This is a genomic window from Streptomyces humidus, from assembly GCF_014649655.1.
Taxonomy (GTDB): Bacteria; Actinomycetota; Actinomycetes; order Streptomycetales; family Streptomycetaceae; genus Streptomyces; species Streptomyces humidus.
Genome location: NZ_BMTL01000001.1, coordinates 173,014 through 230,343 on the forward strand (window position 1 = coordinate 173,014; position 57,330 = coordinate 230,343).

Annotated in this window: 50 protein-coding genes, 1 tRNA gene and 1 pseudogene (2 of these 52 cut by a window edge); 29 read left to right on the forward strand and 23 right to left on the reverse strand. The window is 71.5% G+C overall.

From position 1 onward, the window contains the following. Together IE239_RS00735 and IE239_RS00740 are read right to left on the reverse strand one after the other, a co-directional pair. Positions 1–300, reverse strand: the 5' portion of a protein-coding gene (locus IE239_RS00735; protein WP_190147221.1) for a hypothetical protein. 66 nt of this gene lie to the left of the window's left edge; 300 of the gene's 366 nt are visible here — the first part of the coding sequence; the start codon lies at positions 298–300; the stop codon falls past the left edge of the window. Beyond that, on the reverse strand, positions 297–779 hold the full coding sequence (locus IE239_RS00740) for a hypothetical protein (protein WP_229877644.1): 483 nt from the start codon (positions 777–779) through the stop codon (positions 297–299). Before IE239_RS00740 ends, IE239_RS00735 begins: the two co-directional genes overlap by 4 nt. Before the next feature lie 77 nt (positions 780–856). On the opposite strand from IE239_RS00740, the gene IE239_RS00745 reads away from it, so the two are divergent. Then, positions 857–1,651: a helix-turn-helix domain-containing protein gene (locus tag IE239_RS00745; protein ID WP_190147222.1), complete on the forward strand. Its 795-nt coding sequence runs from the start codon at positions 857–859 to the stop codon at positions 1,649–1,651. Next, positions 1,644–1,865, forward strand: a complete 222-nt coding sequence (locus IE239_RS00750; RefSeq protein WP_190147223.1) for a DUF397 domain-containing protein — start codon at positions 1,644–1,646, stop codon at positions 1,863–1,865. The genes IE239_RS00745 and IE239_RS00750 overlap by 8 nt, the downstream gene beginning before the upstream one ends. Before the next feature lie 138 nt (positions 1,866–2,003). Here IE239_RS00750 and IE239_RS00755 read toward each other — a convergent pair whose 3' ends face one another. Next, the gene (locus IE239_RS00755) at positions 2,004–3,695 is read right to left on the reverse strand and encodes a thiamine pyrophosphate-binding protein (protein ID WP_190147224.1); all 1,692 of its coding nucleotides are present in this window, start codon (positions 3,693–3,695) and stop codon (positions 2,004–2,006) included. Continuing rightward, positions 3,692–4,672, reverse strand: coding sequence for an agmatinase (gene speB / locus IE239_RS00760; protein ID WP_190147225.1), 981 nt, complete (start codon positions 4,670–4,672; stop codon positions 3,692–3,694). Before speB ends, IE239_RS00755 begins: the two co-directional genes overlap by 4 nt. A gap of 92 nt (positions 4,673–4,764) precedes the next feature. On the opposite strand from speB, the gene IE239_RS00765 reads away from it, so the two are divergent. Then, complete coding sequence (locus IE239_RS00765; RefSeq protein WP_190147226.1) at positions 4,765–6,354, forward strand: PucR family transcriptional regulator; 1,590 nt, start codon at positions 4,765–4,767, stop codon at positions 6,352–6,354. 66 nt (positions 6,355–6,420) lie between these two features. Continuing rightward, positions 6,421–7,221 carry a phosphatase gene (locus IE239_RS00770; protein WP_190147227.1) on the forward strand — a complete coding sequence of 267 codons (801 nt, stop codon included), beginning with the start codon at positions 6,421–6,423 and terminating at the stop codon, positions 7,219–7,221. A gap of 97 nt (positions 7,222–7,318) precedes the next feature. Here IE239_RS00770 and IE239_RS00775 read toward each other — a convergent pair whose 3' ends face one another. The 3 genes from IE239_RS00775 to IE239_RS00785 form a co-directional block, all read right to left on the reverse strand. After that, positions 7,319–8,191 carry an acyl-CoA thioesterase gene (locus IE239_RS00775; RefSeq protein ID WP_190147228.1) on the reverse strand — a complete coding sequence of 291 codons (873 nt, stop codon included), beginning with the start codon at positions 8,189–8,191 and terminating at the stop codon, positions 7,319–7,321. Positions 8,192–8,237: 46 nt separating this feature from the next. Further along, a complete protein-coding gene (locus IE239_RS00780) occupies positions 8,238–9,395 on the reverse strand; it encodes an acyl-CoA dehydrogenase family protein (RefSeq protein WP_190147229.1) in 1,158 nt (385 codons plus the stop codon). 178 nt (positions 9,396–9,573) lie between these two features. After that, positions 9,574–10,173 carry an SACE_7040 family transcriptional regulator gene (locus IE239_RS00785; protein WP_190147230.1) on the reverse strand — a complete coding sequence of 200 codons (600 nt, stop codon included), beginning with the start codon at positions 10,171–10,173 and terminating at the stop codon, positions 9,574–9,576. Positions 10,174–10,270: 97 nt separating this feature from the next. Here IE239_RS00785 and IE239_RS00790 point away from each other — a divergent pair, with 97 nt between their 5' ends. The 11 genes from IE239_RS00790 (at position 10,271) to IE239_RS00840 (ending at position 24,612) form a co-directional block, all read left to right on the forward strand. Then, positions 10,271–11,902 carry a carboxyl transferase domain-containing protein gene (locus tag IE239_RS00790; protein WP_190147231.1) on the forward strand — a complete coding sequence of 544 codons (1,632 nt, stop codon included), beginning with the start codon at positions 10,271–10,273 and terminating at the stop codon, positions 11,900–11,902. A gap of 12 nt (positions 11,903–11,914) precedes the next feature. Further along, entirely contained in the window at positions 11,915–13,936 is a 2,022-nt protein-coding gene (locus IE239_RS00795; RefSeq protein ID WP_190147232.1) for an acetyl/propionyl/methylcrotonyl-CoA carboxylase subunit alpha, read from the forward strand. An 8-nt stretch (positions 13,937–13,944) separates the two neighbouring features. Continuing rightward, complete coding sequence (locus tag IE239_RS00800) at positions 13,945–14,880, forward strand: hydroxymethylglutaryl-CoA lyase (RefSeq protein ID WP_190147426.1); 936 nt, start codon at positions 13,945–13,947, stop codon at positions 14,878–14,880. A 6-nt stretch (positions 14,881–14,886) separates the two neighbouring features. After that, on the forward strand, positions 14,887–16,047 hold the full coding sequence (locus IE239_RS00805) for an acyl-CoA dehydrogenase family protein (protein ID WP_190147233.1): 1,161 nt from the start codon (positions 14,887–14,889) through the stop codon (positions 16,045–16,047). 302 nt (positions 16,048–16,349) lie between these two features. Continuing rightward, on the forward strand, positions 16,350–17,399 hold the full coding sequence (locus IE239_RS00810) for an ABC transporter substrate-binding protein (RefSeq protein ID WP_190147234.1): 1,050 nt from the start codon (positions 16,350–16,352) through the stop codon (positions 17,397–17,399). A 132-nt stretch (positions 17,400–17,531) separates the two neighbouring features. Continuing rightward, a complete protein-coding gene (locus IE239_RS00815; protein ID WP_190147235.1) occupies positions 17,532–18,353 on the forward strand; it encodes a siderophore-interacting protein in 822 nt (273 codons plus the stop codon). A gap of 197 nt (positions 18,354–18,550) precedes the next feature. Then, positions 18,551–19,993 carry a lysine decarboxylase DesA gene (gene desA / locus IE239_RS00820; RefSeq protein WP_190147236.1) on the forward strand — a complete coding sequence of 481 codons (1,443 nt, stop codon included), beginning with the start codon at positions 18,551–18,553 and terminating at the stop codon, positions 19,991–19,993. Next, a complete protein-coding gene (locus IE239_RS00825; protein ID WP_190147237.1) occupies positions 19,977–21,260 on the forward strand; it encodes a lysine N(6)-hydroxylase/L-ornithine N(5)-oxygenase family protein in 1,284 nt (427 codons plus the stop codon). Before desA ends, IE239_RS00825 begins: the two co-directional genes overlap by 17 nt. After that, on the forward strand, positions 21,257–21,808 hold the full coding sequence (locus IE239_RS00830) for a GNAT family N-acetyltransferase (RefSeq protein ID WP_190147238.1): 552 nt from the start codon (positions 21,257–21,259) through the stop codon (positions 21,806–21,808). The genes IE239_RS00825 and IE239_RS00830 overlap by 4 nt, the downstream gene beginning before the upstream one ends. Further along, positions 21,805–23,628: an IucA/IucC family protein gene (locus tag IE239_RS00835; protein ID WP_190147239.1), complete on the forward strand. Its 1,824-nt coding sequence runs from the start codon at positions 21,805–21,807 to the stop codon at positions 23,626–23,628. The genes IE239_RS00830 and IE239_RS00835 overlap by 4 nt, the downstream gene beginning before the upstream one ends. Before the next feature lie 102 nt (positions 23,629–23,730). Further along, positions 23,731–24,612: a DUF4429 domain-containing protein gene (locus tag IE239_RS00840; protein ID WP_190147240.1), complete on the forward strand. Its 882-nt coding sequence runs from the start codon at positions 23,731–23,733 to the stop codon at positions 24,610–24,612. A gap of 92 nt (positions 24,613–24,704) precedes the next feature. Here the strand turns inward: IE239_RS00840 and IE239_RS00845 are convergent, their stop codons facing one another. Beyond that, the gene (locus IE239_RS00845; RefSeq protein WP_190147241.1) at positions 24,705–26,267 is read right to left on the reverse strand and encodes a purple acid phosphatase family protein; all 1,563 of its coding nucleotides are present in this window, start codon (positions 26,265–26,267) and stop codon (positions 24,705–24,707) included. A gap of 186 nt (positions 26,268–26,453) precedes the next feature. Between IE239_RS00845 and IE239_RS00850 the strand changes: the two genes are divergently transcribed. Both IE239_RS00850 and glmS read left to right on the forward strand, forming a co-directional pair. Next, positions 26,454–26,711 (forward strand): hypothetical protein, encoded by a 258-nt coding sequence (locus IE239_RS00850; protein ID WP_190147427.1) that lies wholly within the window; start codon positions 26,454–26,456, stop codon positions 26,709–26,711. A 24-nt stretch (positions 26,712–26,735) separates the two neighbouring features. Next, the gene (glmS, locus tag IE239_RS00855; RefSeq protein WP_190147242.1) at positions 26,736–28,553 is read left to right on the forward strand and encodes a glutamine--fructose-6-phosphate transaminase (isomerizing); all 1,818 of its coding nucleotides are present in this window, start codon (positions 26,736–26,738) and stop codon (positions 28,551–28,553) included. A gap of 142 nt (positions 28,554–28,695) precedes the next feature. Here glmS and IE239_RS00860 read toward each other — a convergent pair whose 3' ends face one another. Further along, positions 28,696–29,262 carry a GPR1/FUN34/YaaH family transporter gene (locus tag IE239_RS00860; protein WP_190147243.1) on the reverse strand — a complete coding sequence of 189 codons (567 nt, stop codon included), beginning with the start codon at positions 29,260–29,262 and terminating at the stop codon, positions 28,696–28,698. 147 nt (positions 29,263–29,409) lie between these two features. Next, positions 29,410–29,937: a universal stress protein gene (locus tag IE239_RS00865; protein WP_190147244.1), complete on the reverse strand. Its 528-nt coding sequence runs from the start codon at positions 29,935–29,937 to the stop codon at positions 29,410–29,412. Between the two features lie 378 nt (positions 29,938–30,315). Here IE239_RS00865 and IE239_RS00870 point away from each other — a divergent pair, with 378 nt between their 5' ends. The 7 genes from IE239_RS00870 to IE239_RS00900 all read left to right on the forward strand — a co-directional run bounded on the left by IE239_RS00870 (position 30,316) and on the right by IE239_RS00900 (position 35,633). Further along, positions 30,316–30,645: a hypothetical protein gene (locus IE239_RS00870; RefSeq protein ID WP_190147245.1), complete on the forward strand. Its 330-nt coding sequence runs from the start codon at positions 30,316–30,318 to the stop codon at positions 30,643–30,645. Between the two features lie 377 nt (positions 30,646–31,022). Next, entirely contained in the window at positions 31,023–32,258 is a 1,236-nt protein-coding gene (locus IE239_RS00875) for a helix-turn-helix domain-containing protein (RefSeq protein WP_190147246.1), read from the forward strand. Positions 32,259–32,381: 123 nt separating this feature from the next. After that, positions 32,382–32,984, forward strand: a complete 603-nt coding sequence (orn, locus tag IE239_RS00880; RefSeq protein ID WP_190147247.1) for an oligoribonuclease — start codon at positions 32,382–32,384, stop codon at positions 32,982–32,984. A gap of 139 nt (positions 32,985–33,123) precedes the next feature. Then, positions 33,124–33,196 (forward strand) — tRNA-His (locus tag IE239_RS00885). Positions 33,197–33,470: 274 nt separating this feature from the next. Then, entirely contained in the window at positions 33,471–34,805 is a 1,335-nt protein-coding gene (locus IE239_RS00890) for an endonuclease domain-containing protein (protein ID WP_190147248.1), read from the forward strand. A gap of 166 nt (positions 34,806–34,971) precedes the next feature. Then, positions 34,972–35,214, forward strand: a complete 243-nt coding sequence (locus IE239_RS00895) for a type II toxin-antitoxin system VapB family antitoxin (RefSeq protein WP_190147249.1) — start codon at positions 34,972–34,974, stop codon at positions 35,212–35,214. Beyond that, complete coding sequence (locus IE239_RS00900) at positions 35,214–35,633, forward strand: PIN domain nuclease (RefSeq protein ID WP_190147250.1); 420 nt, start codon at positions 35,214–35,216, stop codon at positions 35,631–35,633. The genes IE239_RS00895 and IE239_RS00900 overlap by 1 nt, the downstream gene beginning before the upstream one ends. A gap of 258 nt (positions 35,634–35,891) precedes the next feature. Here IE239_RS00900 and IE239_RS00905 read toward each other — a convergent pair whose 3' ends face one another. The 5 genes from IE239_RS00905 to IE239_RS00925 form a co-directional block, all read right to left on the reverse strand. Continuing rightward, a complete protein-coding gene (locus IE239_RS00905) occupies positions 35,892–36,947 on the reverse strand; it encodes a LacI family DNA-binding transcriptional regulator (RefSeq protein ID WP_190147251.1) in 1,056 nt (351 codons plus the stop codon). Positions 36,948–37,264: 317 nt separating this feature from the next. Further along, positions 37,265–38,713, reverse strand: coding sequence for a GH1 family beta-glucosidase (locus tag IE239_RS00910; RefSeq protein ID WP_190147252.1), 1,449 nt, complete (start codon positions 38,711–38,713; stop codon positions 37,265–37,267). Between the two features lie 181 nt (positions 38,714–38,894). Beyond that, on the reverse strand, positions 38,895–39,815 hold the full coding sequence (locus tag IE239_RS00915) for a carbohydrate ABC transporter permease (RefSeq protein ID WP_190147253.1): 921 nt from the start codon (positions 39,813–39,815) through the stop codon (positions 38,895–38,897). Between the two features lie 14 nt (positions 39,816–39,829). Further along, positions 39,830–40,822, reverse strand: a complete 993-nt coding sequence (locus tag IE239_RS00920) for a carbohydrate ABC transporter permease (protein ID WP_190147254.1) — start codon at positions 40,820–40,822, stop codon at positions 39,830–39,832. 408 nt (positions 40,823–41,230) lie between these two features. Continuing rightward, the gene (locus IE239_RS00925; RefSeq protein ID WP_190147255.1) at positions 41,231–42,550 is read right to left on the reverse strand and encodes an ABC transporter substrate-binding protein; all 1,320 of its coding nucleotides are present in this window, start codon (positions 42,548–42,550) and stop codon (positions 41,231–41,233) included. Positions 42,551–43,604: 1,054 nt separating this feature from the next. On the opposite strand from IE239_RS00925, the gene IE239_RS00930 reads away from it, so the two are divergent. Next, on the forward strand, positions 43,605–45,032 hold the full coding sequence (locus IE239_RS00930; RefSeq protein WP_190147256.1) for a GH1 family beta-glucosidase: 1,428 nt from the start codon (positions 43,605–43,607) through the stop codon (positions 45,030–45,032). A gap of 251 nt (positions 45,033–45,283) precedes the next feature. Here IE239_RS00930 and IE239_RS00935 read toward each other — a convergent pair whose 3' ends face one another. From IE239_RS00935 to IE239_RS00960, 6 genes and pseudogenes are all read right to left on the reverse strand, one after another. Continuing rightward, positions 45,284–47,299, reverse strand: a complete 2,016-nt coding sequence (locus IE239_RS00935; RefSeq protein WP_190147257.1) for a beta-galactosidase — start codon at positions 47,297–47,299, stop codon at positions 45,284–45,286. Between the two features lie 8 nt (positions 47,300–47,307). Further along, positions 47,308–47,463 (reverse strand): annotated as a pseudogene (locus tag IE239_RS00940) (alpha-galactosidase); the annotation flags it as partial. A 26-nt stretch (positions 47,464–47,489) separates the two neighbouring features. Further along, positions 47,490–48,374, reverse strand: coding sequence for a carbohydrate ABC transporter permease (locus IE239_RS00945; protein ID WP_190147258.1), 885 nt, complete (start codon positions 48,372–48,374; stop codon positions 47,490–47,492). After that, complete coding sequence (locus tag IE239_RS00950; RefSeq protein WP_190147428.1) at positions 48,371–49,348, reverse strand: carbohydrate ABC transporter permease; 978 nt, start codon at positions 49,346–49,348, stop codon at positions 48,371–48,373. The genes IE239_RS00945 and IE239_RS00950 overlap by 4 nt, the downstream gene beginning before the upstream one ends. A 34-nt stretch (positions 49,349–49,382) precedes the next feature. Next, positions 49,383–50,699 carry an ABC transporter substrate-binding protein gene (locus IE239_RS00955; RefSeq protein WP_190147259.1) on the reverse strand — a complete coding sequence of 439 codons (1,317 nt, stop codon included), beginning with the start codon at positions 50,697–50,699 and terminating at the stop codon, positions 49,383–49,385. A 189-nt stretch (positions 50,700–50,888) separates the two neighbouring features. Continuing rightward, positions 50,889–51,149, reverse strand: coding sequence for a hypothetical protein (locus IE239_RS00960; protein ID WP_190147260.1), 261 nt, complete (start codon positions 51,147–51,149; stop codon positions 50,889–50,891). Between the two features lie 213 nt (positions 51,150–51,362). Between IE239_RS00960 and IE239_RS00965 the strand changes: the two genes are divergently transcribed. After that, positions 51,363–51,521, forward strand: a complete 159-nt coding sequence (locus IE239_RS00965) for a hypothetical protein (protein WP_190147261.1) — start codon at positions 51,363–51,365, stop codon at positions 51,519–51,521. Positions 51,522–51,673: 152 nt separating this feature from the next. After that, positions 51,674–54,418 (forward strand): hypothetical protein, encoded by a 2,745-nt coding sequence (locus IE239_RS00970; RefSeq protein ID WP_229877646.1) that lies wholly within the window; start codon positions 51,674–51,676, stop codon positions 54,416–54,418. 216 nt (positions 54,419–54,634) lie between these two features. Here IE239_RS00970 and IE239_RS00975 read toward each other — a convergent pair whose 3' ends face one another. Continuing rightward, entirely contained in the window at positions 54,635–55,156 is a 522-nt protein-coding gene (locus IE239_RS00975) for a YbaK/EbsC family protein (protein ID WP_190147263.1), read from the reverse strand. Continuing rightward, complete coding sequence (locus tag IE239_RS00980; RefSeq protein WP_190147264.1) at positions 55,126–56,061, reverse strand: DMT family transporter; 936 nt, start codon at positions 56,059–56,061, stop codon at positions 55,126–55,128. The genes IE239_RS00975 and IE239_RS00980 overlap by 31 nt, the downstream gene beginning before the upstream one ends. An 81-nt stretch (positions 56,062–56,142) precedes the next feature. Between IE239_RS00980 and IE239_RS00985 the strand changes: the two genes are divergently transcribed. Then, the gene (locus tag IE239_RS00985) at positions 56,143–57,048 is read left to right on the forward strand and encodes a LysR family transcriptional regulator (RefSeq protein WP_190147265.1); all 906 of its coding nucleotides are present in this window, start codon (positions 56,143–56,145) and stop codon (positions 57,046–57,048) included. A gap of 96 nt (positions 57,049–57,144) precedes the next feature. Next, positions 57,145–57,330: the 5' end (the start) of a hypothetical protein gene (locus IE239_RS43450; RefSeq protein WP_444545006.1), read on the forward strand. It continues 2,091 nt past the right edge of the window; 186 of the gene's 2,277 nt are visible here — the first part of the coding sequence; its start codon is at positions 57,145–57,147; its stop codon lies off the right edge, out of view.

Sequence of the window (57,330 nt, forward strand, 5' to 3'; positions counted from 1 at the left end):
GTCTCCCCTGCTCCGGGCGATGCGATGCACGTCGTGGAGCGATTCGGACAATCGTGCCGCAAGGAAGCGGAGTTGGGGTGTGGTGGCCTTGTCGTCACCGAGGAGATCAGTGGCGTGGTCGAGGAGGTCGTCGGCCATGTCGAGCTGGACGGCTTCGACGTCGTCGGCCATGCGGGAGAGACGACTGGTGCCGGTGTCGTCGGCGAGGAGGTAGCAGGGGTTGCCGTCGAGGTTGGACCAGGGCAGGAGGCGAGGCCGGGCGGCTGTGGAGGCGGTGGTGTCGCGACTCTCGTAGATCACGCGGCGGTCACCTCGGCCCCGTGGGTTCGGCGCGAGCCGATGTCGACACCGTGGATGCGCCGTGGCCCTACGTCGACGCCGTGCACAGCGAGCCAGAGGGTCCGCCGACGGGCGCGCTGCTGCCGGGCCTGCGCGCGCTGTTCGTGGGCGAGGAGATAGGGACGCACGAGCCGGGAGTCCTCGCCGCGGAGGAGGTCTTGGTGCGGGGAGGGACGGCGGCCGGGCGCCGCCGGGGCGGCCGGCACGGGGGTGGGCCGCGCCGCTCCCCCGGCGCGATGCCGATTCCGGTGCCGGTGCCGCCCGGAGGCAGGCCACAGCAGCCGCAGCAGCGGCTCGACGAGGCGGGCGATACGGTGCAACACGTCTTCAACTCCAGCGTGGTTGAGGGCCATGCCCCCGGGCCGTCGATAGCGGTAGCGGGGGTCTTCGCTGCACGAGGGCAGGTCGACGTGCATGGACATCGCTGAGTAGCGATCCACTCACAGAGTGAGACCGGTCGGGCTAGGCTCGCCAGGGGGTCAGAGGTGACAACGCATCTGTCACATGGGAGTTGACGATGAGCAACATCTATGGGGAGTGGTTGAAGGCGCAGCGCGAGGCGGCGGGGCTGACGCAGCAGGAGCTGGCGACGGCGGCCGTCATGACGCGTTCGCACATCGCCCACATCGAGGCGGGGCGGCGCACCCCGTCCAAGGAGGACGCAAGACGCCTCGACAGGGCGCTGAACACGGGAGATGTGCTCAGCAGCTTCCTGCCGGACGCCGACACCGCTGTCGCGGGGTACTTCGAGGCGGCCCTCCAGCTCGAACAGCAGGCGACGATGATCAGGGAGTTCGCCCTGTCGTTCATCCCCGGCATCCTCCAGACGGAGAGGTACGCACGTGCGGTTCTGAGCACGTCGTTCCCTCCCGTGGGTGAGGTGGAATGTGACAGGCTCGTTGTCACACGCCTTGAGCGGGCGAAGATCCTTGAGGACCCCGTGACGCCCGTAGTGTGGGCACTACTGGATGAGGCCGTGCTGCGGCGGGTGGTGGGCGGGCCGGAGGCCATGGCGGAACAACTCCGCCACATCGTGAAGCTGGTGGAATCAGGACGCGTACGCGTCCACGTGTTGCCCTTCGGGCTGGGGGTTCACCCCCTCATGCAGAGCATGCTCACCCTGCTCAAGTTCGAGGATCAACCGCCGGTGGCGTACTCCGAAGGCATCCAGGTGGGCAAGATTCACGACTCCCCCGCCATGGTCGACCGTCTCGAAGGCACCTACGATCTGGCGCTAAGCGACTCAATGCCGCTCAAGGAGTCATTGGCCCTGCTGAGGGCGACAGCAAAGGACTACGAAGCCCGTGAATGAACACAGCATCCCCGACGCGTCCTCCCTGCACGGCTGGCGCAAGTCGACGTACAGCGGCAACGAAGGCGGCAGCTGCATCGAAGTCCTGGACGGTTATCCGACCGGCGTCCCGGTCCGGGACTCCAAGGCTCCGCAGGGCCCCGCGATGGTCGTCCCAACAGCCGGCTGGACGTCATTCGTTGCGGCAATCAAGGACGACCGCCTGTCCGCCTGACCGCTCACCGCCACGATTCGCCCAGCCCGCAGCCCTGGGGACGGGTCCGCCGCCGTGCCCTCAGGCCGTCATGCCAGAAACGGTGATTCGCCCCGACAACAGATCGTCCACCAGGTCGATTCGTTTGGATCAGCGTGATCAGTCCGAGCCCAGGTGTGTCGCCGCGAACATCCGCAGCACCGCCGGGAGCACGACCACCGAGGGGCCCGGTGAGCGCAGCGCCTTCGCCAGGTCCGCCTCCAGGGTCTGCGGGGACGTCCGCACGCCCGGCACACCGAAGGACTCCGCCAGCGCCACGAAGTCGGGGCGGGTCAGATCCGTGGCCGTCGCCTCGCCGAAGGCGTCCGTCATGTACGCGCGCAGGATGCCGTAGCCGCCGTCGTCCACGATCAGCCAGGTGACGTTCAGGTCGTGCTGGCGCGCGGTGGCCAGTTCGGCGACCGAGTACAGGGCGCCGCCGTCGCCGGACACCGCGAGCACCGGGCGGGTCGGGTCCGCGACCGCCGCGCCCAGGGCCGCCGGGAAGCCGTAGCCGAGGCCGCCCGCTCCCTGGGCGGAGTGCATCAGGTTGGGGGCCCCGGCGTCGAAGGCGGACCAGGCCCAGTACGCGAGGACGGTCATGTCCCAGAAGGACGCGGAGCCGGCGGGCAGCGCCCTGCGCACCGACGCCAACACGTCCTGTTCCAGGGTGAGTTCCTGGGCGGCGATGCGGTCGGCGACCTTCGCCAGCAGCGTCCGGACGCGCTCGGGGGCCGTCGGGTCGTCCCGCTCGGACACCGTCTCCAGCAGGGCCTGCAGTGCGAGGCGGGCGTCCGCGTGGATGCCCAGCGCCGGGTGGTTGGACTCCAGTTTGCCGAGGTCCGCGTCGATCTGCACGATCCTGCCCCGGGGCCTGAACGTGTGGTAGTTGGAGGAGAGTTCACCCAGTCCCGAGCCGACGACCAGGAGCACGTCGGCGTCCTCCAGGAAGTCCGTCGTGTGCCGGTCCTCCAGCCAGGACCGCAGGGACAGCGGGTGGTTCCAGGGGAACGCGCCCTTGCCGCCGGGGGTCGTGACGACCGGGGCCGCGAGGGTCTCCGCCAGCTGCCGCAGCTTGCCCGACGCGTCCGCCCGCACCACGCCCCCGCCCGCGACGATCGCCGGGCGGACGGCGGTGGACAGCAGGTGCGCGGCGACGGCCGTCAGCTCGGGGCGCGGCGGCAGTTCCTCGGGAAACGCGTCGCCGCCGGTCACCACCGGGATCGCCGTCCCGGCCAGCAGCACATCCTGCGGGATCTCCACCCACACCGGGCCGTGCGGGGCCGACAGCGCCGACTTCCAGGCCGCCTCGATCGCCGAGGGGATCTGGGACTGGGCGCGGACCGTGTGGACCGACTTCACCACGCCCCGGAACGAGGCCGCCTGGTCGGGGAGTTCGTGCAGGTAGCCGTGGCGGCCGCCGCCCAGCCCGGCCGTCGGGACCTGGCTGCAGATCGCCAGGACCGGCGCGGAGGCGGCCGCCGCCTCCTGCAAGGCTGCCAGAGAGGTCAGCGCGCCCGGTCCGGTCGACAGCAGCAGCGGCGCCGCCTCGCCGGTGATCCTGCCGTACGCGTCCGCCGCGAAGCCCGCGTTGTTCTCCACTCGCAGGCCGACGTAGCGCAGGTCGGAGCGGCGCAGGGCGTCGAAGAGGCCGAGCGCGTGCTGGCCGGGCAGGCCGAAGACCGTCGTCGCGCCGAGGGCGGCCAGGGTCTCCACGACCAGGTCTCCGCCCGTGCGGCCGGGGGGAGGGTTCAGCGCGGCCTCCGTCTGCGCGGCGGTCGGGCGGAGCACCAGGTCGTGGTCGTGGGTCACGTGCCGTCGTTCTCCTCGCGGGCCCCGGCGATCTGCCGGGCCATGATCGTGGTCAGTTCGTACGCCGTGTGGGACGCGGCCACCGACGTGATCTCCGCGTGATCGTACGCGGGGGCCACCTCGACGACGTCCGCCGAGACCAGGTTGCACGAGGCCAGGCCGCGCAGGATCTCCAGCAGTTCGCGGGAGGTCATGCCGCCCGCCTCGGGGGTGCCGGTGCCGGGGGCGTGGGCCGGGTCGAGGCAGTCGATGTCGATGGAGATGTAGAGGGGGCGGTCGCCGATGCGCTGCCGCAGCTGGTCGGCGACCTCGTCGGCGCCGCGGCGGTAGACGTCCGCCGAGGTGACGATGCCGAAGCCCATCTTCTCGTCGTCGGTCAGGTCCTGCTTGCCGTAGAGCGGGCCGCGGATGCCGACGTGGGAGAGGGCCTCGGTGTCGAGGATGCCCTCCTCCACCGCCCGGCGGAACGGGGTGCCGTGGGTGTACTCGGCGCCGAAGTAGGTGTCCCAGGTGTCGAGGTGCGCGTCGAAGTGGAGCAGGGCGACGGGGCCGTGCCGCTTGGCGACCGAGCGCAGCAGGGGCAGCGCGATGGTGTGGTCGCCGCCCAGGGTCATCAGGCGCGCGCCCGTGCCGAGCAGGTCGTCCGCGGCCGCCTCGATCGTGTCGACGGCCTCGTTGATGTGGAAGGGGTTCGCGGCGATGTCACCGGCGTCCGCGACCTGGGCGAGGGCGAACGGGGAGGCGTCCTGCGCGGGGTTGTAGGGCCGCAGCAGCCGGGACGCCTCGCGGATCGCGTTGCCGCCGAAGCGCGCGCCGGGCCGGTAGGAGACGCCGGAGTCGAACGGCACGCCCACCACGGCGACGTCGGCGCGGCCGACCTCGTCGAGACGGGGCAGCCGGGCGAAGGTCGCCGGGCCCGCGTACCGCGGGACGCGGGAGGAGTCGACGGGGCCGCGGGGCGTCTCACTGCTGGTCATGGTCCACTGCCTTCTGTCCGGGGGTGCTTCTCACGATAGGTGGCCGGACCAGGGCCGCGAAGTGTACTTTTCCTCCATTCCGTGCCCACTGGATGGAGGGATCGCACACCATGTCCGAGCAGCCGGCCGGTCCCCTCACCCCGCCGGTCCCGCTCTCCGCCCTGCTGGCCCGCGAGGACCTCGCGCTGCGGCAGATCGCCGGTCCCGTCGGCGCCGGCACGGAGCTGCACGGCGCGCACGCGTCGGAGATGGCCGACCCGTACCCGTATCTGCTGGGCGGCGAGCTGCTGCTGACGGCCGGGGTGCACTTCGCGGGGGCGGACGGGCCGGAGAGCCGCTTCGACGACTACGTCGGGCGGATCGCGGCGGCGGGCGGCGCGGCCCTCGGCTTCGGCGTCGCGCCCGTGCACGACACCGTGCCGCGCGCCCTGGTCGAAGCCTGTGACGCGCACGGGCTGCCGCTGCTCGAGGTACCGCCCCGTACGACGTTCGCGGCGGTGGCGCGGGCGGTCTGGCAGCTGATGGAGCGGGCCCGCACGGCGGAGCTGCGACGGGTGACGGAGGCGCAGCAGAGCCTCGCCGCGGCCGCCGCCGGCCCCGACCCGGTGCCGGCGGTACTGCGCCGGCTGGCCCGGGGCCCCGGCGGGCGGGCGGTGCTGTTCGGACCGGAGGGCACGGCGATCGCGTCGGCGGGGACGGCGACGGCGGCGGATCCGTCGCTGGCCCGGCTCGCTCGCGTCCTCGCCCGTTCCGGCTCCGCCGCTCCCACGACCTCCCCTGCCCCGGACGCGGGCCCCGGCCCCGGCCCCGCGCCGGTTCCCGACCCCGACCCCGCCACCACCGCCGCCGCCACCGCCACCACGGCGACCACCGCCACCACCGCGGCCGAGACCACCGCCTCCGGGGCCCGTCTCGCCGTCTACGCGCTCGGGGCGCGCCAGGGCTTCGTGCTCGGCGTCGCGGCGGCCCGGCGCGAGCCGGGCGACCACACCGTCGCCTCGGTCGCCGCCGTACTGCTGTCGCTGCTCACCGGGGAGCACCAGAGCGGCTCGGGCGCCGCCCGCTCCTCCGCGCTGGTGCGGCTGCTGCTGGGCGGTGCGCCCGGGGAGGTCGCGCCGCTGCTGGGCGGCGGGCGATGGCGCGTCGTGCACGCGCGGGCGCACGCGCGGCCGCCCGGCCCGGTGGCGGCCTCCGCGCTCGGCGCGGCGCTGGGGTCGCCGTTGGTCGACCTCGCCTCCGGCGTCGTACGGGTTCTCGTGCCGGCCGGGCGTGAACCGGAGCCGCAGCCCGGCTGGACGATCGGCGTCAGCGCCGTCGTCGAGCCGCCGCAGTGGCCGCTCGCCGACACCCAGGCGGCCCGCGCCCTGGCGCGCGCCCGGGCGACCCGCACGGCCCTGGTCCGGCACGGCGGACGAACGGCCCTGGCCGGCCTGGTCCCGCCGGACGAGGCAGCGGAGCACGCGCGGGCGCTCCTCGCGCCCCTCGCCGGCTCTCCGGCCCTCGCCGAGACGCTGCGGGCCTGGCTCTCGCTGCACGGCAGCTGGGACCGCACGGCGGTGGCCCTGTCGGTGCACCGCAACACCGTGCGGCAGCGGATCGCCCGCTGCGCGGCCCTGCTGGACGCCGACCTGGACGACGCCGACGTGCGGATGGAGCTGTGGTTCGCCCTGAAACACCGGTGAGTGACGCGTGTCCCAGCGGCCGGAACGGCGGGGACGCGCACAGTCCGCTGCCTCACAATGGAGACCATGCCGATACCCGGGACGCCCAGCCGCGCCGAACTCGTCGACCACCTCGTCAGGACCCGTATCGCCGGGGACGTCGCCACGCCTCGCGAGAACAACCTCTCCCACTACCGTCAACTCGCGAACGGCGTCCGCAACTTCTGGCTCGGCCTGGAACTCGGCGACCGGTGGAGCGACGAGCAGGACGTGCTCGCGGTGATGGCGGAGCGGGTGGGCGTGAACGACGACCCCGAGCACCGCTACGGCCAGGACACCATCGACCCGCAGCTGACGGTCGGCGGCCTGGAGCGGATGGCGGCCCGGCTGCGCAAGGCCGCCGAAGGGCGGCAGCGGGTCCTGTTCGCCACCGGCCACCCCGGCGGCCTCCTGGACGTGCACCGTGCCACGGCCGCCGCCCTGCGCGAGGCGGGCTGCGAGATCGTCGTCATCCCGCAGGGGCTCCAGACCGACGAGGGGTACGTCTGGCAGGTCGCCGACGTGGCGGTGCTGGAGCACGGGGCCACGTTGTGGCACACCCACTCCGGCGAGCCGATGAAGGCCGTCCTGACGGCGCTGGAGCGCGAGGGGCGTCCGCTGCCGGACCTGGTCGTGGCCGACCACGGCTGGGCGGGCTACGCCGGCCGGCACGGCGTCGACTCCGTCGGTTACGCCGACTGCAACGACCCGGCGCTCTTCATCGGCGAGGCGGAGGGCGTCGTCCAGGTCGCGGTGCCCCTGGACGACCACGTCGTCAGCCCGCGCCACTACGACCCGATGGTCGCCTACCTGCTGACGGAGGCGGGCCTGCGGGAGGCGGACCTGTAGGAGCCGCCCCCGGCCGGAGGCGCTCCGGCGGGCACGGCGGCGCGCCGGGCGTCCGGCGGGCACGGCGGCGCGGGAGGCGGTTCAGTCCTCCCGCGGTTCAGTCCTCACGCGGGACGCGGACCACGCCCTCCTGGATCACCGACACGGCGAGCCGGCCGTCCTGCGTGTAGATGCGGGCCTGGCCGAGGCCGCGGCCGGCGTGCGAGGACGGCGACTCCTGGTCGTACAGCAGCCACTCGTCGGCGCGGAACGGGCGGTGGAACCACATCGCGTGGTCCAGGGACGCCCCGACGACGTCGCCGACCGCCCAGCCGCCGCGGCCGTGCGCGAGGAGGACCGAGTCGAGCAGCGTCATGTCGGAGACGTACGTGGCCAGGACGACGTGCAGCAGAGGGTCGTCCGCGAGCTTGCCGTTGGTACGGAACCAGACCTGGGAACGCGGCTCGCGCGGCTCGCCGAAACTCCCGTACGGCGGCTCGTCGACATAGCGCAGGTCGATCGCCTCGCGGGCCTCCAGGAACTTCTCGACGACCGCGGGATCGAGGTGGCCGTAGCCGCGCAGCCGTTCCTCGGAGGTGGGCAGCGTGGCCGGGTCCGGCGAGGGCGGCATGGGCGTCTGGTGGTCCAGGCCCTCCTCGTACGTCTGGAAGGACGCCGACAGCGTGAAGATCGGCCGGCCGTGCTGGACGGCGACCGCGCGGCGGGTGGTGAAGGAGCGGCCGTCGCGGATGCGCTCGACGGTGTAGACGATGGGCGCGCCGGGGTCGCCCATGCGCAGGAAGTACGCGTGCAGCGAGTGGGCGTGCCGGTCCTCGGGGACCGTACGCCCGGCGGCGACCAGCGCCTGGGCCGCGACCTGCCCGCCGAACACGCGCGGGACGACGGCGGACCGGGACCGGCCGCGGAAGATGTTCTCCTCGATCTGCTCGAGGTCGAGCAGATCGAGGAGATCCTGTAGTGCCTGGCTCATGGCGTCCAGTTGTACCGGGTCGTACCGGGCGGCAGTCGCCGGGGCCTTACAGGCCCATGTCCTTGGCGATGATGGACTTCATGATCTCGCTGGTGCCGCCGTAGATGCGGTTGACGCGGTTGTCCGCGTACAGGCGGGCGATCGGGTACTCGTTCATGAAGCCGTAGCCGCCGTGCAGCTGGAGGCAGCGGTCGATCACGCGGTGGGCGACCTCGGTGCAGAACAGCTTGGCGCTGGCGGCCTCGGCCGGGGTCAGCTCGCCGGCGTCCAGGGCCTCCGTGGCGCGGTCGGCGACGGCCTCGGCCGCGTCCACCTCGGCCTGGCAGGCGGCCAGCTCGAACTTGGTGTTCTGGAAGTGCGCGACCGGCTTGCCGAAGACGGTGCGCTCCTGCACGTACTGCTTGGCGAACCGGACGGCGGCCTTGGCCTGCGCGTACGCGCCGTAGGCGATGCCCCAGCGCTCGGAGGCCAGGTTGTGGCCGAGGTAGGAGAAGCCCTTGTTCTCCTCGCCGAGGAGGTTCTCCACGGGCACCTTGACGTCGACGAACGCCAGCTCGGCGGTGTCGGAGGTCTTCAGGCCGAGCTTGTCCAGCTTGCGGCCGATCGAGTAGCCCTCGGACTTGGTGTCCACCACGAGCAGCGATATGCCGTGCCGGCGGTCGTCGGGGCGGGGCGCGTCGGTCCGGGCGCAGACGATCATCTGGTCGGCGTGGACGCCGCCGGTGATGAAGGTCTTGGAGCCGTTGAGGACGTAGTGCGTGCCGTCCTCGCTCAGCTTGGCGGTGGTCTTCATGCCCGCGAGGTCGGAGCCGGTGCCCGGCTCGGTCATCGCGATCGCCCACATCTCCTCGCCGGAGACGAACTTCGGCAGGTAGCGCTTCTTCTGCTCGTCGTTGGCGAGCAGCTTGATGTAGGGCAGGCCGAGCAGCACGTGCACGCCGGAGCCGCCGAAGGTGATGCCCGCGCGGGCGGTCTCCTCGTACAGGACGGCCTCGAACTTGTAGGAGTCGATGCCGGCGCCGCCGTACTCCTCGTCGACGCGGATGCCGAAGACGCCCAGCTCGGCGAGCTTGTAGTAGAAGTCGCGCGGCGCCTGGCCGGCCGCGAACCACTCGTCGTAGACCGGGACGACCTCGGCCTCGATGAAGGCCCGGAGGGTCTCCCGGAACGCCTCGTGGTCCTCGTTGAACACCGTACGGCGCACCGCCGGCCCCTCTCTGCGCCTAAGCCGGCGCCGCTCTCGCGGATGTGGTTGCTCGCCGTGGGGGTTCCTCAACGAATGGTTGCGGTCCCCGATGGCTAAGCGCTTGCTCAGGGACAACCGTACCGGCGGGTAGGGAGAGGCGTCCAGAGCCTTCGGGACACAGCGGCCGTAACGCTCGTCACTCCCCCGCGGCCGCCGCCGCGAACGCGCCGCGGGCCATGCGGTGCAGGAGCCCGGCCGTGGTCGCGCGGCCGGGGAGGGAACCCGGCCGGCCGAGGTGCGGGGTGGAGTTCAGCAGGCCGAAGACGGAGTGGACCGCGGAGCGGGCCGCGGGCTCCGCGAGGCCCGGGTACACCGCGCGCAGGACCTCCACCCACAGCTCGACGTACTGCCGCTGGAGCTGGCGGACCAGCTTGCGGTCGCTGTCGCGGAGGCGGTCCAGCTCACGGTCGTGCAGGGTGATCAGGGGACGGTCGTCGAGGGCGAAGTCGATGTGCCCCTCGACGAGCGAGTCGAGCACCGCCTCGGAGGGCACCCCGTCGGCCTCCGCCAGACGGCGCTTCGCGCCGGTCAGCAGGCGGCCGCTGATGCCCACCAGCAGTTCGGCGAGCATCGCGTCCTTGCCGGGGAAGTGGCGGTACAGCCCCGGACCGCTGATGCCGACCGCGGCCCCTATCTCGTCGACCCCGACGCCGTGGAACCCGCGCTCGGCGAACAGACGCGCGGCCTCTCTCAGGATCTGCTCGCGCCGGGTGGCGGCGTCGGTTCTCGTGGCCATGAGGGCAATTCTAGACAGCGAGGTTAGCGGTCGTTAACCTGAGAGAAATGGTTAACGCTCATTAACAGTCGATCACTGGCGTGAGGGGACCGCGAGGATGGAAGAGGCACCGGAGCTGACGAGTGCGGCAGACCCCGCATCGGAGGCCTGGCGGGCCAACGAGGAGGCGCACCGCGCGCTCGCCGAGGAGCTGCGCGGCAAGCTCGCCGCGGCCCGGCTGGGAGGCGGTGAGAAGGCGCGGGCCCGGCACACCGCGCGCGGCAAGCTGCTGCCCCGCGACCGGGTCGACGCCCTCCTGGATGCGGGCTCGCCTTTCCTGGAGCTCGCCCCCCTCGCCGCCGACGGGATGTACGACGGGCAGGCCCCGGCCGCCGGGGTCATCGCCGGGATCGGCCGGGTCAGCGGGCGCGAGTGCGTGATCGTGGCCAACGACGCCACCGTCAAGGGCGGCACCTACTACCCGATGACGGTCAAGAAGCACCTGCGGGCCCAGGAGGTGGCGCTGGAGAACCGGCTGCCGTGTCTTTACCTGGTGGACTCCGGCGGGGCCTTCCTGCCCATGCAGGACGAGGTGTTCCCGGACCGCGAGCACTTCGGGCGGATCTTCTACAACCAGGCCCGGATGTCGGGGGCCGGGATCCCGCAGATCGCGGCCGTGCTCGGGTCGTGCACGGCGGGCGGCGCGTACGTCCCCGCCATGAGCGACGAGGCGGTCATCGTCCGCGGCCAGGGCACGATCTTCCTGGGCGGGCCCCCGCTGGTGAAGGCCGCCACCGGCGAGGTCGTCACCGCGGAGGAACTCGGCGGCGGCGAGGTGCACTCCCGGGTCTCCGGCGTCACCGACCATCTCGCGCAGGACGACGCCCACGCGCTGCGGATCGTGCGCACCATCGTCTCCACGCTCCCCGCGCGCGGGCCGCTGCCCTGGCAGGTGCGGCCGTCGGTGGAACCCAAGGTCGACCCCTACGGGCTGACCGGCGCCGTCCCGGTGGACTCGCGCACCCCCTACGACGTGCGGGAGGTCATCGCGCGCGTGGTGGACGGCTCCCGGTTCGCGGAGTTCAAGTCCGAGTTCGGGCAGACCCTGGTCACCGGCTTCGCCCGGATCCACGGTCACCCGGTCGGGATCGTCGCCAACAACGGCATCCTGTTCTCCGAGTCCGCCCAGAAGGGCGCCCACTTCATCGAGCTGTGCGACCAGCGCGGGATCCCGCTGGTGTTCCTGCAGAACATCTCCGGGTTCATGGTCGGCAGGGACTACGAGGCGGGCGGCATCGCCAAGCACGGCGCGAAGATGGTGACGGCCGTGGCGTGCACGCGCGTGCCGAAGCTGACGGTCGTCGTCGGCGGGTCGTACGGCGCGGGCAACTACTCCATGTGCGGCCGGGCCTACTCGCCCCGCTTCCTGTGGATGTGGCCCAACGCCAAGATCTCCGTCATGGGCGGCGAGCAGGCCGCCTCCGTCCTCGCGACCGTCAAGCGCGACCAGCTCGAGGCCGGCGGCCAGGAGTGGCCCGTGGAGGACGAAGAGGCCTTCAAGGACCCGATCCGCGCGCAGTACGAGCGGCAGGGCAACGCCTACTACGCGACCGCCCGGCTCTGGGACGACGGGGTCATCGAACCGCAGGAGACCCGGCAGGTGCTGGGGCTGGCCCTGACGGCCTGCGCCAACGCGCCGGTCCCCCGGGGGGACGACACGACGCCCGGGTTCGGCGTCTTCCGGATGTGAGGAGGGGACTTCATGTTTGACACAGTGCTCGTGGCCAACCGGGGCGAGATCGCCGTCCGCGTCATCCGCACGCTGCGCGCCATGAGCGTGCGCTCGGTGGCGGTCTTCTCCGACGCCGACGCGGACGCCCGGCACGTCCGGGAGGCGGACACCGCGGTGCGGATCGGCCCGCCGCCCGCCGCGGACAGCTATCTGTCGGCCGGACGGCTGCTGGAGGCGGCCGCGCGGACCGGCGCCCAGGCCGTCCACCCGGGGTACGGCTTCCTGGCCGAGAACGCCGGCTTCGCCCGCGCCTGCGCCGACGCCGGGCTGGTCTTCATCGGGCCGCCCGCGGACGCCATCGCTCTCATGGGCGACAAGATCCGGGCCAAGGCCACGGTGCGGGCGGCCGGGGTCCCGGTCGTGCCCGGATCGAGCGGCAGCGGCCTGACGGACGAGCAGCTCATCGCCGCCGCCCACGAGATCGGCGTGCCCGTGCTGCTGAAGCCGAGCGCGGGCGGCGGCGGCAAGGGCATGCGGCTGGTGCGCGACGCGTCGCTGCTGGCCGAGGAGATCGCCGCCGCCCGCCGTGAGGCCCGCGCCTCCTTCGGCGACGACACACTCCTCGTCGAACGGTGGGTCGACCGGCCCCGGCACATCGAGATCCAGGTCCTCGCCGACGGGCACGGCAACGTGATCCACCTCGGCGAGCGCGAGTGCTCGCTGCAACGGCGGCACCAGAAGATCGTCGAGGAGGCGCCCAGCGTCCTGCTCGACGAGGCCACGCGCGCGTCGATGGGCGAGGCGGCCGTGCAGGCGGCGCGCTCCTGCGGTTACCGGGGCGCGGGCACGGTGGAGTTCATCGTGCCGGGCGGCGATCCGTCGTCGTACTACTTCATGGAGATGAACACCCGGCTCCAGGTGGAGCATCCGGTCACCGAACTGGTCACCGGGCTCGACCTGGTGGAGTGGCAGCTGCGGGCGGCCGCAGGCGAGGCGCTGCCCTTCGGCCAGGAGGACGTGCGGCTCACCGGGCACGCCGTCGAGGCGCGGGTGTGCGCCGAGGACCCCGCGCGCGGGTTCCTGCCGTCCGGCGGCACGGTGCTGCGGCTGCGCGAGCCGCAGGGCGACGGCGTGCGCACCGACTCCGGGCTCAGCGAGGGCTCCGAGGTCGGCAGCCTCTACGACCCGATGCTGTCCAAGGTGATCGCCTACGGCCCGGACCGGGAGAGCGCCCTCAGGAAGCTCCGGGCGGCCCTGGCCGGCACGGTCACCCTGGGAGTGCAGACCAACGCCGGGTTCCTGCGGCGGCTGCTGGCCCATCCGGCGGTCGTGGCGGGCGAGCTGGACACGGGGCTGGTGGAACGGGAGGCCGCCTCACTGGTCACCGCCGACGTCCCGCCGGACGTGTACGCGGCGGCGGCGCTGCTGCGCCAGGCCGCTCTCGCCCCCGCGCCCGGCACGGGCTGGGTGGACCCCTTCTCGGTCGCGGACGGCTGGCGCCTCGGCGGCGAGCCCGCCTGGACCGCGCACCACCTGCACGTGCCCGGACACGACCCGGTGACGGTCCGCGTGCGCGCCGCGGCCGACGGCGGACAGGAGGTGCTGCTAGACGGGGAGGAGACCCCGCGGCGCAGCTCCGGGATCCTGCCCCCGCGGCCGGACGACCCCCGCTTCGTCTGCCGTCTCGACGGCGTCACGCACGCCTTCGCCGCACTGCCCGACGGGACCTGGCTGGCCCGCGACGGCGACGCCTGGCAGGTGCGCGACCACGACCCGGTGGCCGCCTCCCTCGTCCGGGGGGCCCACGCGGGCGCCGACTCGCTCACCGCGCCGATGCCGGGCACGGTCACGGTCGTCAAGGTCGCCGTGGGCGACGAGGTGGCCGCGGGCCAGAGCCTGCTGGTGGTGGAGGCGATGAAGATGGAGCACGTCATCTGCGCCCCGCACGCCGGCGCCGTCGCCGAACTCGACGTGACGCCGGGCACGACGGTCGCCATGGACCAGGTGCTGGCCGTCATCGCCCCGGCCGCCCCGGTGAAGGAGGACCTGTGACGCTCCCCATGGCCGTACCGGCGCCGGGCCTGCCCGCCCGGGTGCGCATCCACGAGGTCGGCGCCCGCGACGGCCTGCAGAACGAGAAGACGACCGTGCCGACGGACGTCAAGGCCGAGTTCGTGCGCCGCCTCGCCGACGCCGGCCTCACCACCATCGAGGCCACCAGCTTCGTCCACCCGAAGTGGGTCCCTCAACTCGCCGACGCCGAGCAGCTGTTCCCGCTGGTGAGCGATCTCGACGTGGCACTGCCGGTGCTGGTGCCGAACGAACGCGGGCTGGACCGGGCGCTCGCCCTGGGGGCCCGCCGGGTCGCCGTCTTCGCGAGCGCCACCGAGTCCTTCGCCAAGGCCAACCTCAACCGCACGGTCGACGAGGCGCTGGCCATGTTCGAGCCGGTGGTGGCCCGGGCCAGGGCGCAGGACGTACACGTGCGCGGCTATCTCTCCATGTGCTTCGGCGACCCGTGGGAGGGCGCGGTCCCGGTCGCGCAGGTGGTCCGGGTCTGCCGCGCCCTGCTGGACCTGGGCTGTCACGAGCTGAGCCTGGGCGACACGATCGGCGTGGCCACCCCGGGCCATGTGCGGGCCCTGCTGACCGCGCTGAACGAACAGGGCGTGCCCACCGACGCGCTGGGGGTGCATTTCCACGACACCTACGGCCAGGCGCTCAGCAACACCCTCGCCGCGCTCCAGCACGGCGTCACCACCGTCGACGCCTCGGCGGGCGGTCTCGGCGGCTGTCCGTACGCCAAGTCCGCCACCGGCAACCTCGCCACCGAGGACCTCGTGTGGATGCTGCGGGGCCTCGGCATCGACACCGGGGTGGACCTCGGCCGTCTCGTCGCCACCAGCGAGTGGATGGCCGCCCGCCTGGGCCGACCCAGCCCGTCCCGCACCGTCCGAGCACTCGGCACCACGACAGCGCCCCACAAGGAGCAGTGACCCGACATGGACCACCGTCTCTCCCCCGAACTGGAAGAACTCCGCCGCACGGTCGAGGAGTTCGCGCACGACGTGATAGCGCCCAAGATCGGCGACTTCTACGAGCGGCACGAGTTCCCCTACGAGATCGTCCGCGAGATGGGCCGCATGGGCCTGTTCGGGCTGCCCTTCCCCGAGGAGTACGGCGGCATGGGCGGCGACTACCTGGCCCTGGGCATCGCGCTGGAGGAACTCGCGCGGGTCGACTCGTCCGTGGCGATCACCCTGGAGGCCGGCGTCTCGCTGGGCGCGATGCCGATCCACCTCTTCGGCACGCCCGAGCAGAAGCGGGAGTGGCTGCCGCGCCTGTGCTCCGGCGAGATGCTCGGCGCCTTCGGACTGACCGAGCCGGACGGCGGCTCGGACGCGGGGGCGACGCGCACGACGGCCCGTCTCGACCCCGACACCGACGAATGGGTGATCAACGGCGCCAAGTGCTTCATCACCAACTCGGGCACGGACATCACGGGGCTGGTCACGGTCACCGCGGTGACGGGCCGCAAGCCGGACGGCCGGCCGCTGATCTCCGCGATCATCGTCCCGTCCGGCACGCCGGGCTTCACGGTCGCGGCGCCCTACTCGAAGGTCGGCTGGAACGCCTCCGACACGCGTGAGCTGTCCTTCTCCGATGTGCGCCTCCCGGCGGCGAACCTGCTGGGCGAGGAGGGTCGTGGGTACGCGCAGTTCCTGCGGATCCTCGACGAGGGGCGCATCGCCATCGCCGCGCTGGCGACCGGGCTCGCCCAGGGCTGTGTGGACGAGTCGGTGAAGTACGCCGGGGAACGGCATGCGTTCGGCCGTCCGATCGGCGCCAACCAGGCCGTCCAGTTCAAGATCGCCGACATGGAGATGAAGGCCCACACGGCGCGCCTGGCCTGGCGCGACGCGGCCTCGCGGCTGGTGGCCGGGGAGCCCTTCAAGAAGGAGGCGGCGATGGCGAAGCTGTACTCGTCGACGGTCGCCGTCGACAACGCGCGCGACGCCACCCAGGTGCACGGCGGCTACGGCTTCATGAACGAGTACCCGGTGGCCCGCATGTGGCGCGACTCCAAGATCCTGGAGATCGGCGAGGGCACGAGCGAGGTGCAGCGGATGCTGATCGCCCGGGAGCTGGGCCTCCCCGCCTGACCCGACGCCGTTCCGCGGCCCGCGGCCCTGCACCCTCTCATCCCCGCGCTCCCGCGCTCCCGCGCCCCGATCGGCAGCCCGGCGGCCTCAGGTCACTCCTCGAGGCCGCCGACTCCGTTTCCCCGGCGGCTTGCTGAAAGGCCGTCCGCCGTCGGTCGACAGGCAGGTCACAGGCGTTGGGCAGGCGCCGCCGAGGGCGGTCCCGGGCCCCGGACGGCCCCCTGGACATCAGCTGAGGTTAGGCTAACCTACATTCGAATCGTCCTCGGGTGATCCCGCCCCGTTCGAAAGTGGCCACACTCATGCCCAACGCCAGAGCCGTCCGTCCCACCCGCCGTGGCATCCTCGCCGCCGGTGGCGCCCTCGGTCTCGGCGCCGTGCTCGCCGCCTGCGGGGACGGAGACGCGAGCGGCAGCGGCGCCGAGTCGTCGGCGAACGCGCCGGTCAAGTCCGGCCCCTGGACCTTCAAGGACGACCGCGGCACCACGGTGAAGCTCGACTCGGTCCCCGCGAACATCGTCGCCTTCACCGGCGTCGGGGCGGCCCTGTACGACTACGGGATCCAGGTCAAGGGCGTCTTCGGACCCACGAAGACGGCCGCGGGCAAGGCCGACGTCCAGGCCGGCGACATGGATGTCAGCAAGGTGACCGTCCTCGGCAACGTCTGGGACGAGTTCAACGTCGAGAAGTACGCGGCCCTCGCGCCCGACGTCCTCATCTCCACGATGTTCGACGGCGCCGGCACCCTCTGGTACGTCCCCGAGGCCTCCAAGGACAAGATCGCCAAGCTCGCTCCGAGCGTCGGACTGTCCGTCTACGACCGCCAGTTGACCGCTCCGCTGCAGCGCATGTGGGAGCTGGCCGAATCGCTGGGCGCCGACATGACGGCGGCCGCGGTCACCGGCGCCAAGAAGAGGTTCGAGGAAGCGGCCGCCCGGCTGCGCGCCGCCGCCAAGGCCAAGCCCGGCATCAGGGTGATGGCCGGTTCCGCGAGCCCGGAGCTGTTCTACGTCTCCGGCACCGACCTCTCCGTCGACCTCGAGTACTTCAAGGCCCTCGGCGTGAACTTCGTCGAGCCGCCGGCGAGCGCCAAGGCCAAGGGCGGCGGCTGGTACGAGTCGCTGAGCTGGGAGAACGTCGACAAGTACCCGGCCGACATCATCATGATGGACGACCGCTCCTCGACCGTCCAGCCCGCCGACATCACCGAGGCGACCTGGAAGAAGCTGCCCGCGGTGAAGGCCGGCCAGGTCATCGCGCGCTCCCCCGAGCCGATCCTGTCCTACGACAAGTGCGTGCCGCTGCTGGAGAACCTCGCCGCGGCACTGGAGAAGGCGAAGAAGGTCGCCTGACAAGGGCGACCCGACGCTGCGAGTGCGCCGCGGGTGCAGCCGCGGCAATCGCGCCCGCATGGCGGAGCCGCGTGCCGACGCGGCCCCGCGCCCCTGAGTGAGCCGCCCTGCCCCACGTCTTCAGGAGCCCCCATGACCACCGCCGTCGCCGCCCCCTTCCGGTTCTTCTCGCTCCGGGTCGCTCGGACCCGGCGCCTGTCGCCGTCTCTGGTCCGGGTGAGCTTCGCCGGGGAGGACCTGCACCACTTCCTCTCCGACGGGCGCGACCAGTCGCTGTCGCTGTTCCTGCCGCAGCCGGGGCAGACAGAGCCGCGGGTTCCGTTCGAGCTGGGGGACGGCTGGTGGCAGGGCTGGCGTGAACTGCCGGACGGCGTACGGGCGGTGATGCGCTCCTACACGCTGCGGGCGCTGCGCGCCGACGCGCTCGGGCGCACCGTCGGGATCGACGTCGACTTCGTGCTGCACACGCCCGCCGGGCCCGCCTCCGCGTGGGCGGCGCGCGCGGTCGCCGGGGACCGGGTGGTGCTGCTCGGGCCCGCGGTGGCCGACAACCGGGCGATCCGGTTCCGTCCGCCGCGCGACACCGACCTGCTGGTGCTCTGGGGCGACGAGAGCGCGCTGCCGGCCGTCGCGTCGATCCTGGAGTCGCTGCCGGCCGGACAGCGCGTGCGGGTCTGGCTGGAGGTCCAGGAACCCGGCGCCGTACAGGAGTTGTCGACCTGCGCGGCCGCCGAGGTGACCTGGGTGGTCGGGGCGGAGTCCGTCGACGCCGTCCGCGCGGCCGGTCTGCCGCCCGCCGAGAACCCCTACGTGTGGGTCGCGGGCGAGTCGGGATCCGTGAAGGCGCTGCGCCGCCACTTCGTGCGGGAGCGGGGCGTGGACCGCCGACGGGTCACCTTCGTCGGGTACTGGCGCCGGGGCATGAGCGAGGAACAGCTCCGCGAGACCGCGTAGCGGACACCGCGCCCCCGTGGCAGGCCGCGCGCGGGGGCGCACACGTGACCACGGTCACGGCACACACAGGATCACGGTGATCAAAGTTAGGCTAGCCTTACCTAAGTTGATCTGAGGTTCTGCCCCCGAACCGCCCCGGTTCCGCGCCCGAACCGCCCCGCCCAGGCCCCCGTCCCCACCCCCGGAGGACCCCCACCATGCGCTCGCACCTGCTCAATGACACGACCGCGGAGCACTACCGCCGCTCCGTGACCGAAGGAGTGGAGCGGGTGGCCGCCAGACTCGCCGCCACCGACCGTCCGTTCACCGGCGTCACGGTCGACGCCCTCGCGTCCCGCGTCGACGGGATCGACCTCGACCGGCCCCTGGGCGACACGGCCGCCGTGCTGGACGAGCTGGAGGAGGTCTACCTCCGCGACGCGGTCTACTTCCACCACCCCCGCTACCTCGCCCACCTCAACTGCCCGGTCGTCATTCCCGCGGTGCTGGGCGAGGCGGTCCTGTCCGCCGTCAACTCCTCCCTCGACACCTGGGACCAGTCGGCCGGCGGCACCCTCATCGAGCGCAGACTGATCGACTGGACGTGCGCCCGCGTCGGCCTCGGCCCCGCCGCCGACGGGGTGTTCACCTCCGGCGGCAGCCAGTCCAACCTCCAGGCCCTGCTGCTGGCCCGCGAGGAGGCGAAGTCCGACTCCCTGGCCCGACTGCGCGTCTTCGCCTCCGACGCCGGCCACTTCAGCGTACAGAAGTCGGCGAAACTGCTCGGCCTCGGACCCGAAGCCGTGGTCACCGTCCCCGTCGACCACGACAAGCGCATGCAGACCGTGGCGCTCGCCCACGAACTCGAGCGCTGCCGCAAGGACGGCCTCGTCCCCATGGCCGTCGTCGCCACCGCCGGCACCACCGACTTCGGCTCCATCGACCCGCTCCCCGAGATCGCCGAGCTGTGCGCCCAGTTCGGCGCCTGGATGCACGTCGACGCCGCCTACGGCTGCGGGCTCCTCGCCTCCGTGAAGTACCGGGACCGCATCGACGGCATCGAGCGAGCCGACTCCGTCACCGTCGACTACCACAAGTCCTTCTTCCAGCCCGTTAGTTCCTCCGCCGTGCTGGTGCGCGACGCGGGCACGCTGCGCCACGCCACCTACCACGCCGAGTACCTCAACCCGCGCCGCACGGTGCGGGAGCGCATCCCCAACCAGGTGGACAAGTCCCTGCAGACCACCCGCCGGTTCGACGCCCTCAAACTGTGGATGACCCTGCGCACGATGGGCGCCGACGGCATCGGCCGGCTCTTCGACGAGGTCTGCGACCTGGCCGTCGACGGCTGGCGCCTGCTGGCCGCCGACCCGCGCTTCGACGTCGTCGTGCAGCCGTCGCTGTCCACCCTCGTCTTCCGCTACGTACCCGCCGACGTCACCGACCCGGCCGAGATCGACCGCGCGAACCTCCACGCCCGCAAGGCCCTGTTCGCCTCAGGCGACGCGGTGGTCGCGGGCACCAAGGTCGGCGCCCGCCACTACCTGAAGTTCACCCTGCTCAACCCCGAGACCACGACCGACGACATCGCCGCCGTCCTCGACCTGATCGCCGGCCACGCCGAGCAGTACCTGGGAGAGTCCCTTGACCGCGCCTGCTGAATCCCCGCACACCGTCCATGACTTCGTGGGAATCGGACTCGGCCCCTTCAACCTCGGACTGGCCTGTCTGACCGAGCCCATCGCCGAACTCGACGGCCTCTTCCTGGAGTCGAAGCCCGACTTCGCCTGGCACGCCGGGATGTTCCTCGACGGCGCGCACCTCCAGACCCCGTTCATGTCGGACCTGGTCACCCTCGCCGACCCCACGTCCCCCTACTCCTTCCTCAACTACCTGAAGGAGAAGGGCCGGCTCTACCCGTTCTACATCCGCGAGAACTTCTACCCCCTGCGCGTCGAGTACGACGACTACTGCCGCTGGGCCGCGAACAAGCTGACCAGCGTGCGCTTCTCGACGACGGTCGCCGAGGTGACCTACGACGAGGGCGACGCGCTGTACGCGGTGCGGACCACCGACGGGGACGTCCACCGCGCCCGTCACCTGGTCCTCGGCACCGGCACCACGCCGTACGTCCCAAAGGCCTGCGCCGGCCTCGGCGGCGACTTCCTGCACAACTCCCGCTATGTGCAGCACAAGGCGGAGCTGCAGAAGAAGGAGTCGATCACCCTGGTGGGCTCCGGGCAGTCGGCCGCCGAGATCTACCTCGACCTGCTCTCCGAGATCGACGTGCACGGCTACCGGCTGAACTGGGTCACCCGCTCCCCGCGCTTCTTCCCGCTGGAGTACACCAAGCTCACCCTGGAGATGACCTCCCCGGAGTACGTCGACTACTTCCGGGCCCTGCCGGAGCAGACCCGCTACCGCCTCGCCGCCGAGCAGAAGGGCCTGTTCAAGGGCATCGACGGCGCTCTCGTCGACGAGATCTTCGACCTGCTCTACCAGAAGAGCCTCGCCGCGCCCGTCCCCACCCGGCTCCTCACCAACTCGGCGCTCACCGGCGCGAGCCACGCCGACGGCACGTACACCCTGTCCTTCCGCCAGGAGGAGCAGGGCAGGGACTTCGAGCTGAGCAGCCAGGGGCTGGTGCTGGCCACCGGCTACCACTACGCCGAGCCCGAGTTCCTCGCGCCGATCGCACACCGGCTGCGCCGCGACGCCCACGGCAACTTCGACGTCGGCCGCAACTACGCCATCGACACCACCGGCCGGGGCGTGTTCCTGCAGAACGCGGGCGTGCACACGCACAGCGTCACCTCGCCCGACCTCGGCATGGGCGCCTACCGCAACAGCTACATCATCCGCGAGCTGCTCGGCAGCGAGTACTACCCCGTCGAGAAGACCATCGCCTTCCAGGAGTTCGGCGTATGACCACCCCCGCGGCCGTGGGCCGCCTCTCCCTGCGTCCCCTCGACCCGCTCCGCGACGCCGAGCTGCTGCACCGCTGGGTGACGCACCCCAAGGCCGCCTACTGGATGATGCAGGACGCCACGGTCGTCGACGTCGAGCGGGCCTACGCGGACATCGCCGCCGACGAGCACCACCACGCGCTCCTCGGACTGCACGACGGCGAGCCCGCGTTCCTGATGGAGCACTACGACCCCGTCCACCGTGAGCTGGCCGGCCTGTACGAACCGCTCCCGGGCGACGTCGGCATGCACTTCCTGGTGGCCCCCACGGACCGGCCGGTGCACGGCTTCACCCGCGCGGTGATCACCGCCGTCGTGGCGCACCTCTTCGCGGACCCGGCGGTGCGGCGCGTCGTCGTCGAGCCGGACGTCTCCAACACGGCCGTGCACGCGCTCAACGAGGCCGTCGGCTTCGTGCCCGAGCGGGAGATCCGGAAACCGGAGAAGCGGGCGCTGCTGAGCTTCTGCACGCGTGAGCGGTTCACCGCGGCGACGGGGGTGGCGGCATGAGCATCGCCGACGCCGTGGCCCACCTCTCCCCCGAGCGCTGGACGAAGGCCAACCGTCTGCTGGTCCGCAAGGCCCTGGCGGAGTTCGCCCACGAGCGGCTCGTCACGCCCGAGGAACTCCTCACGCCGGAGGAACTCCTCACGTCCGGGGAACCCGCCCCGTCCGGGGAGGCGGGCGCCCGGTACGTCGTCCGCAGCGACGACGGGCTGACGTCCTACCGCTTCACCGCCGTCCGCCGCGCCCTCGACCACTGGCAGGTCGACGCCGACTCGATCACCCGTACCCGCGGCGACGCCGAACTCCCCGTCGAGGCACTGGACTTCTTCACCGAGCTGAAGTCGTCCCTGGGCCTGAGCGACGACGTCCTGCCGGTCTATCTGGAGGAGATCTCCTCCACCGTCTCCGGCATCTGCTACAAGCTCGGCAAGCCGAAGACCACCTCGGCGGAGCTGGTACGCGGCGGGTTCCAGACCATCGAGACCGGGATGACCGAGGGCCACCCCTGCTTCGTCGCCAACAACGGGCGGCTCGGCTTCGGCATCCACGAGTACCTGTCGTACGCGCCGGAGACGGCGAGCCCGGTCCGGCTGGTGTGGCTGGCCGCGCACCGCTCCCGCGCCGCGTTCACGGCCGGCGCCGGCATCGAGTACGAGTCCTTCGTGCGCGAGGAACTGGGCGCCGCGACCGTCGACCGGTTCGACGCGGTCCTGCGTGAGCGCGGCCTGGACCCGGCCGACTACCTCCTCATCCCCGTCCACCCCTGGCAGTGGTGGAACAAGCTCACCGTCACCTTCGCGGCCGAGATCGCCCGCGAGCACCTGGTGTGCCTGGGCGAGGGCGACGACGAGTACCTGGCGCAGCAGTCCATCCGCACCTTCTTCAACCGGACCCACCCCGAGAAGCACTACGTCAAGACGGCCCTGTCCGTGCTCAACATGGGCTTCATGCGCGGGCTTTCGGCCGCCTACATGGAGGCCACCCCGGCCATCAACGACTGGCTGGCCCGGCTCGTCGACAACGACCCGGTGCTGAGGTCGACCGGCCTGACGATCATCCGCGAGCGGGCGGCCGTCGGCTACCGGCACCTGGAGTACGAAGCCGCGACGGACCGCCGTTCGCCGTACCGCAAGATGCTCGCGGCGCTGTGGCGGGAGAGCCCGGTGCCGACGCTGCGGGAGGGCGAGTCCCTCGCCACCATGGCCTCGCTGATCCATGTGGACCACGAGGGACGGTCGGTGGCCGGCGCGCTGATCGAGCACTCGGGCCTGGCCCCGGCGGACTGGCTGCGCGCCTACCTCCAGGCCTACTACACGCCCCTGCTGCACAGCTTCTACGCCTACGACCTGGTGTACATGCCGCACGGCGAGAACACGATCCTGGTGCTGAAGGACGGCGTCGTGCAGCGGGCGGTCTACAAGGACATCGCCGAGGAGATCGCCGTCATGGACCCGGACGCGGTGCTGCCGCCCGAGGTCCGGCGCATCCGCGTCGAAGTGCCCGAGGACACGAAGCTCCTGTCGATCTTCACGGACGTGTTCGACTGCTTCTTCCGCTTCCTCGCGGCCGGTCTCGCCGCCGAGGGCGTTCTGCGGGAGGACGACTTCTGGCGCACGGTCGCCGAGGTCACCCGCGCCTACCAGGAGGCGAACCCCGCACTGGCCGACCGGTTCCGCCGGTACGACCTGTTCGCCCCCGAGTTCGCCCTGTCCTGCCTCAACCGCCTCCAACTGCGCGACAACCGGCAGATGGTGGACCTGGCCGACCCGTCGGGCGCCCTCCAGCTGGTCGGGACCCTGAGGAATCCCGTCGCGGGGTTCTGATCAGGCCGGCGGGCTCCCCGGGTACGGTCCCCGGGGAGCCCGCCGCCGTGCGCCCGGCCGGACCGCCGTGTGCCCGGCCGTGAGCGGTGGAACAATCCCCGCATGGCGGAAATCCTGCAGCGGGACGGCACGTGGATCTTCGACGGCGACGCACTGCGGTTGACCCCGGGCCGGGACAGGAACGTCGGGCTGCTGCGCCGGGAGCTGGGTGAACTCGTCGTCCCGCTGAGGGCGTTGGCCGGGGTGTCGTTCGAACAGGGCAAGAAGGCCGGGCGGCTCAGACTACGGCTGCGGGACGGGGCGGATCCGCTGCTCCAGGCGACCGGCGGCCGGCTGGCCGAGCCGCACGATCCGTACCAGCTGCTCGTCGAGTCCGACCGGTACGGCGTCGCCGAGTACTTCGTGGACGAGGTGCGCCGCGCACTGCTGCTGGACGAGGTCCCGGCCGACCCGGTGGACGCCTATCTGCTCCCCGGCCCCTCCGTGCCCCTGTCCGTCTCCGCCGGGGACGGCACGGCGAGCTTCGACGGCGAGACCGTACGGCTGGAGTGGAACTGGAAGACGGAGGAGGCCAAGGCCGCCGGCGGACCCCGCACGCTGTCGGTCGCGGACCTCGAGGGCGTGGAGTGGCAGCCCGCGGTGGGGCTGGAGAACGGCGCGCTGCGGCTGCGGCCGCGGCACACGCCCGCCACGACCCCGCCGAAGTACGACCCGAACGCCGTGGAGCTGTGGGGCTTCAGGAAGGACCCTCTGATGGCTCTGGTCGCGGCGGCCGTGCAAGCACGGCTCCCGCATCCGGCCACGGCCGCGAGCGCCGCGACCGCCGCGGGCACCGCACGGCCGCAGTTGCCGGGTCCTGCCGCCGAGGGCGACCACGACGCGCTGCTGCGCCGGCTGCGCGAGCTGGGCGAACTGCACCGCGACGGCGTCCTGACGGACGACGAGTTCGCCCTGGCCAAACAGGCGCTCCTCAAGCGCCTGTAGCGCGGGCGAGGAGCGCCGGCCGGCCGGCGCCGGGTGGCGCGCCCCGCCTTCCGGGCGCGCCGACGCGGCTGCGCGGCTGCGCGGCTGCGCGGCTACTTTGCCTTGCGGGCCACCGTGAAGTGGTCGATCCGGTCGCCCGTCTCCGCGATGCCCTGGACCTTCAGGGTCGTGTAATGGCCCTGGGGCGCGGGGGTGACGTCCACGCGGAGAAACGAGTAGTTGAGGTAGCGGACGCGCGACCAGGTGACGGTCTCGTTCTTCCTGCCGTCCTTGAGGTTGACGAAGGAGGCCACGGAGTCGACCTCGTGCTCGTGCCCCTCGTAGGAGTCCGGGGCGGAGAACGCGTACAGGCTGCGGCCGGCCGCGCCCGCCGTCACGTAGACGACGCCCTCGGTCTCGGGGTAGGCCGTGCCGCCGATCGGGAGCTTCTTGACGACCTTGTCGCCCTTGATGACGTCGGTGCGCTCGTACTGGTGGTTGTGGCCGTTGATGACCAGGTCCACCTGGTACTTGTCGAACAGCGGCACCCACTCCTGGCGCACGCCCCCCTCCGAGGCGTGCGCGGTGGACGTGCAGTACGCGCAGTGGTGGAAGAACACGACGACGAAGTCGATGTCCTTCGCGGCGCGGAACTTCCTCAGCTGCGCCTCGAACCACGTGGTCTGGGTGCCGCCGGAGATGCCGAGGTTGGCCGGGATCTCGAAGGAGACGTCGTTGGGGTCCAGCGAGATGACCGCCGTGTTGCCGTGGACGAAGGAGTAGACGCCCGGCAGGTTCTTCCTGTCCGGCCCGTTGTCCGGGAGGCTCCAGCGGGCCTCCTCGCCGCCGTAGCCGTTGGGCGAGTACCAGGCCTCCATGTCGTGGTTGCCGTACGACACCATCCACGGCACCGACTTGGACACGGACTCGGTCTGGGCGAGGAACTGGTCCCAGGTGCGCGAGTCGAAGACGGTGTCGGAGGTCTTGCCCTGTCCGGCCGGGTCGCCGTAGGCGATGTCGCCGGCGTGCAGGTGGAAGGCCGGGTTCTGGCCGAGGATCAGGCTGTCGTTGGCCAGCGCGTGGTAGCTGACACCCTGGTCGCCGAAGGCCGTGAAGGTGAACGGCTCCTTGTGGGCAGGAGCGGTGGTGAAGGTGCCCAGCGTGCCCAGCAGGTGCGGTGCGGCCGGGTCGAAGCCCGCGTGGCCGACGCCGTAGTAGTAGGTCCTGCCGGGCTTGAGGCAGGTGAGCCTGGCGTGCAGGTAGTACTGGGTGTGGTCCCCGCTGGCGCCTACGCCGGCCGGGGTGTACAGGGTGCGCACCTCGGCCTCGATCTTGCGGGAGAGGTCCCAGGGGTGGGCGCCGATGCGGATGAAGGGCTTCTTGACCGCGACCGGGACCTGCCAGGAGACGGTCATCTCGGTGCGCGGGTCGTTGCCGTAGGCGAGGTGGCGGCCGAACGGGGCGACGAGCGCGCCGTCGACGGTCTCGGTGTGCGAGAGGGGCCGGGTCGGCACGGCGGCCTGGGCGGTGGCGCCGGTCACGAACGCGCCACCGGTAACGGCGCCCAGCGTGACCGCGCCGCCTCTGATCATCGTGCGCCGGGAGAACCTGGCGCGCAGGTACTCGTGCTGCTCGGCCATGCTCATGCGGTCGGCGAGCTGCTCGGGTACGCCCATGCGAGGAGTGTCCATGACGTCTGAAACTCGTCGCCCCGGGCGACGGGGCGCAAGACGCCGAATGGACGCTTCGCGAACAACGGCTCATCACACATTCAATGTTCTGCCAAGGCTTCTTAACATCGGCCTGCCCGAAATCGGGCACGTTTCTTGCGAAACCGGCTCGCGTACTCCAGGATCTACCGGGTGCACGACGAACTCGTTGATCACCTGACGCGCTCCACGCCCCTCCAGCGGGGCGAGGCGCTGCGGGTGATCCAGGACGTGCTCGCCTACTTCGACGAGACGACCGAGGACTTCGTCCGTCGCCGCCACCGCGAGCTCCAGGCCCAGGGCCTGGTGAACGCGGAGATCTTCCAACGGATCGAGGCGGACCTGAAATACCGTGCGGTGGCGCCGCCCGAGCTCACGCTCAGGCAACTGCGACGCATCGTCTACGGCTGAACCGAGGCTTGGGGATACGTTTACATGTGCGGAATCGTCGGATACATCGGAAAGCGTGACGTCGCGCCCCTGCTCCTGGAGGGCCTGCAGCGCCTGGAGTACCGCGGGTACGACTCCGCGGGCCTGGTCGTCACCTCCCCGAAGTCGCCCGGCCTGAAGATGGTCAAGGCCAAGGGCCGGGTGCGCGACCTGGAGGCCAAGGTCCCGGCGCGCTTCAAGGGCACGACCGGCATCGCCCACACCCGCTGGGCCACCCACGGCGCCCCCTCCGACGTGAACGCCCACCCGCACATGTCGGCCGACCTCAAGGTCGCCGTCGTCCACAACGGCATCATCGACAACGCCTCCGACCTGCGCAGGAAGCTCGAAGCCGACGGCGTCGAGTTCCTCTCCGAGACGGACACCGAGGTGCTCGTGCACCTCGTCGCCCGCGCCCAGGCCGAGAAGCTCGAGGACAAGGTCCGCGAGGCGCTGCGCGTCGTCGAGGGCACCTACGGCATCGCCGTGATGCACGCCGACTTCAACGACCGGATCGTCGTGGCCCGCAACGGCTCCCCGGTCGTCCTCGGCATCGGCGAGAAGGAGATGTTCGTCGCCTCGGACATCGCCGCGCTGGTCGCCCACACCCGCCAGATCGTCACCCTCGACGACGGCGAGATGGCCACCCTCAAGGCCGACGACTTCCGCACCTACACCACCGAGGGCACCCGCACCACGGCCGAGCCGACCACGGTGGAGTGGGAGGCCGCCTCCTACGACATGGGCGGCCACGACACCTACATGCACAAGGAGATCCACGAGCAGGCCGACGCCGTGGACCGCGTGCTGCGCGGCCGCATCGACGACCGCTTCTCCACCGTGCACCTCGGCGGTCTCAACCTGGACGCCCGCGAGGCGCGCCAGATCCGCCGTGTGAAGATCCTCGGCTGCGGCACCTCGTACCACGCGGGCATGATCGGCGCCCAGATGATCGAGGAGCTGGCCCGCATCCCCGCCGACGCCGAGCCGGCGTCCGAGTTCCGCTACCGCAACGCGGTCGTGGACCCCGACACGCTGTACATCGCCGTCTCGCAGTCCGGTGAGACGTACGACGTGCTGGCGGCCGTCCAGGAGCTGAAGCGCAAGGGCGCGCGGGTGCTGGGCGTGGTCAACGTGGTCGGCTCGGCGATCGCCCGCGAGGCGGACGGCGGCGTCTACGTGCACGCCGGCCCCGAGGTCTGCGTCGTCTCGACCAAGTGCTTCACCAACACGACGGTGGCCTTCGCGCTGCTCGCCCTGCACCTGGGCCGCACCCGCGACCTCTCGGTGCGCGACGGCAAGCGGATCATCGAGGGCCTGCGCAGGCTGCCCGCGCAGATCGCCGAGATCATGGGGCAGGAGGCGGAGATCGAGAAGCTGGCCGAGGAGCTCGCCGAGGCCCGCTCGATGCTCTTCATCGGCCGCGTCCGGGGCTACCCGGTCGCCCGTGAGGCCTCGCTGAAGCTCAAGGAGGTCTCGTACATCCACGCCGAGGCCTACCCGGCCTCCGAGCTCAAGCACGGCCCGCTGGCCCTCATCGAGCCGGCGCTCCCGACGGTCGCGATCGTCCCCGACGACGACCTGCTGGAGAAGAACCGGGCGGCCCTGGAGGAGATCAAGGCCCGCAGCGGAAAGATCGTCGCGGTCGCCCACCGGGAGCAGGAGAAGGCCGACCGGACGATCGTCGTCCCCAAGAACGAGGACGAGCTCGACCCGATCCTCATGGGCATCCCGCTCCAGCTCCTCGCCTACTACACGGCGAAGGCGCTGGGCCGTGACATCGACAAGCCGCGCAACCTGGCGAAGTCGGTGACCGTCGAGTAGTCGCCCGCGAAGGCTCGGGGCACCGCGCCGGCGAACCTCACCGGCCCTCGGCGGCCGGCGAAGAGAGCGGGCCCCCCGTGACGCCACGGGGGGCCCGCTCCGTTCGCCGGGGACGCCCGACTCCCCGGCGCCGGCTGCCGGTTCAGCCCGCGGCCGTCACACCGGGACGGGCAGCACGTCGGGGGAGCGCCGTGGGCCAGTGCGCCAGGGCCGCCGTCGCCGCGTACCAGGCGACCGCGCCCGCCGCGACGGCGAACCAGCCGCCCGCCTTGGCGGGTCCGTCGCTGCCGGCGAACCGGGCGACGGCCGTCAGCACCAGGGCCACGCAGAACAACCCGTAGGCAGCCTGGCCCAGTTGGTCGCCGCCGGCCAGGGTCAGGGACAGTGCCACGAGGGCGAACAGGAGCAGGAAGAGTCCTGCGGCGTTGTCGGAGACCTGGGCGCCGGCGGACACCGCCCAGGTGAACCAGAAGGCGCCCAGGACGGTGTAGGCGGTGCCGGTGGCCGCGTCCCGGTCCCGGAGGGCGAACAGGCCGGCGACGAACAGCGCGACGCCGCCCACGTAGCGGGCGACGGACACGGCGTCCCCGGCCGTCACGCCGTCGATGAGGTCGGTGTACCCCAGCCCGAAGGCCAACAGGGTGACGCCGAGGGCGAGTCGGCCGGCGATCGTGGTGGTGCCGCTTCCCGCAGAGACGTCGTTGTCCACGGTGGGCTCCCTTCATGCATGTGCAGTTGTGTGAGCGATATATGCCCTTCACAAAGGCACAAACACCTCTACGCGCCGGTAGTTTCGTGTCACGCGCACAGGGGGGCCGAAGCGCCCGGATCTCAACCCACCAGGGGAGACGGGGAGTTACGGGATGACGATGACGGGCCGCTTGGCGCGCTTGGCGAGCCGCCCCGCGACGGAGCCGAAGAGCCGGCCGACGAGGCCGTGCGTGGACCCGACGACGATCGCGTCGGCCTCGTACTCCCGCCCGACCTCCTCGAGTTCGTGGCAGATGTCGCCGCCGCGCTCGACGAGGATCCAGGGCACCTCGGCGAGGTAGTCCGCACACGCCAGCTCCAGACCGAGCACCTCGGTGCGATGGTCGGGCACGTCGACGAAGACGGGCGGCTCGCAGCCCGCCCACACCGTGGTGGGCAGCCGGTTGGCGACATGGACGATGATCAGGCCCGACCCGGAGCGATGGGCCATGCCGATCGCGTATGCGAGAGCTCGCTCGCTGGACGTGGAGCCGTCGAAACCGACGACCACCCCGTGCTTGAAGGCGGGGTCGCAGGAACGACGCGCTTCTTCGGCCGCCAGGGGCTCGGCCGCCGTGTGATCGGCGACGGGCCGCTTGCGGTCCGCGGGTTCGAAGAATTCGTGACCGGCCATGGCTGTCTCGGCGTATCGATCCTTGTACGTAGGGGACGGCGGTGAGCGGCGGAGGTGTCCGGGAATCGTCTTCCCGGCCCCATACCCCCAAGGGTACGGCCGCACGCCTCCTGGGCCCAGAGCCCGCACGCCCCCGGTGGGGGTTCCAGGGAGCATGCACGAGCGGACGCCCGTAACGCAATGGTTGCTGCCCCGTACAGGCGGTTTGCACAGGGTTCACCGAGCCGGAACCTCTCCCGGCAGTGACCGACCGCTCGAACAGGCGTTGAACCCCGTGCACCGCCGCCCCGCCCGCCGCCTCACCACCCCGCTGTCGCCCGCCCCACCCAGCCCGCCGCCACTCGCCGCACCTCCGACGCCCAGGAAGGAGCCCGCCCGGTGCGCCCGCCCCGCCCCGCCCCCGAGCCCCGCCCCGGCGACGACCGGACGGCCGACCTGATCCGCTGGGCGGCCTTCGCCTGCGTCCTGGTCCCGGTGGTCCTCCTCTGGTACGGCGCCTCGCTCGCCGGGGCCGCCGGCACCGCCCTCGGCCTCGCCGCCGTCACGGCCGTCTGCCGGGTGCTGCTGCGCCGGTCCGAGCGGTGCGCGGCCCGGCTGCTCACCGACGAGCCCGCGCCCGGGGCGCACGACCGGGAGCGCCGTCGGCGCACCGGAACGGGGTCCCATCGGCGCGGTCGTCACCCCGGAGGAAACTCACCGGTCGGTTGACCGGTTTTCACGCACGGACCCGCTTGTTTTCAGCCAACTTCCGGTAAGTGTGCATCTCTTGCCGTAACCACCCCCCACCCCCCGTTCCACCTGCACGGAAAGGACCTTCGGGGGCCTGTGCACCCTACGGGGATTGGCCACCGCACCGAGGCGCACTTCCCTGCACGGCCCACGAGTGCAACGCTTCGTGATCGAATGCTTCACGCCAAGTTGCCATGTCGACAATCTGCCGGGTGGCGAACTGGCCACGCCGGCATCATGCGACACAGTAGATTCGATCTTGACTGTCTACGGCGGGGGACACGTGCAGGACCAAGGGGAAACGTGCAGGAGCGACACAACCGAGGAGCCGCGACCACCGAGGGGGGCTTAGCAGGATGAGCCACGACTCCACTGCCGCGCCGGAAGCCGTGGCCCGGAAGCTGTCCGGGCGACGCCGCAAGGAGATCGTCGCGGTGCTGCTGTTCAGCGGCGGCCCCATATTCGAGAGTTCCATTCCGCTGTCGGTGTTCGGGATTGACCGCCAGGACGCCGGCGTGCCGCGCTACCGCTTGCTGGTGTGCGGCGGCGAAGAAGGCCCGCTGCGGACCACAGGGGGCCTGGAACTCACCGCGCCACACGGCCTGGAGGCGATATCGCGGGCGGGCACGGTCGTCGTGCCCGCCTGGCGTTCGATCACCTCGCCGCCGCCGGAGGACGCGCTCGACGCGCTGCGCCGGGCGCACGAGGAGGGGGCCCGCATAGTGGGCCTGTGCACCGGCGCGTTCGTGCTGGCCGCCGCGGGTCTGCTGGACGGCCGTCCGGCCACGACCCACTGGATGTACGCGCCGACGCTGGCCAAGCGCTATCCGTCCGTCCACGTGGATCCACGAGAGCTCTTCGTGGACGACGGCGACGTGCTGACGTCGGCCGGCACCGCGGCCGGAATCGATCTGTGTCTGCACATCGTGCGGACAGATCACGGTAACGAGGCGGCGGGCGCGCTGGCCCGGCGTCTCGTGGTGCCACCGCGCCGGTCGGGCGGCCAGGAGCGCTACCTCGACCGGTCTTTACCCGAGGAGATCGGCGCCGACCCGCTGGCCGAGGTCGTCGCCTGGGCGCTGGAGCACCTCCACGAGCAGTTCGACGTGGAGACGCTGGCCGCGCGCGCCTACATGAGCCGGCGCACCTTCGACCGCCGCTTCCGGTCGCTGACCGGCAGCGCGCCGCTGCAGTGGCTGATCACCCAGCGGGTGCTGCAGGCGCAGCGCCTGCTGGAGACGTCGGACTACTCGGTGGACGAGGTCGCGGGCCGCTGCGGCTTCCGCTCGCCGGTGGCCCTGCGCGGCCACTTCCGCCGCCAGCTCGGCTCGTCGCCGGCGGCGTACCGGGCGGCCTACCGGGCCCGCAGGCCGCAGAGCGAACGGCCGACGGACGGCGAGCCGTCCTCCCCGCCGCCACCGCCGCCGTCGCTGCACCACGAGACGCCCGGACCGGTGCCTCCGCAGATCCGGCGCACGGCGACCGCGACGGCCGGGGCGATGGGCTCGTCGGCGTCCCTGCCGTCCGAGCACGCGCGTGAGGCGTACGCGACGTCACGGGCGAGCGTGCCGGGGCAGCGCAGCGGCATGTGAACGACCGCGGGACGGCGGGCGGGGCCGGGACGCCCCGGCCCCGCCCGGCGTCCCGTGCCCGCCCGCTCAAGGCCGCCGGGCACGGGACGCCTCAAAAGGCGACGTCAGCTTTAGGGTGGTCGCATGAACGATCGCATGGTGTGGATCGACTGCGAGATGACCGGCCTCTCGCTGTCCGACGACGCTCTCATCGAGGTAGCCGCCCTCGTCACCGACTCCGAGCTGAACATCCTCGGCGACGGTGTGGACATCGTCATCCGCCCGCCGGACCGGGCGCTGGAGACGATGCCGGAGGTGGTGCGTCAGATGCACACCGCGTCCGGACTGCTCGACGAGCTGGCGGGCGGGACGACGCTCGCCGAGGCCGAGGCGCAGGTCCTCGCCTACGTGCGCGAGCATGTGAAGGAGCCGGGCAAGGCGCCCCTGTGCGGGAACTCCGTGGGCACGGACCGCGGTTTCCTGGCCCGGGACATGGCGGCCCTGGAGGACTACCTGCACTACCGGATCGTCGACGTCTCCTCGATCAAGGAGCTCGCCCGGCGCTGGTACCCGCGGGCGTACTTCAACAGCCCCGAGAAGAACGGCAACCACCGCGCCCTCGCCGACATCCGCGAGTCCATCGCGGAGCTGCGCTACTACCGCGAGGCCGTCTTCGTGCCGCAGCCCGGCCCCGACTCCGACACCGCGAAGTCGATCGCGGCCAAGCACGTCCTGCCCGCCTCGTAGGGCGCCGGGACGACGCCCGGGTCGGTGCCGTAACGACGCTCGGACGGCCTCGGGAAAAGCCGTGCGCGAGCACCCCTTCGGACCCTGTACACTTTTTCTCGGCCGGTAGGGAGACCACAAAGTCCAACTGCCGGGCGTGGTGGGTGTAGCTCAGCTGGTAGAGCACCTGGTTGTGGTCCAGGATGCCGCGGGTTCGAGTCCCGTCACTCACCCTAGGAGATGGGCCCGTGATCTGCGGAAACGCAGATCACGGGCCCATCTGTCGTTTGGCCACGGCCGATCCCCCGCCCATCCGACCGCGATTCGAGCAGGGGCCGGCGAATCACATGAGCCAGGTGCGAGCGCCGGTCTTCCGGCACGCTCGCCGTGTTGTCGAGGGCCGGCAGCCGAGCCACCTCAGCCGCGGCCGACGCAACGTCGGCGCCTCTGCGTCGACCAAGACGATCGGCGACCCGTCACCGCGTTGCAGGCCGTTAGCCTGTCGGTATGTCAGAGCGTGTCATGCCCGGTCGCACGGACAGTCTGATCACCCTGGTCGCCGCGGATGCTCTGTGGGTCGATCTGACGGCCGACAGCGATGTGCCGACGGCTCCTGGGGCATTCACCCGCTCTCCTGCCCACGCCCGGGCGGGGTACGTCCTGCTCGGCGCCCAGGTGGTGGCGACGGTGAGGGCGAGCGGCGGCCAGTGGAGTGTCCCGGAGGCCGAGGTGCGCCGGGCGGCCGCGGAACTGAACGCGGTCAGAATGGACCGGCAGGACCTGGTCCGCGTCGGTCCGGTCCGCCGGGCGCCGAGGCAGGAGGGCGACGAGGAAACACCGCTTCGTTGGCGTCGGCGCATCACGCGGGAACTGCAGGAACGGGACGGCCTCGATCAGGAGGCACGACGCGAAGCCGGCCGGCCGTACCATCTGGCGGGGATCGACTGGCGACAGATACTCGTGGAGCGGAACCGCGAGGGGACGTGGCGGCTGCCGCGTGCCGTGGTCAGGCTGCTGGATGCGGCCGAGCACGCCGAGACGCGGTGGGTGCGGGCCGCGCGGACCCGCCGGGCGGGTGCGGCCGCCACCGAGCCGCCCTCCCACCCCCGGCAGACCCCGGACGCCGACGCCCGGCGGACGACGAGCCCCGAGGGCCCCACCGTCTCGCTGCGCCCGTACGACGGAGAGCTGGAAGGCCGGCTGTACTCGGTGCTCAGCAGGAAGCCCGGCACCTCCCGCAGGGTGGCCGGGTGGGTGTGCGCCGTCTGCCGCAGCGGGCCGGCCGCAGTCCTCGACCACTGCCACGAACACGGCTACGTCCGCGCCCCCGTCTGCCAGTCCTGCAACACACTGGAACGCCCCGACCACCTGTACAGCAACGACATCCGCGTGGCCAACCGCTACACACGCCTCTTCCACACCGACACCGAGGACTGGCTCACCCACTGGCACCGCTGCTCCGGCTGCCGCGCACGCACCACCCTGCCACTGCCGCACCTCGCCGCATGGACCGCCCACACAGCCTGCCGGTCGCTGCGCCCGACCCACCGCGCCTCCCGCGGGCGTGAGCCCTGCGGTGTCCTGCGCGTGTCCTGGACGGGCAGTCAGAACGCGCCCCGGTCCTGCCTGCTCACTGTCGCGGTCGACTTCTGTCCCTCCGGCGAGCACCGTGTCCTGGCGCGAGTCCCCTACCGCGAAGCCGCCGAGCGGTTTCGTGTGTGGTTGGCGGAGACGGCCCCCGCCGTGGCCGCCGCGGCCGGTCCTGACCGTCTGGACGGCCTCCCCGCCCAGTTCCGGCCAGTCGTCGCGGACACCAGCGGCGGGGACCTGGAACTGTTCTGAGGGGACACCGGAGCCCTCGAAGACATACGGCTCGCAGCCACCACAGCAACAGCGCGACACCTCGCAACCGGGTGCGGAGTCCCCACCCACAACCAAAACGATATCCACTACCGCCAGCAAATGATATCGTTTTCAGGACGGAAGCATTCAGGAAGGGACCATCCGCATGGCCAGAACCGTCATCGACCTCGACGAAGACATGGTCACCGAGGCCATGCGCATCTTCGGCACCAAGACCAAGGCCAAGGCTGTCCGCCTCGCCATGGAGGACGCCGTCAAGAGACACCTTCGCCAGGAGGGCTTCGACGCAATCGAAGCCGGGGAACTCGACTTCAGTGAGATCGTCGAGAACACGGGGCCCCGCAACGCAGACGGCTCCCTCAAGCACAACGGCGACCGGGCCGCCTGATGCAGGACCGCTACCTGGTCGACAAGTCCGCCCTGGCCCGCTGGACGAAGCCGAGCGTCAAGGAGGTGCTCAAGCCACTGCATGAGCGCTGCCTCCTCGCCGTGTGCCGGCCAACCGAGTACGAGATGATCCACTCCGCACGGGACAGCTCAGAAGCAACACGGATCAGCACCTGGCTCCACGCCTTCGACTACCTCCACACCGACGACCACACCTTTGCGCGCGCCCTGGAAGTCCAGCGCCACGCTCTCGACGCAGGCTTCCACCGCGCACTGTCCCTCCCCGACCTGCTGATCGCCGCCACGGCAGAACTGCACCAGCGGACAGTCCTCCACTACGACGGCGACTTCGACATGATCGCCTCCCTCACCGGCCAACCCGCCGAATGGGTCGTACCGCCCGGCAGTGCCGACCGTTGAGCATCGAACATGCTGACGACGGGTTCGGCCGACATCACGAGGAGCCCCGGCCGCATGCCGTCGCCTGAGCCAAGGCCATCAGGACCGGTCCACCGCCGGGCGGGGTCGCCCACATCCCGCGTTGCCCTGAGCGGCTCGATGCCGCACTCGGTGAACTGTCCGGCCGCCTTGAGCTTGCCGTCGATGAGCTGACCGACGCGCTGTCGGCTCGGCGCGGGCGGCCCGCGGCGCGCGGGCCGCGGGCCGCCGCTCCTGCCGTCAGGACGAAGCCCGCTCCACCAGCTTCGTCGCCAGCACCACCTGCCGCCGCTCCGGTCCCCGGGACACCGTCGGGCGGCTGTCCGCGATCTCCGACAGCAGCAGGTCGATCATCCTGCGGCCCATCTCCTCGATGGGCTGGCGGACGCTGGTGAGCGGCGGGTCCATATGACGGGCTATGGCCGAGTCGTCGTACCCCACGAGCGCCACGTCCTCGGGGATGCGGCGGCCCTGCTCACGCAGGACCTGCCGGGCGCCGGCCGCCATCACGTCCGAACCCGCGAACACCGCGTCCAGGCCGGGGCGCCGGGCGAGCAGCGCGGTCATCGCGCGGCGCCCGCCCTCCTCGGTGAAGTCCCCCGGCTCGATGAGCTGTTCGTCCGCCGCGTGACCCGCGTCGCGCAACGCCTCGCGGTAGCCGTCGACGCGGCGCTGGGCGCCGTACACGTCGAGGCGGCCGGTGATGTGGGCGATCTCGCGGCGGCCGCGGGCCAGCAGGTGCTCGACGGCGGAGCGGCCGCCGCCGTAGTTGTCGGAGTCCACCGACGCCAGCGACTCGGCCGCCGACCTCGGGCCGCTGATCACGGCGGGGATCTCCAGCTGGGCGAGCAGGTCGGGCAACGGGTCGTCGGCGTGCACGGACACCAGCAGGACGCCGTCCACCCGGTGCGCGGCCAGGTACTCGGCGAGCCGGCGGCGCTCCTTGTCGCTGCCCGCGAAGATCAGCAGAAGCTGCATCTCCGTGTCCGACAGCTCGGCCCCGACGCCCTTCAGCATGTCCGAGAAGTACGGCTCCGCGAAGAAGCGGGTCTCCGACTCGGGGACGACCAGGGCGATGGCGTCCGTGCGGTTGGCGGCCAGGGCGCGGGCGGCCGTGTTCGGGACGTATCCCAGTTCGGCGACCGCCGCCTCGACGGCCGCGCGGGTCGCGTCGCTGACCCGGGGCGAGCCGTTGATGACCCGCGAGACCGTGCCGCGACCGACTCCGGCCCGGGCGGCGACCTCCTCCAGGGTCGGCCGGCGGCCGCCCCGGCTCCGCCCACTGCTGACCGCCATGGTCGCCGCCTTCCGTTCGCAGCATTCAGGCCAGGAATGTAACAGTCGTGGCCCCGGCCCTCCCCGGCCCATTCTCCCTCGCCGACCGCCGGTTTCCGCACCGGGCCGACAGGAGCCGCGGCGGGGAGGGCCGGGGCCACGACGGCGTCCGCCGCAGCCGTCCCCCAGATCCGGCCGGGCCCCGCCGCCCGTCGCGCCTTCCGCACGCCCGCGCACGCACGCTCGCAGGAGGGCGGCGCGGCACGACGGGCGGGCGCCTCAGGACGACGTGCGGGGGCCGGCCGGGGTGCGGGCCCGGGCTCCGGGACGGACCGGGCTCACTGCTGCTCGGCGGCCGGCAGCGCGTTGCGGCGGATCACCTCGGCGTACCAGTGGGCGCTCGCCTTGGGGATGCGGCGCTGGGTGGAGTAGTCGACGTAGACGGCGCCGAACCGCTTCGAATAGCCGTAGCCCCATTCGAAGTTGTCCAGCAGGGACCACAGGAAGTAGCCACGCACGTCGGCTCCGTCGGCCACCGCCCGCCGCACGGCGTCCAGGTGCGCGTGCAGGTAGGCGATCCGCTGCGGGTCGTTCACCCGGCCCTCGGGAGAGACGTAGTCGTCGAAGGCGGCGCCGTTCTCGGTGACCATCAGCGGCAGCCGGGGGTGCGACGCGGCCAGGCCGGTCAGCAGGGTGTGCAGACCTTCGGGGTCGATGGCCCAGTTCATCGCGGTGAGCTGGTCGTTGGCGAGGTGGAAGCCGACGTGCTCGGAGCCGGTCCACGGGGAGTGGTCGCTCGCGCCGTGCCCGTCGTTCTTGGTGCCGGCGCCATCGCCGGAGGAGACCACGGTCGGGGCGTAGTAGTTGACGCCCAGCACGTCGATGGGGCGGGAGATCTCCTCCAGGTCGCCGTCGTGCACCAGCTCCGCCCAGTCGACCAGGTGCGCGGTGTCGGCGATCAGGTCCTCGGGGTAGGCGCCGTCCAGGACGGGGCCGGTGAAGATCCTGTTGCCGACCGCGTCGATCCGGCGGGCGGCCTCGGCGTCCTCGGGGCGGTCGGTGAGGGGGCGCACCTGGTGCAGGTTGAGCGTGAGGGAGGTCTGCGCGGACGACGGCAGGTTCGCGCGCAGCGCCCCGACCGCCAGGCCGTGGCCCAGGTTGAGGTGGTGCGCGGCGCGCAGGGTGGCGGCCGGGTCGGTGCGGCCGGGGGCGTGCACACCGGAGCCGTAGCCCAGGAACGCCGAGCACCAGGGCTCGTTGAGCGTGGTCCACAGCCCGACGCGGTCCCCGAGGGCCCGGCCCATGATCTCCGCGTAGTCCGCGAAGCGGTGCACGGTGTCGCGCTGCGGCCAGCCGCCCGCGTCCTCCAGCTCCTGCGGCAGGTCCCAGTGGTAGAGGGTGGCGACGGGGGTGATGCCCGCCTCCAGGAGCTCGTCGGTGAGCCGGCGGTAGAAGTCGAGTCCCCGCTCCACTGCGGGGCCGCGCCCGGTGGGCTGGACCCGGGACCAGGAGACCGAGAAGCGGTACGCGCCGAGGCCGAGGTCCTTCATGAGCGCCACGTCGTCGCGGTACCGGTGGTAGTGGTCGGCGGCGATGTCACCGGTGTCGCCGTTGCGCACCTTGCCGGGGGTGTGGCTGAAGGTGTCCCAGATGGAGGGGGTCCGGCCGTCCTCCGCGGCGGCGCCCTCCACCTGGTACGCGGCGGTGGCGGCGCCCCAGAGAAAGCCCGACGGGAAGGAGGTGTCGGCGGCCGGCTCGGCCTTGGTCTCGGTTCGTACGGCAGTCATGGAGAGAACGCTCCCAAGTGGCGAGAGGAAGGGCCGGACGGTGATCCGGCGATGGGGGGAAGCGGACGGGGGCACGGCTCTGGGCGCCCGGCCGGGCACGGCCCGCGTGCGGGGCGGGCCGTGCGGAACGGCGACCGGGGGTGCGGGGGCGTCGGACCGGCACCCCGGCGGTCGCCCGGGATCAGCCCTTGACGGCGCCCGCCATGATGCCGCCGACGATCTGCTTGCCGAAGACGACGAAGACCAGCAGCAGCGGAAGCGTGCTGATCAGCGCTCCGGCCATGACGATGCTCTGGTCGGGGGTGTAGGAGGCGCTGAGCTGGCCGAGCGCCACCTGGAGGGTGGGGTTCTCCTGGTTCAGGGCGAGGAAGGGCCAGAAGAAGTCGTTCCACGCCTGCACGAAGGTGAGCATGCCCAGGACCATCATCGCGGGCCGGGCGGCGGGCAGGACCACGTTCCAGACGATGCGGATGTTGGTCGCCCCGTCCACCTTGGCCGCCTCGATCAGCTCGTAGGGCAGGGCCTCGAGCAGGTACTGGCGCATGAAGAAGACGCCGAAGGCGCCGACCAGGGTCGGGAAGATCACCGACTCCAGCTTTCCGCCCCACCCGATGTCCGACATCAGGATGAACAGCGGGACGACGCTGAGCTGCGGCGGAATCGTCAGGGTGGCGATGACCGCGGTCATCAGGGCGCCACGTCCGCGGAAGCGCATCTTGGCGAAGGCGTAGCCGGCCAGGGTGCAGAAGAACAGCGTGGCCGCGGTGATGCAGCCGGCCACGATGAAGCTGTTGACGATGGCCTTGCCCAAGTGGGCCTGTTCCCAGGCCGCTTGGAGGTTGCTCCACAGCCGGCCGCCCGGCAGGAACGGCGGCGGGCTGTCGAGGACCCGCTGCTGGTCGTGGGAGGCGGCCACCAGCGTCCAGTACAGCGGGAAGATCGAGCCCAGGCCGACGACGACCAGGGCTGCGTAGGTGAACGGGCCGCCGTTGAGGTGCTGTCCGGCGCCGAGCTTGAAACGGCCGCCGCTCTTGCCGGCGGAGGCGGGAAGCGGTGCCGGGGCGAGGTCCGGCGCGGTCTTGGTGGGACTGGTCGTGGTCATCGATATCGCTCCCGTCAGGCCGCGCTCTTGCGCACGAACCGGCCGACGATCCAGTTGATCAAGGCGATGAGCAGCAGCAGGACGAGCATGGCCCAGGCCACGGCCGCCGCCGGGCCCAGATGCCCGAGCTTCCAGCCGTAGTTGAAGAGGTAGATGCTGAGGGTCTCGTACTGGTGCTCGCTGCCTCCGACGGCGCCGATCGTGCCGCCCTGCAGCAGCAACGGCTCACCGAACAGCTGCATGGAACCGATCGTCGAGATGACGATGGTGAACAGGATCGTCGGTCGCAGCGAGGGGATGGTCACCTTGCGGAACTGCTGCCAGCGCGTCGCGCCGTCGATCGAGGCCGCTTCGTACAGGTCGGTGGGCACGGCCTGCATGGCGGCCAGGTAGATCAGGGCGTTGTAGCCGGTCCAGCGCCAGATCACGATGACCGAGATGGCGATCTTGGACGTCCACTCGCCGTCGCCCCAGTCGGTGTCGCCGAAGCCGACGAAGTGGAGCACCCAGTTGAGCAGACCGCCGTCGGCCCGGAAGACCAGGGCGAAGACCAGGGCCGCGGTCGCCACCGAGGTGGCGTACGGGGTGAGGATCACCGTCCGCCAGACGGTGCTGGCGCGCAGCTTGTAGTTGAGCAGGTGGGCGAGGCCCAGCGCCACGAGGAGCTGCGGGACGGTCGAGATGACGCCGATCACGAACGTGTTCGAGACGGCCGTCCAGAACTCGGAGTCCTGGAGGATCTTGGCGAAGTTGTCCCAGCCGACCCACTCGGACTGGTCGAGGCCCGTCATCTCCACCCGGTGCAGGGCTATCCAGCCCGTGTAGAGGAGCGGGTAGAGCCCGAAGGCGCCGAAGATGAGGAAGAAGGGGGCGATGTACGCGTACGGCGACGCCTTGTCGTCGAAGCGCCACAGCCGCGTACGCCACGCGCTGGGTCCGTTCGACGCGGCGCCGGAGCCGCCGGGTGGCGGGGTGTGGGCACCCCGTACAGGGGTTGTGGTTGCCACGGAGGGAGTCCTTCCCTGGATGTCTGGGCCGGGTAGGGGCGGGAGGCGGGATGACGTGCCGGCGCCGCGTTCCGCCGCCTGCGCGGATCGGCACGGTGGCGGGCGGCCGGTGGCGGACGGCCCGGCTCCCGGCGGCGACGTGACGCTTCCCGCTCGCGCGGAGCCTGTCACGCGGCTCCGCCACGTTCCAGGACTCCGGCCACCACTCACCGGTCACCGGTCACCGGCCCCGGACGACACGGTGCCGCGACGTCCGCGCAGTGTCTGCCGGATGTCGCGGAGCGGACCGGGCTCGGACGGCCGGCCCGGTGCTGGGCCCCCCGCGCCCACGGCGCGGGAGCCGCCACCCGGCCCCGCGCGCCGCAACGCGGTGCGGGCAGCCCATGAGGCCGCCCGCACCGGCGGATGTCAGCCGATCACCTTGTCGATCGTGTCGGTCGCGGCCTTCCACGCGTCGGCGGGCTTGGTGCCGCGCTTCTCCATGTTGTTGATCTGCGTGGAGATCGTGTCCTTGATCGTGGCGTCCTTCGGGCCGAGCACGGTCTCCGGGATGGCCTTGGCCTCCTCGGCGTAGATCTGGCCGATCGGGGCGTCGCTGAAGTACGGGAGCTTCGCGTCCTTGACGTCGGCGAGCTCGTAGGCGCCCTTGTTGGAGGGGAAGACGCCGATCGCCTTGAACACGGCGGCCTGCTGCTCGGGGGCCGTCAGCCACTTGACCAGCTCGGTGGCCTCCTTGGTGTGCTTGCCGCCCTTGGGCACGGCCAGGAAGGAGCCGCCCCAGTTGGCCGCGGTGGCGCCGGGAGCACGGCTGATGTCCCACTTGCCCTTGTAGGCGTCACCGGAGTTGATGGAGATCTGGCCGGCCATCCAGGCGGGGCACGCCACGGTGGCCACGGTGCCCTTGCGCAGCGCCGCCTTCCAGGGGTCGGTGAACTGCGGCAGACCCTGGGTCAGCTTCTTCGAAGCGGCCTCGGCGGACAGGTTCCAGGCCTGCTGCACGGAGGGGCTGTCCTTGTAGATCGCCTTGCCGTCCGCGTCGTAGTACTGCTTCGGGGAGGAACCGACGACCGCGTTGTACATGGCGCTCGCGGAGTCCATGAAGAAGGTGCCGGCGGGCGCCTTCGCCTTGAACTTCTCGCCGAGCTTGATGTAGTCCTCCCAGCCGCCCTTGACCGCCGCGGCGACGGCTTCGCGGTCGGTCGGCAGGCCCGCCTGCTGGAAGAGGTCCTTGCGATAGCACAGGGACATCGGGCCGATGTCGGTGCCGGCGCCTATGACCGTGCCGTCCTTCGCGGTGGCCTGCTTCTCCTTCCAGGAGACCCAGTCGGCCACGTTGATCGTCTTGCTCAGGTCGGTGAACTTGGCCGCCTGGGTGTCGACGACCTCCTTGATACGGCCGACCTCGATGCCGGTGACGTCCGCCAGACCGCTGCCCGTGTTCAGCTGCTGAAGAAGCTTCGGGTAGTAGTCCTGCTCGTTGGCGGTGGTCTCCTCCTGGACCGTGATGTTCGGGTGCAACGTGTGGTACTTGGCGAACAGGCCGGCTTCCTTGTAGCCGAACTGCCCGAAGTCGGCCAACTTGAGAGTGATGTTCCCGTTGGAGTCCGAGGCGTCCGAGTCGCCGTCGTCGCTGCAGCCGGTCAGCAGCAGCGCCGAGGCCGTCAGGACCGTGGTGGTCAGGGCCGCTGCTCTGCGGCCGCGACCGCCGCTGGTACGGGTGATGCGCATTCCACTACTCCTTGTTCCAGTGGGAACGGGATCTCAGGAATCGGACCGCCGGGGTTCGACGCTCCCGACCTGCCCTCTCGATTCGAGCGCCGGCCAGCCCACCGCACTCGGGGTGCGGTGAAAAGATGCTGGTCAGCGGTGCGCCGTGTACGGCAGAGGGAAGGACTGTTGGTGGTTCGGTTCACGGAGGAGAGGGCCCCCGACCGTCCGTGGGACCGCTCCCACGCGGCATGCCGGAAGACTCCTTGCTGCCGGACCGGGTGTCAAGACTTGAAAACGGCGTTGTTGCGCAAGCGTGTTCTGCACGTCACGTGAATGTGTCGCACCGGACCGGGTCGTCTGCCAGGACATCACCCCGTCTCGCACAGGAATCACGCAGGTCATGAGCGGGTCGGCGCTCGGCGCGGGAGGCCGGAGCCGCTCGCCGGCATCCGCGCCCGGATTTTCCGAGCCGGAACGCGGCGGTGCCGGACGGTCCGCCGGAAGGTGAACGATCAGCCCCGCAACGCGCCACGCCCCACCGCGGCACATCGCGCCGCGCCGCACCGGGACCGCGCATGGACCCGCACCGCGCCGCGCCGCATCGCACCACACCGCGACGGGACCATGCCGGGACCGCTCCGGAGCGAGGCGCCCACCGGGCGGCACGGAAGACGAACGGGCCGACGGGTGGGGCGGGGGGCGGGTCGGGGGTCGGGGTCGACAGACGGGTTCGGGGGTTGGAGTCAGGGAGCGGGCCCGGGGTCGAGGGGTTGCCCTGGGGCCGGAGGGCGGAGGGCAGGGGCCGCAGAGCGTGAGCAGGGGGCGGAGGGCGAGGGCCGCAGAGCGGAGAGCAGGGGGCGGAGGGCGAGAGCCGCAGAGCGGAGAGCAGGGGGCGGAGGGCGAGAGCCGCAGAGCGGAGAGCAGGGGGCGGAGGGCGAGAGCCGCAGAGCGGAGAGCGGGGGGGCCGGAGGGCGGGCCGGAAACGAGGGCGGACCCCTTTCCGCAACCCCCTTTTGCCGTGGGAGCGCTCCCATGCATAATGGGCGCTCACCCGACTCACGGGAGCGACTTCATGCCCGACCTGATGACCGCGGCCTTTCCCTCCTCCTTCCTCTGGGGCGCCGCCACGTCCGCGTACCAGATCGAGGGGGCCGTGCGGGAGGACGGCCGTACGCCGTCGATCTGGGACACCTTCAGCCATACGCCGGGCAAGACGGCCGGCGGCGACTCCGGTGACATCGCCGTCGACCACTACCACCGCTACCGCGACGACGTGGCGCTGATGGCGGACCTGGGCCTGTCGGCGTACCGCTTCTCCGTCTCATGGTCCCGGGTGCAGCCGACGGGACGCGGGCCCGCGGTGCAGGCGGGCCTGGACTTCTACCGCCGTCTGGTCGACGAGCTGCTGTCGAAGGGCATCAAGCCGGCGATCACCCTCTACCACTGGGACCTCCCGCAGGAGCTGGAGGACGCGGGCGGCTGGCCGGAGCGGGACACCGCCCACCGGTTCGCCGAGTACGCGCAGATCGTGGGCGGGGCCCTCGGCGACCGTGTGGAGAACTGGATCACGGTGAACGAGCCGTGGTGCAGCGCGTTCCTGGGCTACGCGGCCGGAGTGCACGCACCGGGCCGCACCGACCCGGCGGCGTCGCTGCAGGCGGCCCACCACCTGAACCTGGCGCACGGACTGGGCGCATCGGCGCTGCGCTCGGTCATGCCGGCCCGCAACACGGTGGCGCTCAGCCTCAACTCGTCGGTCGTGCGCCCGCTGTCCCCCGGCAACGCCGAGGACCTGGCGGCCGTCCAGAAGATCGACGACCTCGCCAACGGCGTCTTCCACGGCCCGATCCTCAAGGGCGCCTACCCGGAGACGCTGCTGGCGGCGACGTCGTCGCTGACGGACTGGTCGTTCGTCCTCGACGGCGATCTGCGCGCCGTCAACCAGCCGCTGGACGCCCTGGGCCTGAACTACTACACGCCCACCCTCGTCTCGGCGGCGGACGCGGAGCCGAGGGGGCCGCGCTCGGACGGCCACGGCACGCGCGACCACTCCCCCTGGCCGGGCGCGGACGACGTCGCCTTCCACCAGACTCCGGGCGAGCGCACGGAGATGGGCTGGACGATCGACCCGACCGGGCTGCACGAGCTGATCATGCGTTATACCGAGGAGGCGCCGGGGCTGCCCCTCTACGTCACGGAGAACGGCGCGGCGTACGACGACAAGCCCGGTCCGGACGGCCGCGTCCACGACCCGGAGCGCATCGCGTACCTGCACGGTCATCTCTCCGCGGTGCGCCGCGCGATCGCGGACGGCGCGGACGTCCGCGGCTACTACCTCTGGTCCCTGCTCGACAACTTCGAGTGGGCGTACGGCTACGGGAAGCGGTTCGGGGCGGTGTACGTCGACTACGCGACGCTCGACCGCACCCCGAAGTCGAGCGCGTACTGGTACGGCCGGGCGGCGAGGACGGGAACGCTGCCGGAGGTCGGGACGGTCTGACCACGGAAACCACCTGCCCGGGGGGCAGGAGGGGGGAAAGGGCGCGGCAGGCGGTGGGGGCTTGCCGCGCCCTGGTCGTCCCGGCGGCCGGAGGCGGCCCCGGCCCGTTGCTCAGCGGCTTCCCGGCGCCATGAGCGACCGGGTGGGCCGCACCGTGACCGGGCGATCGCCGCGACGTCGTCGCCTCGACCCGACGACTCCGTCCGTGACCGAGGCGAGCTTCACGACGTCATCGTCGGCGTGCGGCCCCGTCACGTCCCGTGCGGCTCCCTCACCACCGCGACGCCGCCCGGCGGAACCGTCACCGAGCCGTGCGCCGCGGGTTGCGCGGTGAGGAGTTCGACCGACCCGGCGGCCACCGCTACTTCGGCTCCCGCCCCGCTGTGGTCGATGAGGAAGAGATAGTCCGCGTCGCTCCCCCGCCGCCGGGCCGCCTCCACGCCCGGCGGCACGTCCGAGAGCACCGGCCGCACGCCCGCGTCCTCGCGGATCCGGGTGAGCAGCGCCGCCAGCGTGCGCCGGTCGGGGAGGGTGGCCAGGTACCAGGCGGCGCCGGCGCCGTGCGCGTGCCGGGTGACGGCGGGGACGCCGGCCAGGGGGCCGTCCGTGTACGAGGCCACCGTCTCCGCGCCGGCTGGCCGGACCCGCTCCGACCACAGGGACGCGGTGCCGCCCCCGCTCAGCCCCACCGTCTCCCCCGGCAGCAGCGGGAAGAGTTCGTCCGTGCGGACGCCGAGCGCCGTGCGGAAGGCGCCCGGGTAACCGCCCAGCCGCACATGGCAGTTCTCGTCGACGGCGCCGCTGTGGAAGCCGACGGCCAGGGTGCCGCCCCGCTCGGCGAAGGCGGTCAGGTTCGCCGCGCCGGCGTCGTCGACCAGGTACAGGCTCGGCGCGAGGACCAGACGGTACGCCGACAGATCCGCGTCGGGGCGGACGAAGTCCACGGCGACGCCGGCCCTCCACAGCGGCTCGTACCAGGACCTGGTCAGTTCCAGGAAACGGACCTGTTCGCTGGGCTGCGACGGAAGTTCCAGCGCCCAGCGGGCGTCCCAGTCCCAGACGATCGCCGTCTCGGCCGTGCCCGTGCTGCCGCGCACCTCCGCCAGTGCCCTCAGGTCCGCGCCGAGCGCCACGACGTCCCGCCAGATGACGCTGTCCGTGCCCGCGTGGGGCAGCATCGCCGAATGCCACTGCTCGGCGCCCGCCTTGGCCGCCCGCCACTGGAAGTACGCGATGCCGTCGGCGCCGCGCGCCACGTGCGCGAGGGCGTTGCGGCGCAACTCCCCTTCCTTTTTGGCCCGGTTGACGGGCTGCCAGTTCACGGCGCCCGTGGAGTGCTCCATCAGCAGCCAGGGCAGGCCGCCCGCGAGCGAGCGCACGACGTCGCCGTGCATCGCGAGGTCGACCTCCGACTCGGGGTCGGTGGAACGGAGGTAGTGGTCGTTGGAGACTATGTCCAGCTCCGGCGCCCAGCGCCAGTAGTCCAGCGCGTCGAAGTTGTACATCACCATGAAGTTGGTCGTCGCGGGCACCGCGGGGGCGGCTTCCGCCAGCACCTCGCGCTCCGCCCTGCACAGCGACAGCAGTTCGTCGCTGCAGAAGCGGCGCCAGTCCAGCCGGTGGGTCGGGTTGTGGTCGGTGCCGGTCGCCCGCGGCGGCAGGATCTCGTCCCAGTCGTAGTACCACTGGCTCCAGAAGGCGGTGCCCCAGGCGTCGTTCAGCGCGGCCAGGTCGTCGCCGTACCGGGCCCGCAGCCAGCGGCGGAACGCCTGCGCGCTCGTGTCGCAGAAGCACTCCGCGTTGTGGCAGCCGTACTCGTTGTGGATGTGCCACATGACCACCGCCGGGTGGCCGGCGTACCGCTCTCCCAGCGCGCGGGCCATCCGCAGGGCCGCCTCCCGGTAGGCCGGGCTGCTCGGGCAGAACGTCTGACGGCTGCCGTACGACAGTCCGCGGCCGTTCATGTCCACGGGCAGCGCCTCGGGGTGGGCCCGGAAGAACCAGGCCGGGGGCGCGGCCGTCGGGGTGGCCAGGTCGGCGGCGATGCCGTGGGCGTGGAGCAGGTCGAGGACGCGGTCCAGCCGGGTGAAGTCGTAGACGCCCTCGGAGGGCTCCAGCAGCGCCCACGCGAAGATGTTGACGCTGACCATGTTCACGCCAGCCTCGGTCATGAGCCGCATGTCCTCGGCCCAGACCTCCTCGGGCCACTGCTCGGGGTTGTAGTCGCCGCCGTAGGCGATGCCGGGGACGTTCAGCGGACGCTCCATCACTCGCCTCCCGGCCGGGAGCACCCGGCGGTGGGCGTCGGACGGGGGGTGCGGGCGTCGAGGGCGTACGCGCCGCTCGGGCTCCAGGACTGCCCGCCCTCGTGGACGCGGGCGGGCCGCGGGTCCACGGGGACGGTGGCCGCCGGGGTGAAGGGGTGGTGCACGGGGATCTCTTTCGCGGAGGAAGGGCTCAGCCCTTGTTGGCGCCGAGGGTGAGGCCGCTGACGAACTGGCGCTGGAGCACGAAGTACACGATCAGGGTGGGGATCGCGGTGAGCAGGGCGCCGGCGGCGACCAGGTTGGGGTCGGTGAAGTACTGGCCGGAGAGGTTGTTCAGGGCCGAGGTGATCGGCATGTTCTCGCCGGTGGAGATCAGCACGATCGCCCAGAAGAAGTCGTTGTAGATCCAGATGGACAGCAGCGTGGCCAGGGCCGCCATCGCGGGCTTGCACAGCGGCAGCACGATCTGCCAGTACAGCCGCCACACCGACGCCCCGTCCACGAGGGCCGCCTCGGTCAGCTCGTGCGGCAGTGAGCGCATGTAGTTGCTGAGCACGAAGGCGCAGAACCCGGACTGGAAGGCGACGTGGATGAGGACCAGGCCGAGCGCGGAGTCGTAGAGCTTACCGCTCACGGTGATGCCGGGCAGGTCGACCAGCAGGTACAGGCGGTACAGCGGGGTGATGATGACCTGCTGCGGGAGCAGGTTGCCGGCGGTGAACACCAGCAGCAGGAACAGGTTGACCCGGAAGTCGAACCGGCTGACGTAGAAGGCCACACAGGACGACAGGAACAGCGTCAGCAGCACCGCCGGGACGGCGATGATCAGCGTGTTGCCGAAGTAGTGGAGCATGTCCGACTGCTGGAACGCGTTGGTGAAGTTGTCCAGGCTCAGCTTGTCGGGCCAGGAGACGTAGCCCTTCTCGCTGGTCTCCGCATACGGGCGCAGGGCCGCGAACAGCGCCCACAGCAGGGGCGCCAGCCAGGCCAGGGCCGTGACGACCAGGAACGTGTGCAGCAGGATCCGGGCGGGGCGCAGGGGGGTGCGCCGTCCGTTCCCGAGGGTCGCGCTCATGCTCGCCGCTCCTTGCGGAAGGTCGCGATCAGGTAGGGGATGATCACGGCGAGGGAGATCACCAGCAGGACGACGGCGATCGCGGAGCCGTATCCGATGCGGCTGGACTCGCCGATGATGTTGTTGGTGACCAGGATCGACAGCAGCTCGGTGCCCTGGGCGCCCTTGTTGAAGACGAAGACCAGGTCGAACGCGCGCAGGGCCTCGATGATCGTGACGACGAGGACGACGGTGTTGGTGGGGCGCAGGGTGGGGAAGACGACGTTCCTGAACGTCTGCCACTCGTTGGCGCCGTCGAGGGCGGAGGCCTCGCGCAGGGCCGGGTCGACGCTCTTGAGACCCGCCAGGTAGAGGATCATCATGTAGCCGGTGTGCCGCCAGGACGCCGCGATGAGGACGGCCCACAGGTTGAGGTGCGGGTCGCCGATCCAGTCGATGTAGTGGCCGGGCTTGTTGGCTCCGATGATGCTGTTGATCAGGCCGGTGTCGGGGTTGTAGACCAGCTGCCAGACGAACCCGGTGACCGCCAGCGAGACGACGACGGGCAGGAAGAACGCCGTCTGGTAGACCCGGCTGAAGCGGATCTTCTTGTCCAGCTGGAGGGCGAGGAACAGGCCCATCGGGGTCGGGACCAGGATGAGCACGACGAACCAGATGACGTTGTGCTGGACGGCGGGCCAGAACTGCGGGTTGTTGGTGAACAGCTCCCGGAAGTTGTCGAGTCCCACCCACTTGATGGAGTCGAAGCCGATGCCGTCCCAGGTCGTGAAGGCCAGGGCGATCGAGGCCAGGGCGGTGACCCAGACCAGGGCCACGTGCAGGATCGTCGGCAGGCCCGCCATCAGGGCGAGTGTGAACCGGTCGCGGCGGGTCAGCAGGCGCCGGTGGCCCTGCACGGCCCGCTTGTCGGGGGATGCGGTGCCCGGAGGCGGCACGGCGGCCGCCTCCGGGGAGTTCGTGGTGTCCACGGTCATGGTGTCGTTGCTCATCCGCTTCAGCAGGAGGGTCTCAGCCGGACGCGAAGATCGTCTTCTTCTGGCGCTCGATCGAGGTGAGCAGGCTGTCGACGCCCTTGGGGTCGCGGACGAACTTCTGCAGCGCGGGCTGCATCACGGTGGAGGTGAAGTCCGGGCGGCTGTCGCGGTCCATGAACTGGGTGAGGTGCTTGGCGCCGCTGATCATCGCGTAGGCCTTCTTCTGCAGCTCGCTGTACGCGGAGGTGTCGGCCTTGGAGGAGGCGGCGACGACGCTCGGGTCGGCCTTGAGGTAGATCGCCTCGGCCTCCGGGGTGCCCAGGTACTCCAGGAGCTTGACGGCGGAGGCCTTGCTCTTGGGGGCCTTGGAGAGCATGAAGCCGTCGGTGGGGGCCTCGACGGTGTCCTGGCCGTAGGCCGGGTCGATCTCCGGGAACGCGAAGAAGTCGAGGTCGTCGGCGTCGGCCTTGTTCACGAACTGCTGCGCCACGAAGGTGCCCAGCAGGTACATGCCCGCCTTCTTGGAGACGAGGGTCTGGGCGGCGTCCTGCCAGGTGCGGCCGACGGCGCCGTCCTGGTGGTAGGGCAGGAGCTCGGCCCAGTGGTCGAAGGTCTTGCGGACCTTGGCGTCGGTCCAGGATGCCTTGCCCGCCATCAGCTCGACGTGGAAGTCGTAGCCGTTGGTGCGGAAGTTGATCTGGTCGAAGGTGCCGAGCGCGGGCCACGCGTCCTTGTCGCCGAAGGCGATCGGGACCAGGCCGTCCTTCTTCATCTGCTTGCAGAGCGCGATGAGCTGGTCCCAGGTGGTGGGGACGGTGTAGCCGTGCTGCTGGAAGACGCTCTTGCGGTAGAAGAGCGCCCAGGGGTACGTGTACAGCGGGACGAAGTAGTACTTACCGTCCTCGCCCTTACTGAGGGCCTTCATCGCGTCGGGGAAGTTGCCGCCGATCTTCTGCCACACGTCGTCGATGGGGGTGGCGAGCTTCTTGGCCGCGAAGAACTGCATGCGGTAGCCGGCGAACCAGTTGAACACGTCGTCCGGGGTGCCCTGGAGGTAGGAGTTGATCTGCTCCTGGAACGTGTTGTGGTCCTTGGTGTTCACGTCGACCGTGATCCCGGACTGCTTCTTGAAGGCCGCGTAGATCTCGGCGAAGGCCTTCTTCGGCACCGCGTCGGAGGCGTTGGAGCCGAGGGTGACGGTCTTCGGGTCGGCGGCCGTGCCGCTGGAGCCGCACGCGGACAGCAGAGGCATTCCGACGCCCAGAGCGGCCGCCCCGCCTATGCCGCGCAACAGCGTGCGGCGGCTCGGGGAGGGGAGGGAGAGGCGGCCGGAAGGGGAGAGGTGTTGCATGAACGGCTCCTGACACGAGGTTCAGCCATAGGACGGCTGAAAGCTGATCACAATCGACCAGAAATCAACTCGACCGAACACGAGGTGGCGCAATAACAGCCGGATGTCCCGTCATGCGTCAAGAGCAGTCACCTTCATTTGTCGAAACGTAATCGACACACCTTGATCACTCCTTCTCTACATTCTTGATCATTTGACGGCTGCGGACGGTCGGTCGCCCACGACCGCCCGTCCCGCACCGCCGGCCACGTCGACAGCCGCCCCGACCCCTTCGACTTCGCGAAGGCGACGAGTCCGACTGGCGTCCACGACCGTGCGGACGTAACAGGTCACGTCGTTCACGCCGATCGCCGCAGTGACGGCGACCGTGTTCCACGCGGCGCCGCCCATCTGCCCGAGCATGCTCTTGAGCTGGGGCTGGACAGCGGTGGCGGCCTGCTCTGGAGACACCCACGGTACCCCTGCACAACGGGCCGCGGTCCCCCGCCGCGAGGTCCACCGTGCCGGTGCTCACACCATTGGGCTTCGCGACTGCGAGCAGAAACACACCGTAGACACCCCCGGCCGCGGCGCGCCGGTCCGCGCGGCCCCCGCCGTCGCCTGCGAGGTCCCGCCCCGCTCCGCCGTGCGGCCGCCGCCGTCGGTGACGGAAGGATCGACGACGTGGCAGCCCAGCACGCCGACCGGCACCCCGGCACGGCGGACCGGTCGGCAGCCCGGCACGGCGGACCGGTCGGCTGGCTGCACGGGGACTTCAGCCCGTACGGGCAGCCGGCATGCCTCGCGGCGGCGGGCCGGAGGGCGATCAGCAGCCTGGCTTGATCGCATCGCCCGCCCGCCCTCGGCATGTCCTCCCGAACAACTCACGGACACCCTTCCCCGTCCTGGATGACGCGAGAGGCGCCCGGGACCGACGGGACGTCTGCGCACGGATTCCGAGGAGTGGATCATTGATCCGTGCCCGGCGAATATGTGTGACCGCCGTGGCGGTACTGGCGGCCCTGGCGGGCTCGCCCGGACTGGCACAGGCCGAACAACCCCACCCATCGGGGCCGTTGAGCGCCACGGGCGAGAAGCCGCTTCCGCCGGGGTGGCGGATCGACGGGGCGGGCGGGACGCGCGAGCTGGTCTGGCGTGCGCCGAAGGCCGTGCCCATGGGGGACGCGCGGGTCGAGTTCCGTACCGGGGGCCGGCTGCTCGGGGTGCCGAAGCCGGCGAGGGACGGGCGGACCTTCCGTCTCCCCGTCGGCGAGACGCGGCCCGAGCGGCTGGCGGACCTTCGGGTGACGGCCGCGGGGCGCCGGCTGGACGCGCCGGCCGACGACACGCACGGGCCCGGCTCGCGCGGGGCGCGGATGCCCGCGCAGGCGCCGGCGAACGGCGTCGATCCGGGCAGACCAGGCACGTACCGCACGGTCAGCGGGGAGTACGACCTCGCCCCGGTGCACCTGCCCGGGTACGCCGCCCCGGTGGAGATGACCGCCGAGGTGGTGGCGCCGAAGGGCGCCACCGGCAGCCGCCCGCTCGCCCTGTTCCTGCACGGCCGCCACAGCACCTGCTACAAGCCGGGCTCCACGGACGACGTGACCGGCGACTGGCCCTGCGCCGACGGCTACAAGCCGATCCCGAGCTACCTGGGCTATCGGCGTGACCAGCAACTGCTGGCCTCGCAGGGCTATGTGACGGTGTCGATCTCGGCGAACGGCATCAACGCCCAGGACGGGGAGGCCGAGGACGCCGGCGCGCAGGCGCGTTCCTCGCTGGTCCGGCAGCACCTCGCCCGCTGGGCCGACTGGACCGCCCATCGCTCCTCGGCCCCGGCCGTCGTACGCGAGGCGGCGAAGGCGGACCTCTCCCGTGTCCTGCTCGTCGGCCACTCGCGCGGTGGCGAGGGCGTCAACCGCGCCGCCATGGACAGCCTCTACCCGCCGCCGGCCGCCGAGGACGGCTCCCGGGGCCCGGTGCGCTGGAAGGTGCGCGGGACCGTGCTCATCGGACCGACGATCTTCGGCCAGAATCCGGTCGCCGACGTGCCGTCCGTGACGCTGCTGCCGGGCTGCGACGGCGACGTGTCCGACCTGCAGGGCGAGGACTTCGTCGACGGGACGCGCGGGATCAGCCGGGGCTCGGCACTGCACAGCGCGGTCTACGTGGTCGGCGCGAACCACAACTACTTCAACAGCGAGTGGACCCCGGGTGAGGCCGTCGCACCGGCCGAGGACGACTTCGGGACCGACCCGGAGCAGCCGGACCCGGTGTGCACACCGGGCGCCGCGACCCGGCTCACCGCCGCCCAGCAGCACAAGGCGGGCTCCACGTACATCGCCGCCGCGGCCCGGCTCTTCCTCTCCGGGGACGACCGGGTGCGTCCGCTGCTCGACGGTTCCGGCAAGCGGGCCGCGTCCGCGGACCCGGCCCGGGTGCTGACGCACGCGGTCGGCGGCCGCCGCAGCGGTGGTTTCCTGCCGGACGGCGGGGCGAAGGTGACCGGCGCCCGGCTGTGTTCGGCGGTCGACCCGGCCCCTGCGGCGGCCTGTCTGGATCCGGAGACCCCCGGATCGTCACCGCACTTCGCGGGGTGGGAGACGGCACAGGAGACCGGCCGCAGCGCGGTGGACCTGAAGTGGTCCGCGCCGGGCACGGCCGCGCGCGTCACTCCGGGCAGGCCGCTCTCCCTCCGCGGCTCCCAGAAGCTCGCGCTGCGCGTCTTCGTACCGCCGAACACGACCGGCACGAAGTTCGACGTGTCCGTCACCGACTCCTCCGACCGTCGGGTGACACTGGGCTCGGTCCAGCTGGACGGGCTCCCGGGCTCCGCGAGGACCGCCTCCTACTGGGCGCGGGAGGTGCGCGTCCCGCTGTCGGCCGCGACCCGGGCCGGGTTCGATCTCGGGCATGTCAAGTCCCTCGAGCTGACGCCCCGTTCCCAGTCCGGGCGGGCCTGGCTGATGGACGCCTGGGGCTGGGCGCCCGGCACTCCGGCGGTCGCGGCGGCCGCACTGCCGCGTGTCGACGTGGGCCGCACGATCGTCAAGGAGGGCGACTCGGGCACCCGCACCTACCGGATCCCGGTGAAGATCTCCGGGCACGGCAGCGGGCAGGTCCGCGTGTACGTCCTCGACCCGGACAGCGGCCGGGCCGAGAACCGCCTCGTGACCGTACGGCCCGGCAGCGACGCGATCGACGTGCCGGTCGAGGTGAAGGGCGACACGGTCTACGGCGACGACGTACAGCACGACATCGCCGTCAAGGCCGTGCACAACGCCGTCGTCGGCAAGCACCGGGGCGGGGTCACCGTCGAGAACGACGACCCCGAGCCCGTGATCACCCTGTCGCCGGTCGCGGACCGGGTGACCGAGGGAGAGACGCTGACCTGGCGGCTGTCCGTGGAAGCGCCCGTGGCGGTGGACATCTGGCAGCCGGTGCGGGTGCTTCCGGTCACCGAGGGCGCCGAGCTGTCCACCAAGGACGTGGACCCGCAGTGGCTCAAGGACTGGTCCGGTGACGTGCCCGACCCCGAGCGGCCGCTGTCCGACGCGAACCTGTGGGTGTGGATGAACATCCCGCCCGGGAGCACCAGCGTGGACTTCGTGGTGCCCACCGTGCGGGACCAGGTGGCCGAGCCGGCCGAGTCGATGCGGCTCGCACTGACCGACCGCAACGCCAAGCCGCTGCCCGACAGGCCGGCGCTGACGGGGACGGTGCTCGACACGCCGTGAGCACGGTGTCCGAGGGAGCGTGAGCCCCCTCCTGTGCGGGGTCCGGTCCGTCCGGGCCCCGCACTTCGCGTCCCACGGATCCCCGTCACACACGGCTCCGGCCTCGGGGAACATCGGTACAGCCGTTGGCGCTGAGAACGATCATGGTCCGGTCGGTGCGTTGATCACTTGAGGGTGCCATCGTTCGACGACAGGCAGGTCAGACGGGCGTCGCGCTCATGAGGGTGTGGTTTCTCGGGCTGCGCCGGACTCCGGGCCGGCGATGGGCTCGATGCGTGGCCGGGCGAGTCGGGCGTGGTCGGCGCCTGAGACGGCTGCTGACCGGTCGAGGCGGGCGGCGTTGAAGTAGAGCTGCAGTTGGGCGATGACCGCGGGGTCGGCGACGAGTTCGAGGTCGGGATCGAAGGCGAAGGGAAGGACGGTGCCGGGAACGGCGTGGGCCAGCCGTTCGGCGGTGGCGGCGGTGCTGAATCCGACGTACAGGGCGTTGAACAACGCGCGGACGGCGCCCAGGTCGACGCGTCGGTCGCCTGGAACGACGGCCGGCACATGGCGGGTGGTCTTCTTGGCGGTTCTGACTCTGAGGATGATGCACTTCGCTGCCTGGGAGGCGGGGTGTCCGCGCAAGGCGCTGACCGAGTCCGTGGCGCCGTCCGGTTCGTGATCAATGAGCCGGTAGGGCGTCCGGGCGGTATCGAACAGGGTGATCAGGCGCTGGTAGGTGTCATTGTGGGGCACGTTGCATCCTCGTTCTCGGTTCTCGCCGTGGTGGTGCGGTGGCTGCGTTCGATGGCCTGGCCCCAGTAGGTTCCGGCGATCAGCAACACGGCGCCGAGCGTGGCCCAGAGGGTGAGCCGTTCGCCGCCGACGCTGATCCCGATGACGACCGCCCAGATCGGTTCGGTGCCCAGCAGCAGGCTGGCCCGGCTGGCTGAAGTGCCTTGCACGGCCCAGGTCTGGGCGAGGAAGGCGAACACGCTGCAGAACAGGGCGAGATAGATCAGTTGGGTCCAGGTGATGGCACTGCTGCCGAGCAGGTCGGGCAGGTGGGTGCCGGCGAGCGGCAGGAACAGTGCTGTGCCGACGACGGTCTGGGCGGTCGTCAGGTGCAGCGGGTCCATAGGACGGCGCGCGGTGAGCCGTCCGACGAGAGCGACGTGCCCGGCCCGGACGACTGCGGCGGCGAGCATCAGCACGTCTCCGAGCCGTGGTGCGTGCAGCCCGGTGCTGGAAGTGAGCAGGCCGACGGCCACAACGCAGAGTCCGGCAGCCAGGAAGAACGTCCACGGCAGCCGACGGCTGCCGGTGCGGTCCAACAGCGGTGTCAGCACGATGGTCAGGCTGATGATCAGCCCGGCGTTCGCGGCGCTGGTGTGCGCCACCCCGTAGGTCTCCAGCACGAGCACGGCCGCCTGGGTGATCCCCAGCAGCGAGCCGACGCGAACCTCCGCGCGGGTCCAGCGGCGCGTTCGTCGGCGGGAGGCGACCAGGACTCCGCACGCGAGCGCGGAGATTGCATACCGGGCGAACAGGACCGCCGGGACCGGGAGTGCGCCGGTGGCCGTCTTGGCCGCGAGATAGCTGGAACCCCAGACCGCCGCGACCAGGAGAAGTACCGCATCGGTGCGGCGGGCAACATGCATGCCCTCTACGCTGCCCCACCCCGACGTTGAAGGCTACGACCAACTTCTAATCCATATATGTAGCAGCACTACACTGTCAGAGTGGATGAACGACAGCTGCGCATCCTGCGCGAACTCGGAGATCTGGGCAGCGTCAGCGCGGTCGCCGAGGCACTGCACGTGACACCTTCCGCGATCTCGCAGCAGCTGCGACTGCTCCAGCGCTCGATCCCCGTCCCGCTCACCGAACGCGCCGGACGCCGCGTCGTACTGACCGACGCCGGGCAGGCATTGGCCGCGGCGGCGATCAAGGTCGAGACCGCCCTGGCCCAGGCCCGGCACACGATCACCGACTTCGCCGAGCAACCTGACGGCGACGTGTCGGTGGCCGCGTTCCACAGCGCAGCGTCCGCGTTCTTCCCGCCGCTGCTGCGCAGCCTCGCCGGCCCCGGCCGACCCCGCCTGGCGCTCTCGGACGAGGACGTCGCCCAGGACCGCTTCCCCGCTCTCACCCGTCACCACGATCTCGTGCTCGCCCACCGCCTCGAACACGGCCCGCCATGGCCACACAGCGTGACGTCCACGACGCTGCTGCGCGAGCCCCTCGACGTCGCCCTGCCGGCCGGCCATCCGCTGGCGTCCGAACCTCTGCTCACCCCCGGGGAGGTGGCGGACCAGCCGTGGATTACGGTGCACGACGGCTTCCCGCTGATGTCCACCATCGAGGCCATCGCCGGCGTCGCCAACCGCCGACTCGACATCGTCCACCGCATCAACGAATTCGCAGTGGCCGCCGAGGCCGTCGCCGCCGGCGGCGGCCTCGCGCTGATGCCCCGGTGGACCGCCCGGCCGCACCCCGATGTCGTCCTCAGACCGCTCAGCGGAGTACATGCTCGCCGCGCCATCGACGTCCTCCACCGGCCCGAGCGCACCGCCCGAGTGGCCGTCCGAACAGTCCTTGCCGAACTGCAACGCGCCGCCGCGCAGATCCAGGGCCAAGACCGCTGAGCCACCCCAGCCGGGGCCCGGCAGCGATTCTCGACCGCGCGAAGCGCCTGACCGACGGCCACCTGTGAGGAGCGGTTCGGGACCCACCCGGTTCAGGTGGTGCACGAGTGGAACACCGCGGTGCACGTCCAGAACAACGAGGCGGACGCCAAGAAACGCGCGTTCGCCAAGGCCGAGCTGCACGCCTTCTTCGCGCACTGCGACGACGAGGTCGCCCGCATCCGGGCCTTCGGCCGCAAGGGCCGGCTGCCCGCCTTCCGCGACGCGACGCTGTTCAAGACC

Excerpts from the sequence above, each read along its gene's own strand:
- IE239_RS00745 (WP_190147222.1), top strand. The coding sequence starts at position 857 with ATGAGCAACATCTATGGGGAGTGGTTGAAGGCGCAGCGCGAGGCGGCG.
- speB (WP_190147225.1), bottom strand. The coding sequence starts at position 4,672 with ATGACCAGCAGTGAGACGCCCCGCGGCCCCGTCGACTCCTCCCGCGTC.
- IE239_RS00765 (WP_190147226.1), top strand. The coding sequence starts at position 4,765 with ATGGAGGGATCGCACACCATGTCCGAGCAGCCGGCCGGTCCCCTCACC.
- IE239_RS00770 (WP_190147227.1), top strand. The coding sequence starts at position 6,421 with ATGCCGATACCCGGGACGCCCAGCCGCGCCGAACTCGTCGACCACCTC.
- IE239_RS00775 (WP_190147228.1), bottom strand. The coding sequence starts at position 8,191 with ATGAGCCAGGCACTACAGGATCTCCTCGATCTGCTCGACCTCGAGCAG.
- IE239_RS00785 (WP_190147230.1), bottom strand. The coding sequence starts at position 10,173 with ATGGCCACGAGAACCGACGCCGCCACCCGGCGCGAGCAGATCCTGAGA.
- IE239_RS00790 (WP_190147231.1), top strand. The coding sequence starts at position 10,271 with ATGGAAGAGGCACCGGAGCTGACGAGTGCGGCAGACCCCGCATCGGAG.
- IE239_RS00795 (WP_190147232.1), top strand. The coding sequence starts at position 11,915 with ATGTTTGACACAGTGCTCGTGGCCAACCGGGGCGAGATCGCCGTCCGC.
- IE239_RS00800 (WP_190147426.1), top strand. The coding sequence starts at position 13,945 with ATGGCCGTACCGGCGCCGGGCCTGCCCGCCCGGGTGCGCATCCACGAG.
- IE239_RS00805 (WP_190147233.1), top strand. The coding sequence starts at position 14,887 with ATGGACCACCGTCTCTCCCCCGAACTGGAAGAACTCCGCCGCACGGTC.
- IE239_RS00810 (WP_190147234.1), top strand. The coding sequence starts at position 16,350 with ATGCCCAACGCCAGAGCCGTCCGTCCCACCCGCCGTGGCATCCTCGCC.
- IE239_RS00815 (WP_190147235.1), top strand. The coding sequence starts at position 17,532 with ATGACCACCGCCGTCGCCGCCCCCTTCCGGTTCTTCTCGCTCCGGGTC.
- desA (WP_190147236.1), top strand. The coding sequence starts at position 18,551 with ATGCGCTCGCACCTGCTCAATGACACGACCGCGGAGCACTACCGCCGC.
- IE239_RS00830 (WP_190147238.1), top strand. The coding sequence starts at position 21,257 with ATGACCACCCCCGCGGCCGTGGGCCGCCTCTCCCTGCGTCCCCTCGAC.
- IE239_RS00835 (WP_190147239.1), top strand. The coding sequence starts at position 21,805 with ATGAGCATCGCCGACGCCGTGGCCCACCTCTCCCCCGAGCGCTGGACG.
- IE239_RS00840 (WP_190147240.1), top strand. The coding sequence starts at position 23,731 with ATGGCGGAAATCCTGCAGCGGGACGGCACGTGGATCTTCGACGGCGAC.
- IE239_RS00845 (WP_190147241.1), bottom strand. The coding sequence starts at position 26,267 with ATGGGCGTACCCGAGCAGCTCGCCGACCGCATGAGCATGGCCGAGCAG.
- glmS (WP_190147242.1), top strand. The coding sequence starts at position 26,736 with ATGTGCGGAATCGTCGGATACATCGGAAAGCGTGACGTCGCGCCCCTG.
- IE239_RS00865 (WP_190147244.1), bottom strand. The coding sequence starts at position 29,937 with ATGGCCGGTCACGAATTCTTCGAACCCGCGGACCGCAAGCGGCCCGTC.
- IE239_RS00875 (WP_190147246.1), top strand. The coding sequence starts at position 31,023 with ATGAGCCACGACTCCACTGCCGCGCCGGAAGCCGTGGCCCGGAAGCTG.
- orn (WP_190147247.1), top strand. The coding sequence starts at position 32,382 with ATGAACGATCGCATGGTGTGGATCGACTGCGAGATGACCGGCCTCTCG.
- IE239_RS00890 (WP_190147248.1), top strand. The coding sequence starts at position 33,471 with ATGTCAGAGCGTGTCATGCCCGGTCGCACGGACAGTCTGATCACCCTG.
- IE239_RS00895 (WP_190147249.1), top strand. The coding sequence starts at position 34,972 with ATGGCCAGAACCGTCATCGACCTCGACGAAGACATGGTCACCGAGGCC.
- IE239_RS00900 (WP_190147250.1), top strand. The coding sequence starts at position 35,214 with ATGCAGGACCGCTACCTGGTCGACAAGTCCGCCCTGGCCCGCTGGACG.
- IE239_RS00905 (WP_190147251.1), bottom strand. The coding sequence starts at position 36,947 with ATGGCGGTCAGCAGTGGGCGGAGCCGGGGCGGCCGCCGGCCGACCCTG.
- IE239_RS00910 (WP_190147252.1), bottom strand. The coding sequence starts at position 38,713 with ATGACTGCCGTACGAACCGAGACCAAGGCCGAGCCGGCCGCCGACACC.
- IE239_RS00915 (WP_190147253.1), bottom strand. The coding sequence starts at position 39,815 with ATGACCACGACCAGTCCCACCAAGACCGCGCCGGACCTCGCCCCGGCA.
- IE239_RS00925 (WP_190147255.1), bottom strand. The coding sequence starts at position 42,550 with ATGCGCATCACCCGTACCAGCGGCGGTCGCGGCCGCAGAGCAGCGGCC.
- IE239_RS00930 (WP_190147256.1), top strand. The coding sequence starts at position 43,605 with ATGCCCGACCTGATGACCGCGGCCTTTCCCTCCTCCTTCCTCTGGGGC.
- IE239_RS00935 (WP_190147257.1), bottom strand. The coding sequence starts at position 47,299 with ATGGAGCGTCCGCTGAACGTCCCCGGCATCGCCTACGGCGGCGACTAC.
- IE239_RS00945 (WP_190147258.1), bottom strand. The coding sequence starts at position 48,374 with ATGAGCGCGACCCTCGGGAACGGACGGCGCACCCCCCTGCGCCCCGCC.
- IE239_RS00950 (WP_190147428.1), bottom strand. The coding sequence starts at position 49,348 with ATGACCGTGGACACCACGAACTCCCCGGAGGCGGCCGCCGTGCCGCCT.
- IE239_RS00955 (WP_190147259.1), bottom strand. The coding sequence starts at position 50,699 with ATGCAACACCTCTCCCCTTCCGGCCGCCTCTCCCTCCCCTCCCCGAGC.
- IE239_RS00980 (WP_190147264.1), bottom strand. The coding sequence starts at position 56,061 with ATGCATGTTGCCCGCCGCACCGATGCGGTACTTCTCCTGGTCGCGGCG.